The following is a 57,671-nucleotide window of genomic DNA, read 5'->3' on the forward strand; positions in this document are numbered from 1 at the left end:
GAAGTCGCTGGCCGAGGAGATCGACGGCACTGCGTGGGCCGTCGATCTCCTCGACACCGACCAACTCGTGGATCTGGCACTCGAGACGGACATACTCGTCAACAACGCCGGCATTCAACGGGTCAGTCCCATCGAGGATTTCGACGTCGAGGACTTCCGGAAGATTCAGCGCCTCATGGTCGAAGCGCCGTTCCTCCTCGCTCGGGCCGCCCTGCCGTACATGTATCGCAACGGTTTCGGCCGCATCGTGAACATTTCCTCGGTCCACGGCCTCCGCGCTTCGGCGTTCAAGAGTGCGTACGTCACGGCCAAACACGGTCTCGAAGGACTGTCGAAGGTTGTGGCACTCGAGGGCGCCCCACATGGCGTCACCAGCAACTGCGTCAATCCGGGCTACGTCTTGACGCCACTCGTGCAGTCCCAGATTTCCGACCAGGCAAAGGTTCACGGCATCAGCGAATCCGAAGTGGTCGAAAAGGTGATGCTCACCGAGAGTGCGATCAAACGGATGGTCGAGCCTGCAGAAGTGGCATCGCTGGTGGGCTGGTTGGCATCGACCGAGGCGTCGATGGTGACGGGGGCGTCGTACACCATCGACGGCGGGTGGAGCGCCAGCTAGGCCACTCGGTCGGGTTGCTGTTCGGTCGACTGCTGGGCTCAGGCCTCGGGAATCTCGATTCCGAACTTCTCGCGGGTGATGACTTCGGGTTCGGGGCCGCCGCGAACTCCGGTGTCGAGTGCGTCGATTGCGGAGAGTTCTTCGGCGGTGAGTTCGAAGTCGAACACGTCGAAGTTCTCCGCGATCCGCGAGGGAGTCACCGACTTGGGGATCACCTGGCGGCCCTGCTGGAGGTGCCAGCGCAGCATCACTTGTGCAGGCGACTTGCCGTGAGCGGACGCGATGGCGCCGATGGTGGCGTCCTCGAGGGTCGAGCCGTGGGAGCCGTCGCGGTAGAACGTGATTCCGCCGATCGGCGACCATGCCTGAGACAGAATGCCGTGATCGGCGTCGGCCTCGAGCAAGGTCGACTGCCGGAAGTACGGATGGACCTCGATCTGGTTGACCGCCGGCACTACGGACGTTGCATCCAGGAGTCGGGTGAGGTGATCCGGCATGAAGTTACTGACTCCGATGGCGCGGACCTTTCCGTCGGCCAGAAGCCTTTCCAGCGCCTTGTACGCGTCGATGGTGCGCTCGAACTCGCTCGGCAACGCCTGGTGGAGGATGAGGAGGTCGAGTTGTTCGACACCGAGTTTGCCGGCGCTCTTGTCGAAGGCATGCAGAGTCTCGTTGTACCCGTAGTCGGTGATCCAGACTTTCGTTTCGACGAAGATCTCGCCGCGATCGAGGCCGGATCGCCGGATCGCCTCACCGACGCCCTTCTCGTTGCCGTAGGCCGCCGCAGTATCGATATGGCGATATCCCGTCGACAGCGCGGACTCGACGGCGGCGACTGTTTCGTCCGGCGGCGTCTGGTAGACGCCGAAGCCCAGCGCGGGGATGTCGACGCCATTGTTCAGTTTCAGGGTCGGGATGCTCATGTCGTCCACGGTAGTGGCGGCGCTGGTCGGGCGGGAGTGATTGTTCAGCCGGGTAACGGCAGTACCCCTTCAGGCCTGGGAATTCGCGATCGGGAGACTGGTCAATGAGTGAGCACTATCTTCAAGCCGACTATGAGGGTGGCGACGGCGGCGAGTCCGAACGCTGCCAGATGGGTGTTCGTACTGACTTTCTCGCCGTGAAGTCGGCTGATCACGTAACTGGTGGAACCGATCCGCAGGATCAAGACGATTTCCGCGATCAACTGCGCCGTCCGCGGTTCCAGGAAGTTGAACCACGCTGTCGCGAGAATGACGACAGGAACAACCGCAGAGGTGAGGATCGGGACGGAATCGCGAAGCGAGTCGATTCTCTCCGCGGTCGTCAGTCGACGATCGTTGCGAATGCTCTCGCCGACACCTTCGGCGAAGGTGTGGGCGATGTATGTCGACAATGCCGTGCCGACCACAATCGCGGCGCCAAGCGATTCCTGAGATTTCGTCACCGGTATGAGTGCGGCGAGGACAAGAATGTTGCCGTAGATGTACGCGGTGGTCCTCGCCGCGACACGTTCTTGTCCCAGCGGCGCACCGTGAGAGGTGATCGGCCGGTTCAGCAGGGTTCGCAGGTCCCACTCCATGTTCAGAGCATGGCAGATCAGACCCTGGGGCTGTAGTGCATCGGGTTATCTCGCTGCTCGAGCGGGGGCAGGTTGCGCGCCGGTGTGTGGACCAGTGGTGCGTCGGCGGGGATTCGGCCGTTCGCTCGGTCCCATCCCGCGCGAGCACGTGGCTGATACCGGTATCGCCACGGCACCAGACGGAAGACGGCGTTGACGCTCCGGCCGACGGCGGTGTGGATTCTCTGGTCTCGGCCACTCCACGAGTAACCGAGAAGGTCGCGAACGGGTTGGTCGTACATTCCGACCGTCAGCCAGACGAATCCGCGGGCGAGGGGGATTCGGGCGAGCCGCCACAACGGATCGGGAAGCCACGTCATGTACGGGGGCTTGCCGAGTCCCGACAGGTCGAGGACGTCGCGGGTCGCCTTGTTGTCTTCGAGTACGTTGCGGCACATGTGGTCCCAGTACTCCTGAAATGCTTCCCAGGTCTCGGGAACAGGGCGCATGCTCATCCCGTACAGGCGATACCACTGAATGTGTTCGGTGAAGAGCTGACGTTTCTGGGCCTCGGTCAAGCCACCCGAGAAGTTCTCGGCCGTGACGATGGTGCCTATGAAGAACGTTGCGTGCGCCCAGTAGAAAGTGTCGGGATCGAGTGCGTGATATCGACGCCCCAACTTGTCGACGCCCTTGATTCGTGTGTGATAGCCGCGGACTTCTTCGGCTGTCTGCTGCGCGCGATCGCCGTCGAACACCACACCTGCAATGGGATACAGCGAGCGGTACAGCCGTTCCCACCGCTCGTCGAAGAACTGTGAATGCTCCTCGACTCCGGCGCCGAGCCCGGGGTGCATGTTCTGCATCGAACCGGCCCAGACGCCTTGCAGCATCCCGCGCCAGTCGCCGAAATACTTCCAGGTCAGGGAATCCGGACCGAGGGGAACCGGGGTGCTGCTGTCGTCAAGTTGACTACGCATGTTGTCAGATTAGGATCGACAACAGCGGTAGTCAAGATTGAAAGCCAGTTGAATCGATCAGGTGTCGGCGAAGTGGGGAAGTTGTGAGCATCGAAGAACGCAGGGCCACTCGAAAGGCGACGTTGTTCGACGTCGGAGTGACACTGCTCGGTGCGGTCGACGGTCCGGCCGTCAACGTGCGTGCGGTCTGCAAGGCCGCCGGTTTGACCGAGCGGTACTTCTACGAGAGCTTCACCGATCGTGATCAGTACGTTGTCGCGGTCCACACGTTTGTCGCCGAGCGCGCGCAGTCGGCGCTTGCGTCGGCAGTGGAGTCGGAGACTACATCCGAGGCCGTCGCCACCGCTGCGGTCGACGCTTTCGTCAAGCTCATGGTCGACGATCCGGCGATGGGGAGAGTGCTCCTGATTGCTCCGCTCTCGGAACCCGTCCTGAGCGGACGCGGTATCGAATCGATGCCGGCGTTCGTGGACCTCGTGTACGACCAGTTGTCCGAGATCGCTGACCCCGTGGACAAGCAACTGGTGGCCGTCGGACTGGTCGGGGCGTTGTTCACGCTGTTCATCGGTTATCTGGACGGCACGATCGTCGTGGACCGCGAACGATTTGTTCGCCACTGCGTCAGGCTGCTGATCAACGCTAACCAGGCGTGAAGGGCTGGCAGGCCGGGCAGAAGAAGATATTTCGCTCGGTGAGCTGATCCGGTCCGAGGGTGTCTTCGGTGATGCGAGTTCCGCAACGGCGGCACGGTTTTCCGCGTCTGCCGTACACCCAGGTCTGCCTACCTGGACGGGTGTCGCCGGTCGTGACCCGGATGCGACGTGACTTGTTGACGTTGATGGTGCGGAACGACAGGTCGACTATCGCGTCGAGATTTCCGGCGAGACGTGTCGGCGTTCTCGGGTGAATGCCTCGTAGGAAGCAGATCTCGTTTCGGTACACGTTGCCCAGTCCGGCCATCACCCGCTGATCCAGGAGCGCGATTCCGATCGGTTCGGAGTCTGCAGCGCGCAGATTCTCGACGGCCACGGAACTGTCCCAGTCCGTTCCGAGGAGGTCCGGTCCGAGGTGTCCGACGGCCTCCTGTTCCTGCCCGAGTTCGAGGATCTCGGTGATTCCCAGTGAAAAGCCCACTGCTACAGAGTCTTCGGTGGCCAAGATGATGCGCGCTTGATGGGCGGGTCTGCGCCAGCGCTCGCCGGGGCGATAAATCTGCCACTGACCTTCCATCTTCAGATGCGTGTGAACGGACGCTTCGCCCACGCGGATCAGCAGATGCTTTCCGCGACTGGCGACGGAATCCACACGATGACCTGACAGATCAACGGTGGCATAGCGAGGAACGCGGACATCGCAGGTAGTGAGTACCTTCCCCGCCAGGGCAGCGCGCAGATCGTTGGCGGCCCGCCACACGGTATCGCCCTCAGGCATGGTCGCCGCCCCCACTCTTCACGATCGCAACACTCAAGTTCTCAACCATCATGATCTCAAGCGGAATCCGCGAGGGGTGGCCGCGAAGCCGGCTTCGACCAGGACGGGAGCAAAATCGTTGCCGTGGATGGTCTCTCCGTCGACCTTCTCCACCACCAACTTGTCGATGGCGCGAGAGGTCACCTTGTGTGCAAGTGACAGTGCTGCCATCCGCAAGGTGCCCCCGTCGTCGGTGAAGGTCAAGATCGTGCGGCCGCCGCGTTCGACGAACAGCACCAACTCACCCTCCACCAGAACTACCAGTGCGCCGGCTTTTCGTCCGGGTCGGTGTCCTGGTGATTCCTCGCCCCCCGACGCCGGCCACGGCAGCGCCGCGCCGTACGGGTTTGCCGGATCGCACGCCGCGAGAGTGACTGCAGCCGAGGAGGTGTGGCGTCCCTCGATGGAGTCACCGAACGTGCGCAAGCGGTCGACCACGGGAGGAGTCGAGAATTGAGCGCCGCCCAGGGTATCGACGAAGTATCCGCGTCGAGCGCGCCCGTTGTCCTCGAACGTGCTCAGAACCTTGTAGATCAACGCGAAACCGCCCGGCACGTTCTCGCTCATCACCGATCCGCGGGTGACGACGCCGTACCGTTCGAGCAACAGATCGGCCGTGGCGTGCGCCCGGATGGTCGGGTCCGGTTCGATCGCCGGCAGTTGGAACCACCGACCGGAAGCGGTCGCCGGTCCCGTGCGGGCCGGGGTGGAAGCGCGCGCCATTGCGCGGTACGGACGTGCCCGCGGAACACGTCGAGGGGATCGGTGACTTGTTGTTGTCCGGGTGGTGTCGGAGAGAAGTGCGCGCAGCGGTGCAACGGTGTCGTTTCCGATGTGTCCGAGCCACACCAACTCCCACAGTGCCGTCGTCACCGCACTGTCGACCGTGTCCGCAGCCGACTCCGTGGTTCGCAACGCGTCGACCAACTGGCGGAAGAAGTAGGCACCGCCGCCGGACAGTAGGTCGAGGATGCGCTTCTGCAACTCCGAGACGTCGGTGTCGGCGGGCGAATTGAGCGTGATCGGTGCCAGGTCGGCGGGGTGCAGCACCACCCACCCGTCTTTGCCCGAGATAGCTCCCGATCCGGACCACAGGACTTCACCCGTCGACGTGAGTTCGTCCAACATCGCGGGGGAGTAGTCGGCAACTCGGCTCGGCAGGATCAACGATTCGAGAGCGGACGCCGGAATCGGAACGCCGGCAAGTTGATCGACCACCGTTGCAACACCGTCGATTCCACGCAGCGTGCCGCCGACATGCTGCCAACTGGGAAAAAATCGTCCGAGTGTTGCGGTGCTGACCGGCTCGACCTCCTGCCGGGCCGCGGCGAGCGAGCGACGCCGCAAGCGACGTAGGACTTCGGCGTCGCACCATTCGCTCCCGGTTGCAGACGGGCGGAATTCTCCTTCGAGAACACGCTTTTCGAGCGCGAGCCGACCGAGAACGTCACGCGCGACGGATACTCCGAGACCGAAGCGTGCAGCCGCGTCGGCGAGAGTGAAGGGTCCGTGGGTACGTGCGTATCGGCTCAGGAGGTCGTCGAGTGGCTGATCGACCGGCTCGATGAACGCCGCCGGAACGCCGATCGGCAGTGGAACGCCGAGTCCATCGCGAAGCCGCGCTGCATCTTCGACGACCGTCCACCAGCTCTCGCCTGCATAGGAGACATGGAGGGCGCGTTTGTCCGCAACCAGCTTGTCTAGCCAGGAGACCGGATCCTCGAGACAGCGTTCGGTGACTTCTTCGGTGGTCAGTGGGCCGAGCATGCGCAGGAGGTCGGCAACACCCTCGAGGTCCTTGGCCTTTCGCTCAGGGACGAGCCGTTGCAGCTCACGTTCGGCCTGCTCGATCACTCCGGCGTCGAGTAGCTCACGCAGTTCGACGCGGCCGAGGAGTTCGGCCAACAGCGTGGAGTCCAAGGACAAAGCGGCGGCGCGTCGCTCGGCCAGGGGGCTGTCGCCCTCGTACATGAACGCGCCCACGTAGTTGAACAGGAGAGCACTCGCGAACGGTGAAGGTGAGGGCGTCTCCACCTCGACTATTCGGATCTGGCGCCGTTCGATCTTGCCGAACAATTCCTTCAGTGCAGGCAGGTCGTAGACGTCCTGCAAGCACTCGCGCACGGTCTCGAGCAGGATCGGGAATGTCGGGAACTTGCGGGCGACGTCCAGCAGTTGCGCGGACCGCTGACGCTGCTGCCACAGCGGTGCACGCTTTCCGGGATTGCGGCGGGGGAGAAGCAGTGCGCGGGCGGCACATTCGCGGAATCGGGAGGCGAACAACGCAGAGCCGCCCACCTCCTGGGTGACCAGATCTTCGATGTCCTCGACGTCGAAGGTGAACAGTTCGGCGCCGGGAGGCTCGTTCTCGGTGTCGGGGAGCCGGATGATGATGCCGTCGTCGGAGGCCGTCGGACTGGAATCGACGCCGTATCGTTCCTGCAAGCGCGCCCCGATGGCGAGGGCCCACGGCGCGTGAACACGTTGGCCGTACGGGGAATGCAGCACCAGACGCCAGTCGCCGAGTTCGTCGCGGAAGCGCTCGACCACCAGCGTGCGATCCGACGGTACTTGTCCGGTGGCAGTCTTCTGCTCACCGACGAGTTGGATCAGATTGGTTGTGGCGTTGTGATCGAGTCCGCCCACGCGGCAACGCTCGACGACGTCGGCTTCGTTACCCAGCGCGGTCTCTCGAACGAATTGGCCCAACGCCTGTCCGAGTTCGGCAGGGCGACCGAGCCCGTCGCCGTGCCAGAAGGGCAGACGACCGGGCATACCGTAGGCGGGGCTGACCAGGACCCGATCGAAGGTGATTTCCTCGATCCGCCAACTGGTGGCGCCGAGCGCAAAGACGTCGCCGACCCGGGATTCGTAGACCATTTCTTCGTCGAGTTCGCCGACGCGTGATGCTTTCTCTCCGACCATGTAGACCGTGAAGAGCCCGCGGTCGGGGATGGCACCGCCGGAAGTGACTGCCAAACGCTGCGAACCCGGCCGGCCCGTCAGCGTGTTGGACTCGCGATCCCAGACCAGACGCGGACGTAATTCGGCGAACTCGTCCGAGGGGTACCGCCCGGCGAGCAGATCCAGAGTCGACTCGTAGGCCGAACGGGGAAGCGTTGCAAAGGAACCGCTTCGGCGCACGGTCTCGAACCAGTCGTCCACGTCGATCGGCTCGAGTGCAGTGGCCGCAACAGTTTGCTGGGCAAGTATGTCGAGGGGGTTGGCGGGAACGGCCATCGCCTCGATCTTGCCTTCGACCATGCGCTCGACGGTCACCGCGCAGTGAATCAGGTCGGTGCGGTGTTTCGGGAAGACCACCCCTCGCGAGATTTCGCCGACCTGGTGGCCGGCGCGGCCGACACGTTGCAGTCCGCTGGCAACCGAAGGCGGTGCCTCCACCTGGATGACCAGGTCGACGGCGCCCATGTCGATTCCGAGTTCGAGACTGCTGGTGGCGACGACGCATCGCAATCGACCCGATTTGAGGTCGTCTTCGATGAGGGCGCGCTGGTCTTTGCTGACCGATCCGTGGTGGGCGCGCGCAAGGAGAGGTTCTGCACCGTAGTTGACCTCGGTGGGAGCTCCGATCTGCGCGGGCGGGCGAGGTGTCTTCTCGACGGCCAGACCGATGCGTTCGGCATGAATCTCGTTGAGCCTGGCTGTCAAACGTTCGGCGAGGCGTCGAGAGTTGGCGAACACGATGGACGATCGGTGGTCGAGAACGAGGTCGACGATCTGTTCTTCGACGTGGGGCCAGATCGAACCGGCTTGCGGGGTGGGGGATTCGGAACCGTCGGCCGGCGTCGCGATCCCCAGTTCGGTCATGTCCTCGACGGGAACACGGACGGTGAGGTCGAAGGTCTTGGCGGCAGGCGGTGCCACGATCCGGATGGGTGCCGAACCGGCCAGGAACCGCCCGATCTCCTCGTGTGGACGGACAGTGGCCGACAATCCGATGCGTTGCGCCGGACGCTCGAGCAAGCCGTCCAGGCGTTCCAGCGAGAGCGCAAGGTGTGAGCCGCGCTTGGTGCCCGCCACCGCGTGAACCTCGTCGACGATCACGGTATCGACGCCGACGAGTGTTTCCCGGGCGGCGGAGGTGAGCATCAGGAACAACGACTCCGGCGTCGTGATCAGGATGTCCGGCGGCCGCTTGATCAACGAGCGCCGATCGGCCTGGGACGTGTCGCCGGAGCGGACACCGACGGTGATCTCGGGCGGAGTGAGGCCCAGACGTTTCGCCGTCTGGGTGATACCGACCAGCGGAGCGCGAAGGTTCCGTTCGACGTCCACCCCGAGCGCCTTGAGTGGCGAGATGTAGAGGACTTTGGTGGTGCGTTCGCTGTCGTCCTTGGCCGCGAGCTGATCGAGAGCCCAGAGGAACGCCGACAATGTCTTGCCGGAGCCGGTGGGTGCGACGACAAGTGTGTGAGAGCCACTCGCGATGGATTCCCAGGCGCCGAGCTGCGCAGCAGTCGGAGCACTGAAAGCGCCGCCGAACCACTCGCGTGTGGCGGGCGAGAACCTACCGAGGACGTTGGTCACGACCACCATATTGCCCCTTCCCACCGACAGCGTGTTCATGCCCGCAGCCGAAGTGCAGAGCATACTATTTGCCCTGTTATAGCTATTCTCTTGTTATCGAGAAGGCGAGTGCCTGATGGAAGCAGTCAAGATTGTCCTCGAGCTGGCGGTAGTGCTCGGGGCGATTGTCATGGGGACCAGATCGAGCGGTGTCGCGCTCGGTCTGTGGGGCGGCGCAGGTGTTGCCGTCCTCGTGTTCGTCTTCGGAGAGGACGTCGGCAGTCCGCCTGTCGACGCTCTCCTCATCGTCCTGTCCGTCGTCCTTGCGTCGTCGATGATGCAGGCGGCCGGTGGTATCGACTGGATGGTCACCATCGCAGCGAAGTTGATCGAATCCCGCCCGAAACAGATCACGCTGATCGCGCCGTTGGTGTCATTCCTGTTCTCGGTCGGTGCCGGTACATCCAACATCCTCTACCCGCTGCTTCCCGTCATCTACGACGTCTCGTACAAGAACGGTGTGCGGCCGTCACGGCCGCTGTCGCTGTCAGTTGTCTCGACCGGCGTGGCGCTGGCGTGTAGCCCGGTGTCCGCGGCGATGGCCGCAATGGTCACGCTGACCGACGTGCCGCCTTACGATTTCGAACTCATCGACATCATCAAGATCACCTTCCCCGCTGCCGTTGTCGGCATCGTCCTTTCCTCCGTCGCGGTCAACCGCCTCGGCAAGGATCTCGACGACGACCCGGAGATACAGGCGAAGTTGAAGTCGGGCGAATTGGCCGGACCGGGTGCAGCGTCCAAGACCGAACTCGTCTCGACGAAGACCGGACGAAACGCGGCACTGATCTTCCTGGCCGGCGTCCTGGCTATCGTGATATTCGGCCTGTTCAAGGGAATTCGCCCCGAAGCCGCCGACGGTACCCCGATGGGGATGACACCGATCATCGAAATGCTGATGTTCGTCGTGGGCACGTTGATCCTGCTGGTGTGCCGCCCGAATGTCGCCGACGTGCCGTCCTCGACCGTGTTCCGCGCCGGTATGGTCTCGGCCATCGCGCTGTTCGGTCTGGCATGGCTGACGGACACATTCATCAGCGCCCATTCCGAGCTGATCACGAGCACCGTCGGCGACTGGGTCAACGCCGCGCCGTGGATCTTCGCGCTCGGTGTCTTCCTGGTCTGTGTACTGACGACCAGTCAGTCGACCGCGACGCGGACCATTGTGCCGATCGGTCTCGCAGCCGGGATTGCACCCGGCCTGGTGAGCGGAATGTGGGCCGGAGCGTTTGCCGGTGTCTATCTGTTGCCGACGAACGGTTCGCAGATCGCGGCTGCGAACTTCGACCTCTCGGGCAGCACGAAGCTGGGATCCAAGCTCGTCGACCACTCGTTCTTCCTGCCGACCATCATTTTGGCCGTGACGACGATTGCGGCCGGTGCTCTGTTCGGAGTGGTGCTCGGCTGAGAGTTGAGGCTGAGTCTTACGTCAGCTGTTGCGGTAGTGGTCCCAGCTCGCCTTGCACGCGTGAGCGAGCTGGTCCACCCGTTCGGCGTCGGGTGTAGGCCAGTCGACGCCGGGTTCCATGATGTATGCGGCCAGTTCGTCTCCCAGTAGGAATTCTCGTTTGAATTCGGCCTGAACCGCGCTCAACGTGATCCCTGCCTCGTCAGCGCGGGCGCGCGAGTCGGCGAATCTGGCTCCGGCCGCGATGATTTCGAAACTGCCGAGGTACGGCTGATTGAGAGCGACCGCATCGGGATCGTCGACCTGAAATCCCTTGCGATGTGCGACCGCAAGTGTGCGTATGAGCTCCGGATCCATAGTCACGGGATTGTCGCCGCGTCGATTGCCGTCGTGATCGCCACGATTGGAGAGCGCAACGACGTCGGGGAGCCGATCTGCTTCCGGCCGTTCGACATTGACGGCGCCGTCCCGCCGGGTGGTGTGGTTCATCGTGTCGTGGAACGACAACGTCGTGAACGATCGGCCGAGTTCGAAGCTCTTCTCCACCATGGCTTCGATCAGTGCGTCGCGAGTTCTTTCGTAGACGCCCAAACCGTGTTCAGCTGTCTCGGTGAAGGTCTCGGCGAGGTCCTTCCAGCCCGCGTCGTCGCTCGGCTCGAGCAACAGGGGGTAGAACGAGAATGTGACAGGGCGAACTGCGTCGACGCCGGTGAGGTCCGCTCTGTTGCCGGCACCGGCCTTGTGGACGCGGGCGAAGGCTTCGCGCAGTGACGCTTCCAGGTTTTCGGGCTTCGCACGGTTGGGATCGCGAATCATGCGAGGGTGCGGATTCTCCACGTACACGATGCGCGAATCGATTTCGGCCCAACGGCGCACGATGGAACTGGTGGACATGTCGGTGAAGTCGAATTGCAGTCGCTGTGTGAATTCGGGTGCGAGAAAGCGTGAGAGTTCTGCTGGAATCGCGGAACCCGAGTGTGGGCAACTGACGAGAAGGTCGGCTTCGGCGATGGCGTCGTCGAGACTGCGGGAGTCGCGATCGGCATAGAACGTCAGGTCCTCCGGCGTGAACACGGTTCCGGCCGGGATGAGTACTGGTGCTCCACTGGTCATGAGCCCCAGCGTAATCGAGTGCAACCGTGCAATCGAGTACAACCGTGCAGACTCAGTATCCGCTGAGTCGTTCCACGAGAGCTGTTTTGATCTCCGGCCGACCAGCCGCGACCAGAGTGAAGGTGGCTTCACGCATGAGCCGCTCGGCGGTGTTGCTGCCGACCAGGGCGCGGCTTCCGGTCGCAGTGACGAGCGCGGCCGACGCACGCACAGCAAGTTCCGATGCGCGGGCGCGTGCAGCCGACATGTCGCCTCCGTTGCGCAGTGCTGCATCGAGATCGGCGCGCGCCCGGGCGGCTTGTTCCTCGAACGCGTCGGCGTCGACTCCCAGATCCGCGAGTTCGGTCACTGCGCGGCGGGTGATGCCCATGGCCATCGCGCCGTTGAGCCACAATCCGGGGAGTTGGGTGCTCTGGAACTGTTCGTCGCTGACGACGGCACAGACATCGGTGTCGGGAATGTCGAAAGCGTCGAACACGATTCGGACGGTGTTGCTCCCGCGTGCTGCGATCAGTGGAAGTTCCTCGATCGTCAGACCCGGAGCCTCGCCCACCGGTACGACGGAGTGAACGATGGAATTGTCGAACTCGTCTCGCGCCGAGACCAGGAGTACATCGACGATTCCCCAGCCGGTGACGAAGGGTGCGATGCCGTCGAGGACGTAGCCGTCGTTCACCCGCTTCGCCCACAGGAGCGGCGGCCGGGGGATGGCGCCGGCATACGCAACGCCACCGCGAATCGTGCCGGAAACGAGCCCGTCCCAGTATTGTTCGCGCAGAGACATATTGGAACTCGAAGCCAAGGCTCCGACGACGCCGTGATGCTGCATCCAGGTGAAGGTCGTTGCCAGGCAACCGCCGCACAAGGTTTCGAGGACGTCGACCAGTTCGTCGCTGCTGGGTCCGCTCTCACCGAGGGCGGCGATGCCGTAGAAGCCGTCGGCGGCGAGCGCGTCGAAATGGCTGCTGGGGATTTCTCCGTCGGCGTCGACGCTGTCGGCGACGGGAAACAGAACGGTATCGGCGATCTCACGCGCAAGCTCCGGCCACTTGGTCACGCTGTCAGGGTAAGCCGTGAGCGGGGGCTGTGGTGTGGAACCGGAACCGCGCATCTAGAACGAGGGCGGCGAACTCACGATGAGGAATCTCGCCACCGCATCGGTGCGATTGAACCACCGATGCGGGATGGTCGAGGTGTAGAGGAGGGTGTCACCGACGTGAAGGATGTGATGCTCGTCCAGTCCCACCTCGACTTCGACAGATCCTTCGAGTACGTGAATGAACTCTTCGCCGGCATGCTCGGTGTGTTCGCCTGCCTCGGAGTGAGGGGCTGCCGTGATCTCGTTGGGTTCCATGGTGCGTGAACCGGTGGAGCAGAAGCGGATCACCGAATCGTGTGCCAGTTCGAACGTTCGCCCTTCCCCGGCGCGGACGAGGCTGGACGGAGTTCGTTCACCTTGTGCCAACAGCGCATGAGCGGTGGTGCCGATCGATTGCGCGAGGCGATGAAGGTTCATGACACTGGGTACTGCGTGGCCGTTCTCGGTCTGGCTCAGGAAGGGCTGCGACAGTCCCGACTTCACGGCGACCTCACGCAACGTCAGTCCGGCTTCTTTGCGCGCCGTCCGCACGGCAGCCCCGATTGCGGTCGCTATCGCCTTCTGGTCGTCGTCCATGTGCCGAAGATAGCAGTGCTCTGGTGAAAGTTTTGATTACACAGACGAAACAAATTCGACCACGGTAAGAAATTATCGACGTGCTGAATAGTCCCGTACACGAAACACTTCCAGCTTCGGACGGAGATCGGCGCATGGCCATCCATCCAGTCGACCAGCGGCTCCCCATTGCCCGCCAGTCTGCTTTTGCTCTTCAGCACGTCCTCATCATGTACACCGGCTGCATCACGGTTCCGCTGGTTTTCGGTGCCGCCGTAGGGCTGGATCGCAGCACAGTCGCGATGCTGATCAGCGCGGACTTGCTCGTTGCAGGCATCATCACGATCATTCAGAGCTTGGGCGTCGGGAAGGTCGCCGGTGTTCGGCTGCCGATCGTGTGCGGGGCGACCTTCGCCGGACTGACGCCGATGATTCTGATCGCCAAGGAGTACGGCCTGCAGGCGGTGTACGGGTCCATGCTGGTCGGTGGTGTAGTCGGCATAGCTTTGGCCGTACCGTTCGCCAAGATCGTCCGATACTTCCCGCCCCTGGTCACCGGCGTCGTCCTCACGGTTATCGGCATCTCGTTGATCGGGGTCGCAGGAGGCTTGATCGTCGGAAACGACCCCACCTCCCCGTCGTTCGCCGACCCGAAGAACCTGGCGCTGGCTGCGGCTGTCGTCGTAGTCGCGGTGGCGTTCATCTGCCTCGGCCGCGGGATGTGGACACAACTCGGAGTGCTGATGGCATTGGTGATCGGTACCGTGATCGCCATACCGATGGGCCTGATCGATCTGAGTGGCGTCGGTGGTTCGGCCTGGGTGGGTTTCCCGATGCCGTTCCATTTCGGAGCTCCGGAGTTTCCCGTCACCGCGGTGGTGGCGATGAGTATCGTCATGGCAGTGGTTTTCGCCGAATCGACGGCGAGCATGCTGGCCGTCAGCGAGATCACCGGAAAGCCTTTGAAGAAAGCAGATCTGGCACGAGGCCTGGTGGCCGACGGTATGTCGGGAGTTCTGGGCGGAATCTTCAATGCCTTTGTCGACACTGTTTTCTCCCAGAATGTCGGCGCTGTGGCCACTACCCGGGTGTACAGCCGGTACGTGACCGCTACCAGCGGTGCCATTCTGATCGTCCTCGGCCTCATCCCGCGAATGGGTGAAGTGGTTGCCGCCCTACCTGATCCGGTGGTCGGCGGTGTTGGCATCATCTTGTTCTCGACTGTCGCCGTGGTCGGAATCAACACGCTGCGCAAGGTCGATCTCAGTGACCCGATCAACACGACGATCGCTGCTGTATCCGTGGGGATCGGTATCTTGCCGGAATTTGCGGAGGGGATGTTCGAGCGGTTCCCCTCCTCGGCACAGATCCTCCTCGGTAGTGGCATCACTTTGGCTGCGGGCTCGGCCTTTTCGCTCAACCTGCTGTTCAATCACAGCCGACTCGGTGAACTCGCGAGACGATCGCGCGAGAGCCTTCACCCCACTGCAAAAACTGAACCCGCTACCAGCTCTGCAGGAGACGCCAGTGCCATCGTCACAGTCTGATTCTCTGTCAGGATCCGATCTCTTCGAAGTGCCCGTCATCGACATCTCGCCTTACGTACTCGGTGGTGCCGACCAGGACAAGGCGCGAGTGGCTGCCGACGTCGACCATGCTTGTCGGACTGTCGGTTTCATGCAGATTCGGGGTCACGGCGTTCCAGTCGACATTTCTTCCGGCCTCGCCGACGCCATGGACGACTTCTTCGGACTGCCGCTGGAGACCAAATCGGGCTACCGAATCGCGGGCGCGAATCGTGGGTACAGTCCGCCCAAGAGTGAGTCGCTGAGCTTGAGTCTCGGCGTCGAATCCGCGACCCGGATGAACGACTTTTTCGAGGCGTTCAACATAGGAACCGAAGCCCGATCGTTCACCGAACTCGAACTGTCGGAGGAGGATTACGGAATCAACCTGTGGCCGGCAGTGCGTGGATTCGCGGAGCGAGTGGAGAACTACTACGCCCATGGCGAGCGGGTGGCGCGGACACTCACCACCGTTTTCGACGACGCACTGGGCCTGACCCCGGGATTCTTCGAGTCGATCACGGACCATTCCATCGACGTATTGCGGATGAACAATTACGCATTGCCCGAAGGGGCGGTGACGTTGGACGGTGAGTTGAAGGGGATGGGGGAACATACCGATTTCGGGCTGGTCACCGTGTTGTGGGCGGATCAGGTCGAAGGTTTGCAAGTGCTCGGGATCGACCGACGCTGGCACGACGTCTGGCCGGAAGACGATGCGCTGTTGGTCAACCTTGGGGATCTCACCGCGCGCCTGACCAACGACAAGTGGATGTCCACGTTGCACCGAGTTGCGCCTCCGGTGGTGAACGGCACCGTCAAACGTCGACGATCGGCCGCGTTCTTTCACGACGGAAACGTCGATGCGGTGATCGCGACACTACCGAGCTTTCGCGACGACTCCGGCCTGGAATACGAACCCATCACTGTTCGCGATCACATCAAAGCCAAGCTGGCCGGGTCGAGGCAGGGGAAGTCCAATACCGCCGCAGTTCGTGAGGCGGCACGGGTGCTCTCGGCGGCCGAGTTCGAGGTGAAGCAGTGAGCCCTCGGAACATCGTCCTGATTCACGGCGCCTGGGCAGGTGGTTGGGTCTGGGATCGGGTGCGTGGCCCTCTGAAGTCGGCCGGCTTCGATCCCGTCGTGGTGGAGCTTCCCGGCTCCGGGAGTTGGAACCCCGACGACGTGATCGATCTTGCCGCTGTCGCCGAACATGTTGTGTCAGTGATGGAGTCATTGGACGGGCCGGCCATCCTGGTCGGGCACTCAGGCGGCGGGATCGTGGCCTCGCAGGTGGCCGAGTGGATACCTTCGCAGGTAACGGGTCTTGTATATGTCGCGGGAATGATGCTGCCGTCGCAGATGGATTTCGGGATGCTGTGTGCTGAAGCCGGTTTGGAAAGTCCGGTCGGGATCTCGCGTTGGTTGGTCCCTGTCGGCGAAGGCGAAGCAACGGCAGTTCCGCCGGAAGCCGCTGCCGCCGTGTTCTTCCACGAAGCGCCGGTCGCCGATGCGATAGGCGCAGCGCGCATGCTTGTCCCACAATTGGAGTCCGCCCGCCTGATGGCAGCGGACTGGACCGAAGAGCGATTCGGAACCGTGCCGAGGCTCTATGTCGAATGCACCCTGGATCGAACTGTGCCGATCGAGGCTCAACGTGCCATGCAGAGACTTGTCCCCGGTGCCCAGATGGTCAGCCTGGGCACCGATCATGCACCTCAGTTGTCGGCGCTTCCGGAGCTGATCGACGCGATCACCGATTTCGCCCAGCAGGTGTTCAGCCGAACTCGACCCCTTGAGCCAGTGGAAGCTGGTCCGAGTAGTTGACGGTATTGGTGGCTCGGCGCATGTATGCCTTCCACGAATCCGAACCCGATTCGCGTCCGCCGCCCGTCTCCTTCTCCCCGCCGAAAGCGCCGCCGATCTCTGCACCGGACGTTCCGATGTTCACGTTCGCGATGCCGCAATCGGAACCGTCGGCGGCGAGAAAACGCTCGGCCTCACGCTGATCGAGCGTGAAGATCGAGGACGAAAGACCTTGAGGCACATCGTTGTGCAGCGCAATGGCGTCGTCGAAATCGGTGTAGGTCACGACGTAGAGGATGGGTGCAAAAGTCTCCGCCCGTACCACCTCGGTCTGTGCGGGCATACGAACGAGTGCAGGTGTCACGTAGAACCCGGATTCGCCGACGCGGTCGCCGCCGCACACTACGGTCCCGCCGTCCGCGCGCGCGGCCGAGAGCGATTTCTGCATCGCCTCGAACGCGGCTTCGTTGATCAGCGGCCCGACCAGAACACCGGAGTCGAAGGGACTGCCGACCTGGAGTTGCGCGTATGCGGACGCAACGCGGTCGACGACGTTGTCGGCGATCGACTCGTGAACGATGAGCCGGCGCAGTGAGGTGCAGCGCTGCCCGGCAGTTCCGGCGGCGGAGAAGACAATTCCGCGCACGGCAAGCTCGAGATCTGCCGACGGCGTGACGACGGCGGCGTTGTTTCCACCCAGCTCCAGGAGACTTCGTCCGAAACGCTCGGCAACTCGTGGAGCCACGGCGCGGCCCATTCTCACGGAACCGGTAGCGCTGACCAAGGCCACAAGTGGGTTGTCCACCAAGGCCTCACCGACGTCGCGTCCGCCGATGATCAACTGGTGGACGTCTATCGGCGCATCACAGTCGGCGAGTGCGCGTCGGAGGAGGGCGTCACATGCCAGTGCAGTCAGTGGCGTGGTTTCCGAAGGCTTCCACACGACGGCGTCACCGCACACGAGAGCGATGGCGGTATTCCACGACCACACCGCGACGGGAAAGTTGAACGCGGAGATGACCCCGACGACGCCGAGCGGGTGCCACGTTTCCGTCAACCGGTGGCCAGGACGCTCGGACGGCATGGTGCGTCCATAGAGCTGCCGGGAGAGACCGACCGCGAACTCGCAGATGTCGATCATCTCCTGTACCTCGCCGAGAGCTTCCGAGGTGACCTTGCCTGCCTCCAGCGTCACGATCTCCGCGAGATCCTCCTTGTGCTCGGTCAGTAGGCTTCCCAGCCGCCGCACGACCGCCCCGCGCGCCGGAGCGGGGACGGTGCGCCAGGTGAGGAACGCTCGATGAGCCGCTTCGACGGCGTCGTCGACTTCTCGGCCGGAGTGTTGCCGGACCGTACGCAGTTGTGTACCGGTGATCGGACTATGTGCGCTCAGATCGCCGGCGGGCCACTCGACACCGCAGGCAGCGAGGGCGTTCTCGGCGCGGTCGGCGAGGCTCGAAGAATCAGGCAGGTTCACTGGGAGTCCTCTGTGGTTGTAGTCGGGAGTGGTTGTAGGCGGGAGAAAGCACGGCACGTGATGCCTCTTGTTGTGCGCGGTACAGCTCGAACGGATCTTCGATGGTGCGGTCGATGGCGCCCTCCAGTCGATCCTGCCCGTATTCGGCGCCGGGCGCATCGGAAACGAATCCGGTCACGGAATCGAGATTGGACGCGAAGATCCCGGCCGCGGATGCCGGTAGAAAGTCCTCGTAGACGATCGGGTCGCGGACGACGACAGTTCCTTCGCTTCGGTACGTGAAGTATGCCAACCCGCGTCGTCGAGTCCGTCCTCGGTGTGCGGAAACTCGCTGCCCCAGTCGGCGTCCTCGGGCCTGGCGATCAGTCGGTCGTAGATCGCCCTCCCGCTGCGGGTCAACGCGATTCCGCGTGCCTCGACCTCGCCGAATCTGACGCGGACAGGTTCTGTGGTGACCGATCCGTCCGGCCGGCGAAAACGTCTGTCTTCGGCCAGTGCGCGAAACGATGTCTGCCGCAGAAGCAGTGGCGGCCCATTCCATCTCGGCGGGCCTTGGATGCGGTCGATCATGGCGATGCCGCGCTCGGTCATTCGACGGTACAACTCGTCGATGTCGAGTACCCGTGGGGTGAGGTGGTTGACATGTGTCGAGCCCTGGCCGGCGATGTCTGCGGCGACAGGTGAGATCGCGGCAAGTTCGCGATACCAACCGGCGTCGATGGGTTCGGTGCCGAGCCGAAACGCCGAGGTTGCCGCTTCGACGAATTGTGTCGCCTCGGGCTCCGGGAGGCCGCACTCGCGGTTTGCTTGCCGTGCCCACTGCAGAAGTGAGGGAGAGAACAGGGTTCGGCGACGCAGGAACCCGGTGATCCGACGCTCGAGGTCGGTGTCGAAAAACCTGGAATCGGAGCCGGTCAGTACCGAGGTGAAAACACGGAACGGGTTCCGGGCGAGTTCGGCAGGCTCGGTGGGGCGAAAAGCCGTCGAGACAACGGGAATGGGGGGGTCGGTGAGCCGGAGGTCGTAGTAGCCGACCGGAAACATACCGAATCCGCCGAAGACGGTGGTCACGTCACGTAGTTCGTCGAGAGTCCCCAGTCGGATGGCGCCGTGACGCTCGGCGCTGACTCTCGCCAGGCTGCCCAGGCGCTCCGCAGAATCCGGATGTTCGGCAGCATAATCACGGTTCACCTGCAGCGTTACATCTACCAAGGTGTTGTAAGCGGGGACCTCGTCGCCGTACATCTTGGCGAGGGCCGCAGCGAACCGTGCACGTAGCTCCCAGGTTTCAACCATACGAATGTCCGATTGCGTTAGCCTGCGCAGGTGCGAGAAACAGAAACCAGTGACGTTGCCGGTGTTCCGGTCGACGAAACCGATCGACTTTTGATGCGTGAATTGGTCTTGGACGGCCGTGCCACTCTCGCGAGTCTTGCTGAGAAGGCTGGACTCTCGATCTCCGCAGTCCAGTCGAGAGTGCGTCGATTGGAGTCTCGCAAGGTGATCCGTGGCTACTCGGCGAAGATCGATCCTGAGGCACTCGGTCACAATCTGTCCGCATTTGTCGCCATCACTCCTCTCGATCCTTCGCAGCCCGACGATGCTCCTGCTCGTTTGCGTCACCTGCCGGCGGTCGTTTCGTGCCACTCGGTGGCCGGGAGTGAAAGTTACGTCCTCCTGGTCCGGGTGGCGTCACCTCGGGCGTTGGAGCGATTGCTGCAGGAGATCCGTACGGCAGCCAACGTCAACACACGAAGCACCATCATCCTACAAACTTTTTACGACGAATGACGCTTGTTCAATAACTTTTACGGTGTTCTATCGACACTCTCGTAAAATTGACATAACCTTCGCGTATGAGTACTGCGATGCGAGACTTCGGTGACAGTGCGCTCTTTCCGGTCTACGAGGTGTTGAAAGCCAGCATGCTCGTCGACGGATTCGATCTGATTCTCGACGTCGAAAGGTCACGAGGTTCCTATCTTCGCGACCTGCGAGACGGAACCGAGTATCTGGACATGTTCGGCTTCTTCGGTTCCTCTGCCCTCGGGATGAATCACCCGGCGATCACCGGCGACGAGGAATTTCAGCAGGAGTTGGCTGTTGTCGCCTCCAACAAGCCGAGTAACTCCGACATTTACACCGAACCCATGGCGCGGTTCGTTGCGGCTTTCGCTCGTGTCCTGGGGGATTCGGCGCTTCCACACTTGTTCTTCGTGGACGGCGGGGCACTTGCGGTGGAAAATGCGCTCAAGGTTGCTTTCGACTGGAAGAGTCGGTTGAACGAAAGCCGTGGATTGTCACGCGATCTGGGGACGAGGGTCCTGCATTTGACCGAGGCCTTCCACGGTCGTAGCGGATATACGATGTCGCTCACCAACACCGAACCGGGCAAGGTCGCGAGATTCCCCAAGTTCGACTGGCCCCGCATCGACTCGCCGTACCTGGCAGACGGCCGCGATGTCGAAGCAGCGGAGAGGCGAACTCTCGATCAAGCGCGCCGAGCGTTTGCCGACAACCCCGACGATATAGCCTGTTTCATCGCCGAACCGATCCAAGGCGAAGGCGGTGACCATCACCTCAGGCCGGAATTCCTGCAGGCGATGCAAGAGCTGTGTCGTGAGAATGACGCCCTCTTCATCCTCGACGAGGTGCAGACGGGATGCGGGATCACCGGAACCGCTTGGGCCTACCAGCAATTGGGATTGCACCCGGATGTGGTGGCCTTCGGCAAGAAAACGCAGGTGTGCGGCATCATGGCCGGTGGCCGCGTGGATGAAGTGCACGACAATGTGTTTCACGTCAGTTCCCGGATCAATTCGACGTGGGGCGGCAACCTCACCGACATGGTGCGCGCCCGGCGGATACTCGAAGTCGTCGAACAGGACCGACTGATCGACCGCGCCCGATTCACGGGCGCGCATCTCCTTACCCGGTTGACCGAAGTGTGCGGGCGTTACGCGACGGCGACCGAGCCTCGGGGTCGTGGCTTGATGTGCGCGATCACGCTGGCGGACAGTGACCTTCGTGATCGCGTCGTCCAGCGACTGCGGGAAGACGAGCATGTGATGATTCTGCCGACGGGTAAGCAAGGAATTCGGTTCCGGCCCGCACTGACGGTGACGACCAGTGAACTGGACGACGCGGTCGACGCCGTCGAGCGCGTACTCGAACGCGAAGCCTAGGTCCCCGCCTGGAGTTCGCCCCACACCCGGTCCGGTGTCATCGGCGTGGAGTACATCCGAACTCCACAAGCATTCGCGATTGCGTTTGCCAACGCCGGTGCCACCGGATTGAAGGGTGCCTCGCTCATCGATTTCGCGCCGAAAGGGCCGAGCTTGTCGTACGTGTCGGCAAACAGTACCTCGGTGATCGGCAGATCCCCGATCTGGGGAACGTGGTAATTGCGCAGTTGCGGATTGATCACCCTACCTTCCTCGATGACTATCTCCTCCGACAGCGCAGCACCGAGCGCTTGTCCCACACCGCCTTCCACCTGCCCGCGGAGTTGTGCCGGGTTCATGACGGTGCCGGCATCGGCGGCCTGAACCGACTGCAGGATCTTCACCCGGCCGGTACCCGTGTCGACGGCAACGCGAAAACCGTGAACGTTGAACGAGACCGAGCGCGGTGTTCCGTCGTGGCGACCGTCAGCGGCGAGCGGGCCACCTGCGAGTAGCGTCGCGAAATCGAGGCAACCGTGGGACGTTTCGACCCCGTCCGGCGAAAGATCGTCGATCTGCGCGGCGCGGCCACTCAATCGCGCCGCACGGGTCAGTATCCGCTCGCGAAGGCGCTCGCAGGCGATCAGGAGCGCCTTTCCGGCGACCACCGTTCCTGTCGACCCGAATGCTCCGGTGTCGTATCCGCCGGCATCGGTGTCGGATTGAACAATAGAGATGCGATCGACTGTCGTCCGCAATTCGGTGGCCGCGATCTGTTGGTGAATCGTGGTGGTTCCGTTTCCGAATTCCGCAGTACCGATAGTCACGACGTACCGACCGTCGGCCTCGAGTGCGACGGTGGTGTCGGAGAAGTGACCACGCGGCGGGATCGTCGCGATCATGGCAATTGCCATGCCTCGACCGATCTGCCAACGCGACCCTGCCGGTGCAGCCTCGCCGCGTCCGCTCGACAGTGCACTGTCGACGAGGTCGATGCACTGGTCCAGTCCGTAGCTGCCGAATTCGAGATCACCGTCCTCGACGTGCCAGTCGACAAAATCGTCTCCGGGTACGACGACGTTGCGGCGCCGAAACTCGAAGGGGTCCATGCCGAGACGATCCGCGAGCTGATCCATGGCCGACTCGACCGCGAAGATGATCTGACCGAGACCGTAGCCACGGAAGGCGCCGGACGGAACGTTGTTCGTGTAGACAGCCTCGGCGTCGACGCGTTTGGTCGCAGCGCGATAGACCGCCATGGATTCGGCGCAACCGTGGAACATGACTCCGATCGAATGGTTCCCGTACGCCCCCGCGTCGGAAAGGACGTCGATGGCCAGCGCAGTGAGAGTGCCGTCGGCATCGGCGCCGGCACGGACCGATACCCGCATCGGGTGCCGCGACGGTGCGATGGTGAACTGATCGCTTCGGCTGAACTCGTAAGCAACGGGCCTACCGGTTCGCAGGACGGCCAGTGCGACCAGATCTTCGGTGAGTAGTTCCTGCTTTCCGCCGAAGCCTCCACCTACCCGCTTGGCGAACACCCTGATTCGGCTGCGATCGAGATCGAAGATGTGCGCCAATTCGTCCCGAACCAGAAACGGCACCTGTGTGCTGCTTCTGATGACGAGGCGGTCGTCCTCGTCGAGCCACCCCACAGCGCCGTGAGTTTCCAAGGCCACGTGCTGGACTCGCGCAGTTTTCCACGTACCTTCGACGACTGCAGTCGCATCCGCGAGCGCACGGTCCAGGTCGCCGACGCCGTCGTGAAGCGCGGCAACCACGTTTCGGGGTGCCTCGGCGATCCGTGAGCTCTCGTCTTTGTCGCCGTGCAGGAGCGGAGCGCCGGGGCAACGTGCCAGATCTGGTTCGAACACCGCATCGAGTACCTCGTAGTCGACTTCGATCAGTGAGAGTGCACGTTCTGCCTGCGTCGGAGTTTCGGCGACGACCGCGGCGACCCGTTGGCCGTGGAAACGGAGGGTGCTGTCGAACACCCGCGTGTCGTCCGGGTCGTCGTTGCGGTCCTCGTGTCGGGCAGTCGAGAACAGCACGTCCGGACTGTCCTGAAAGGTGAGGACCGCGGCGACGCCTGGCGCCGCTTCGGCTGCTGCCGTCTCTATCCGGGTTATGTGTGCGTGTGCGTGCGGACTGCCGAGTACTGCGACGTGAAGCAGGTCGATCGGCTTCTCACCCGGGGAGAAGTCCATGGTGTACTGCTCGGTCCCCGTGACGATGCGTGCGGACGCCGGGGCTGCGATCGAACGCCCTTGGGCCCCGCCTATTTTGGCAGTCTCGGTATTGGATGTACCCGCGAGGGCGTCACGAATGGACCGATAGCCGGTGCAACGGCACAGGTTACCTTTCATCGAGCACGCGAGATCGGATTTTTGTTCTACCGACAGCGCTGATGTGGTGACCACCATTCCTGCGGTGCAGAAACCACATTGGAATCCACCCGCGTCCACGAATGCCTGTTGAACGGGGTGAAGTTTCTCCGGCGTACCGAGGCCGGCGGCGGTGACGACGTCGTGGCCGCCGATGCGATGGGCGGGAAAGATGCACGAATGGGTGGGGTGACCGTCGACCAGCACCGAGCAGGCGCCGCAGTCTCCGGCATCGCACCCCTTCTTGACGGTGTTCGTTCCGTGCTCGCGGAGGAAGGTTCGCAGGCACTGTCCTGGACGGGGTCGGTCGTCGCGGGGAACTCCGTCCACCGAGTACTTCATTCCAGTTCACCTCGGATTTCTTCGGCGAGAAGCTCGGTCATCGCCTTCCGCCATGGCGCAGTTCCATGGACATCGGTGAAGTAGGCGTCTTCCGGAATCCTGCTGCGCAATGCATCCGCAAGTGCAGCGGTGTCGGGGAGTTCGTCGAATTTCAGTGCGTACGGACGGCGGGTCGCAGCGGTGACCGCCAGGGTGAAACCGTCGGCGCCGCAGCGTCCGGCCACGGCCACGGCAGATCGCCCGAGTGACGTCTGTGCCAGCTTGCGCATCGCGGTACGCGCAGTGAGTGCATGCACGGGAATTCGGACGCAGCGGATGATCTCGCCGGGGCCGAGCACGTTGCGAGAATCGTCGATGACGAAATCGACTACGGGGACCGAGTATTCAGTACCGTCCGGTCGCCAGATCGTCAATTCGGCATCGAGTGCGGTGCACAGAGTCGTCATTGCTCCGGCCGGGAAGGAGAGCGCGATGTTGCCGCCGACAGTCGCGTATCGCAACACCTTCCACGATGCGAGCAGTGCGTCAGCGCAGTGTTGGAACAGCGCTGCGGCGGACCAAGATGTGGGAAGTTCGGCGCGGCACAGTTCCTCGATGGTGCAGGTGGCCGCGATTTCGATCCCGTGATCGCTGACCTCGACTGCCCTCCAGTCGAGGCCGGACAAGTCGACGAGCGTGGTCAGGTGCGGCTGCGGTTCCGAATACAGCCAGGTGCCGCCGCCGATGAACCCGATGCCGGGTGACGCACAGGGTAGTTCGGCCCGGGTCCGCGGCACCAGAACTTCGTCGACGCTGTGCAGGTCCATCGCGGCCTCAAGCCTTTCCGAGTAGGTCGCGGTGTGCGCGTGCGACATCCGAGGCCACGACGTCCTCGTCGACGGTGGTGACTCGTCCGTCGGCAACTACGATTCGCCCGTTGACAAGCAGTAACTTCAGCGGGGGAGTCGAGCCGAGTACGAGCGCTGCCACCGGATCGGTGATGCCGGCATGCGCGAGGGTGTCGAGTTTCCACACCGCCAGGTCGGCGAGTTTTCCGACCTCGATCGATCCGATCTCGCTGTCACGGCCCAGAACTCGTGCGCCGCCGATCGTTCCCAATTCCAAGGCTTTTCGCACCGTCATCGTCTGCGGTCCGCCCTTGGCCCGAGCAAACAGAAGCGCATGACGAGACTCCTCGATCAGACTGCATGCTTCGTTGCTCGCGGCGCCGTCCACGCCGAGCCCCACGGTGACCCCGCCGTTCACCAGATCGGCGGCACGGGCGATACCGGCTCCCAGGCGGGCATTGGAGGTCGGGCAGTGCGCCGCCGCAGTACCGGTTCGCGCCATCGTCTCGATACCGGCGTCGTCGAGGTGGACTGCGTGGGCGTACCAGACGTCTGGGCCCACCCAGCCGACGCGTTCCATGTATTCGACCGGCGTGCAACCGAAAAGCTCTCGGCAGAAGCGCTCCTCGTCCAGGGTCTCGGCCAGATGCGTGTGCATACGCACGCCGTTTTCACGGGCCAGAGTCGCGGACTCTCGGAGCAATGACTCCGTCACGGAGAAGGGTGAGCAGGGAGCTACCGCGATCTGCAACATCGACCCGGTATTCGGGTCGTGCCAGCGGTCGATCACCGACTGTGTGCCGGTCAGGATGTCGTCGAGTTTTTCCACTACGTGATCCGGCGGCAGGCCGCCGGAACTCTGACCGAGGTCCATCGACCCACGACACGGGTGGAATCTAAGGCCGACCTGCGCAGCCGCGGTGATCTCGGCCTCGAAAACATCACCGGCGTCGCGGGGGACGACGTAGTGGTGGTCGGTGGTGGTCGTACATCCGGTTTTTGCCAACCAGGTGAGGCCGCCGGTGGCCGCCACGTGGACGGCGTCTGCGTCGATACCCGCCCAGACGGGGTACAGCGTGGTCAGCCACTCGAAGAGCGTCGAGTCTGCTGCCAGGCCACGGGTGATCCATTGGTAGAGATGATGATGTGTGTTCACCAGTCCGGGTGTGATCAGGCAACCGCTGCCGTCGATCACATGCGCATTCGGGTACGCGGGGGCCTTTCCGCTCCCCACGTCGACAATCTTGTTGCCAGAAATCACGACGTAGCCGTCGGAGTACTCGGAGCGGTCGCCGTCCATCGTGACCACATGGGCATTGGCGATGACGAGTGTTGTCCCGAGAGCTGATTCGGTCACGACAACCAGCCGGCATAGGTGGTCCACGATGGTCCCGCGTCAGGCGCGTCGGATCGGCTGACCGCAGCTTGGATAAGGCCGTACGGACGATCGGCGGCGTGGAACACCTCGTTGTCGTTCTCGACTCCGAAGCGGCCGAGTGCATATTCGAAATGATGTTTGTTGGGTGCGGACAGTCGAACCTCGGCAATGATCGGAAACTCTTCGAGAATTGCCTTGCCGATGTGGAAGAGCGTCTGCTGCAGGGCAAGTGAATGTACCTGCGCGAATTGTTTGACGATTTGTGCCTTGATGCCCACGTAGACCGATTCCCAGTCGACGTCGGTGGTGACGAATCGCCACTGGGCGACCAACGTGGTCGCCATGACGCGGTCGTCGGTCGGCTCGAGGATCGTGTACGGATCTTCGAGGAAACCCGAGAACTCACTACCAGTCGATTTGAGGATCACCAGGTCCTTCAAGCCGCCGATCACCCACGTCCCGGCATCGGCCGTCCCGGCGTCGGAGATGGTGATCGACGCCGTCCGAACTTCTTGACCCTTCCGAATCCAGGTGTAGTCGTGCTCGCTGCCGTCGACAATCGCACGCTCCCAGGCGTATTCCTCGATCTCGATCCGCGCGCCACTGACCGGTTCGATGTCGTCGACGAAATGACGGGCGAGTTCGAGTCCGTACGTCTCGATCGAGATCAGGCCTTTTTCCTTGGCGTAGGAGTAGGCCGTTTGTTTCTGCGTGTCGGTCGGCAGAACCTTCGACTGATCACCGGTGAGGTACGCATCGGCGAAATCTCCACGCAGGCAAGTGGAGACGTTGATGTCGTGAATCTCGTGACGGGGGGTGTCTCGGTAGATTCGGACTACTCGATTTTCCGCTTTGCCGTACTGGTGACCCGAGAGTTCGATCGATCCGCTCAACCGTTCGGCGCTTGTATTGCCGGTCGTGATGTTGCCGGTTGTGATGTTTTCGGTAGTCACGTGTTCAGCTCCCGCGATAGGTGGAATAAGCAAAGGGCGACAGCAACAGTGGGACGTGATAGCCCCGTGCCGTGTCGTCCACCCGGAAGGTCACTGTCACTTCCGGGTAGAAGTTCTCTTGTCCGGTGGTCTCGAAATACGTTCCGGTGTCGAAAGTCAGGGTGTAGTGGCCGGCAGTCAGACCGCCGGGAGCAAGTTCGGGGATACGGCCGTCGGAGTCGGTCTCCGCAGTGGTGAGGGTGGCGCCGTCTCGATCACGAAGTTCGACGCGAATCCCCGCCGCGGGGTTGCCCGTCGTAGCGTCGAGAACGTGCGTGCTGAGGGTCTTGCTCATGCTGCGCCTCCGGCGAGTGAATCGATCAGACGGGCGAGTCTGATCCGATTGATGGCGGCCAGTTCGGTTCGAAGCACGGAACGCTCGGTCGCCGGGTCGTTTCGGAGACGGCCTCGAAGGATGTCGAGGAGCTCCGTCCCAGATTTCCCCGACGCGCAGACCAGGTAAACATGGCCGAATGTGTCCTCGTACTCGGCGTTCTTCTGTCGAAGTTCCTCGAGTACGTCTTCTGTCGCGGAAGAGACTCCCGACTGTTCCCTGGCCGAGGCTGCGCTCTCTGTTCGCTCTCCGATTCGCGGGTGGCCGGACAGTGCGTCGTCGATCTCGGACTCGGGAAGCTCGGCCAGCACCGCATCTGCTTTGTCGAGCAGTGCCTCCAGATCGGCGAACGGGCGAGACGAGGCGATTTCCTGTGCCCACACGGCGGAATGGCAACACTCGAGCAGCGCCGCGACTGCCTGGTGGTCTCCGAGCGCATCGAAGGCTCTGAGACCACTGGAATTCGTTGTAGGCATGTCCACAGGATTACTTGAGCATGTTACGGATCTGTAGCGCAGCAATTACGGGAGATGATGCGTCGCAAACTTTCTTTCGCCGCCCTGTCCGGCTTTGGTCCGGCTCTTGTCCGGCACGGTCGAACGCCCGATACATTCTAGGTATGACCGATACTCCGAAGTTGTCTTCCGTCGTACCGTCGCTGGCGAACCTCCGAGACATCGGTGGCCCCGAATCGAGCTTCGGAGGCACCGTCCGCACCGGGAGCGTGTTTCGTTCCACTGATCTGGCATCGCTCAGCGCGGACGGCGCACAGACCCTCGCCGATCTGGGCATCGTCACGATCTACGATCTGCGCACCGAATCCGAACGGGAAACGGCACCGGACCTGACGCCGGACGGTATCCGTGAACTCGGCCTGGATGTCCTGGCGGACAAGCAGTATCGCGCCATTCCGGCTCAGATGCAGCAGATGATCGCCGACCCTGCGTTTGCTGCCGAAGCGTTGGGCAGCGGCCAGGCGCTCGAGTACTTTCAGGGAAGTTACCGCGATTTCGTGACCTTGCCGAGTGCGGTCGCGTCGTACCGGCAACTGTTCGTCGACTTGGCGCAGCCGGCCAGCTCGCCGGCACTCGTTCACTGCACCACGGGCAAGGACCGCACGGGCTGGGCCGCAGCCGCGCTGCTGCTGTTCCTGGGGGCTTCCGAGGACGCGGTCTTCGCGGACTACCTCGAAACCAACAAGGTTCTGTTGCCGATGTTCGCGCCGCTCCTCGAGCGTTTCGAGGCCAAGGGTATCGACCCGACCCTGCTCGAAGGTGTCCTCGGTGTCAGGCGCGAGTACCTGGAGGCGTCGATGGCAGAGCTCGCACAGGTTCACGGATCCATCGAGGCCTACTTCACCGACGGCTTGAAGATCGACGCGTCGACTCAGGAACAATTGCGGAGCAACCTGCTCAGCTGATCAGAACCTGCTCGGCTGGTCGTTGTGGGCGTTTCGACGCCGCGTCACGAGGCTGACGATACCGATCCCGACGGCAATGCCGAGCAGATCGGCGCTGCCGTCCCAGATCGAACCCGAACGCGAAATGGGCAGCGCTGCTTGAAGAACCTCGGATGTCGCGGCAAAGATCACCAACCACACCGCCGTGAGCCACACCGGGATCCGGGCGTGCAACGAGGTGATCGCCAATACCGCGAACATCAACGTGTGGGTGATCTTGTCGGTGTTCTCCGGGCTGGACGGCACGGTGGAGCCCGGAGAGAAGAGCATGATCAGAGCGACGACCACGGCTATCGCCAGCGGCCAGTACCGGTTGTTCTTCAATTCGTCTGCCCCTCGACCACTACGAGCCCGAGTGCACCTTCGGCGAACCTCGTCACGGCGTCGGCAGCTGTCGTGAGTGCCTCGTTGTGCCCGTCGCGGGCCCAGCCGGTGAGCAGGGCGGTGGAGTCGAGAGGCGTCAGAACGACCTCGGCGAGAAGCTCACCGGTGTTGGGTTGGCACACTGCCCAGGAGTAGACGCTGTTCTCGTGCCACTGAGCGCTCCGCTGACTCACGTAATCGGGGTCGGTGATACCGCCGTCGGCCAGAGCGGGGCGGTCGTCCACACGCTCGTCTGCGCGCAGTGCCCGCAGATACCAGCCGCCTGCGTTGATCTCGATCGGCTCCATCAGTCGGAGTCCCGTTCGCGGCGGCGCTTGGCCTTGCGTTCCCGGTCGGTACCGAACAGCAGCGCACCGGCCAGGGGAATCGCGAGGAACCACAACCACGTACCGGTGACGAAGAACAGGATCACCGCGAGAATCGGGACGACAGCCATGACACGACCGGACCAGTCGGGGTTGAAGCCGCGCTCCGCCGGTGCGTCGGGAGGCGTCACCATCGACAGGGGAGCGGTGCCGGGGGCTTGATAGTTGCCCGGCAGATCGGCGAACACCGGAACGAGTTCACTGCGAGTTGTTGCGGCACTGACGATTCCGCTTCTCTCGTCGAACTCCGTGACGGTGAGGCGGCCTGCGGCGAAATGCTCGCTCAGAAGATCGAGTGCCTGCTCGCGTTCTGCAGTGCCGATGCGAATGTCGGGGACGTCAGCCATCGTTACAGCCTACTCAAACGACTGTGCGCCTTTCCGGTGGTGGGGACTACCGGAAAGGCGCACGGGGCCGGAGGCCCTACTTGAGTTCTGCGAGAACCGTTCCCTGCGTGATTGCTGCACCCGGCTCGACGGACAGTCCGGTGACGACACCGGCCTTGTGCGCGTTGACGGGGTTTTCCATCTTCATGGCTTCGAGAACGGCGATCAGATCGCCCTCCGCGACTTCCTGGCCTTCGGTCACTGCGACCTTGACGACGGTGCCCTGCATCGGAGCGGTGACAGCGTCACCCGATGCTGCTCCGCCGCCGGCGCCGCCGCGCTTGCGGGCCTTCGGCTTCTTGCGGATCGCACCGGAGGCAGCGCCGCCGCCGTTGCCGAGCGAGAACTGGCCCGGGAGGGAAACCTCGACGCGACGTCCACCGACCTCGACGACGACGTTCTGACGCGGCAGAGCCTCGTCCTCGTCGTCTACGGGAGCACCGGCGCCCGCGTACGGCTCGATGGGGTTGACCCAGTCGGTTTCGATCCACTTGGTGTAGATGTCGAACTTCTCGCCGTCACCGACGAATGCCGGGTTCTCGACGATGTGGCGGTGGAACGGGAGGACGGTCGCGAGGCCGTCGATCTCGAACTCGGCGAGGGCGCGCGATGCCCGCTGGAGGGCTTCTTCGCGGGTGGCACCGGTGACGATGAGCTTGGCGAGCATGGAGTCGAACTGTCCGCCGATGACGTCGCCGGCGACGACACCGGAATCGACGCGAACGCCGGGGCCCGTGGGCTCACGGTAGACGGAGACCGGGCCGGGGGCAGGCATGAAGCCGCGGCCGGCGTCTTCACCGTTGATGCGGAACTCGAAGGAGTGTCCACGCGGGGTGGGATCTTCCTTGATGGAGAGTTCTTCGCCGTTGGCGATGAGGAACTGCTGACGCACGAGGTCGATGCCCGCGGTCTCTTCCGTGACGGGGTGCTCGACCTGCAGGCGCGTGTTGACCTCGAGGAAGGAGATGGTGTCGCCCTGAACCAGGTACTCGACCGTTCCGGCGCCGTAGTAGCCGGCTTCCTTGCAGATGGCCTTCGCGGACGCGTGGATGCGTGCGCGCTGGTCGTCGGTCAGGAAGGGAGCGGGAGCCTCTTCGACGAGCTTCTGGAAGCGACGCTGCAGTGAGCAGTCGCGGGTACCGGCGACGACGACATTGCCGTGCTGGTCGGCGATGACCTGAGCCTCGACGTGGCGGGCCTTGTCCAGGTACTGCTCGACGAAGCATTCGCCGCGACCGAAGGCTGCGATGGCCTCACGGGTGGCCGACTCGAACAGTTCGGGGATTTCCTCGATGGTCTGGGCGACCTTCATGCCGCGTCCACCGCCACCGAAGGCAGCCTTGATCGCGACCGGTACGCCGTATTCCTTGGCGAATGCGACGACCTCGTCGGCGCCCTTGACGGGGTCCTTGGTGCCGGCCGCCATCGGTGCCTTCGCGCGCTCCGCGATGTGGCGTGCGGTGACCTTGTCTCCGAGGTCGCGGATGGACTGCGGTGACGGACCGATCCAGATCAGACCGGCGTCGATGACGGCCTGGGCGAAGTCGGCGTTCTCGGAGAGGAAGCCGTATCCGGGGTGGATGGCGTCGGCGCCGGACTTCTTGGCTGCGTCGAGGATCTTGTCGAACACGAGGTAGGACTCGGCAGACGTCTGTCCACCGAGGGCAAATGCCTCGTCTGCGAGCTTCACGAACTGCGCTTCTGCATCGGGCTCGGCGTAAACGGCAACGCTGCCGTAGCCGGCATCCTTGGCCGCCCGGATGACCCGTACCGCGATTTCACCGCGGTTCGCGACAAGCACCTTCGTAATGTGCGCGCTGGCATGACTGGGCACTGAGCCTCCTGTGGTTCGCATAGTCTGTCTCCGCGGTGTATTCCTCTGGGATTTCACCATCGGGGGATTGGCATCACTTCGGAGTGTATGCATCGCTTCGACGCTGGTTGTAACCGGATCGCTAAAGCCCACTCCGGCTTAGGAAACGGTTTCGAAAACTACCGATGAGTAGCGGTCGGAGGTGTGCTTGTCCGGTTCGGTGACGATGTCGTCGATGGTCCGGCGCAGTGCGGCCACGTAGGCGTGGACCGCGGCGTTCGCCGTTTCGTTGCCTGGATACCTGACTGCGAGATTGAGGCCGTGGGGTGTGCGGTTGATCCAGATGTAGACGTCGTGCGTGTACGCCTTGCTTCGGAGTGCTCGCGCGTTCCACTCAGGCCACTGAGCGGCCTCGGGTACAAAGCGAACGTCCATGTAGGACACCACGAATCGCGGTCGGATCGGAGTTCCGAGGTGCTCGCCGATCCGGTCGAACGGAACCGCGGCGGCAGGCTTGACCGCAGCGATCGACTCGGCAGCGCGGGACGCGAGGTCGCCGAACGAACAGTCCGATCCCACCGCGAACTCGACCGGGCACAGGCCGACGAACCAACCGAGCGCCCCCGCCCACTCCTGAGCGCTGCGGGTGTGGACCGGCGTCACGACCTCGAATCGATCGGCCGCCGCGACCTCGCGACCCACAGCCGCAAGACCACCGAGAAGTCCGGCGAAATACCCGACTCCGGCGGCTGCGCACGTCGAACTGAAGGCCTTTGACTGGTCGGCGTCGAGCAGCCAGGTCGACAGGCCGTTCTGAGAATCGGTTCCACGTTCACCGATCGGTAGCGGGAACTGGGGTAACCCGTCCGTACCGAGAGCCTTACGCCAGATCTCGACCGCGGCCTTCTCGGCTTCCATGTCGGCCATCTGCTCGCGTTCGACGGCACCGAAATCGACGTAGCTGCCCACCGGAAACAGATTTGCAGCACTACCGGTCGAAGCCTCGCGGTACAGCGCACCGATCTCGTGGGCGACCAGGACGATCGAGAAACCGTCGATGATCGAGTGATCCGCCGCGAAGAACACGGTGAACGGACCGTCGCCACCGCGTGGCGTCAACGTCGCGAAGACGTACGACGGCCAACTGTGCGGGGAGGCGTAGTCGTCGAACAAGCGGTGAAGGTGGTCGAAGTTGTCCTGGCTGGACGCGTCGTAGCCGTGGCTGACGACGCCGATGTCGATCCCGCCGATCGGGACGGTATGCCGGGTGATCTCGCCGCTCGACGGCTCGAGGACGGTATGCGAGCGCAGAACTTCGTGGCGATCGATCCACCGGCCGAGAGCGACTCGGAACGCATCGACGTCGAGTGGGCCGGAAATCTCGAAAGCTGTTCCCAGCCAAGACTTGTCGCCTGCGCCTGCAGCGGAACGGCTGAGATGTGCCTCGTGAATGTAGGAGACGGGCCGCGGATCCGGAACCCAGGGCCCGGTTGCGCACGGCAACCATTCGACGAGTGCGCCGGCCGGAATCGCATAGTCGGCCAGTTCAGTGAACTCCATGTTTTTCAGCCCCGCAAGTGCCGCTTGATGCGCGCGAGCATGGCCGACATTCCGCGCAGACGGAGCGGGCTCACAGCTTCTGCGAGACCGAGCGCCGAATAGAAGTCGTCGGGTACACCGAGGATCTCGTCGGCGCTGTGACCGTCGAGCCCCTGCGCGAGGATCGATGCGAAGCCGCGCGTGGTGGGAGCCTCGGGGGGAGCGCTGAAGTACAGGCGGACGTTGTCGCGGTCCGAATCGTCGACCGAGAGGAACAGTGGCGACTGACATTCGGGGACCGGCTCCATCGCGCTCTGCTCGAGCTCCGCCGGCAACGGCGGTAGTTCTCGGCTGAACTCGAGAAGAAGGGTGAGCTTGTCCGAGGCGCCCACGGCGGCGAAGTCGTCGACGATCTCGGCCAGAGCCGAAGGAAGAGCGTTCATGACGCCGATACGGGGGAAGGAACTGCGCCGGGCTCTTCGCCCTGGACGATCGGGACGCGCACTGCATTGCCCCACTCGGTCCAGGAACCGTCGTAGTTACGAACGTTCGGGTAGCCGAGAAGATGGGTCAACACGAACCAGGTGTGGCTGGAACGCTCGCCGATGCGGCAGTACGCGACGATGTTGTCCTCGGCCGACAGATCGCCGTAGATCTCGCCGAGTTCGGTGCGGGTGCGGAAGCGGCTGTCCGGTGCCGCTGCCTTCGCCCACGGGATGCTCAGAGCGCTGGGAATGTGTCCACCGCGCAACGCGCCCTCTTCGGGGTAGTCGGGCATGTGGGTTCGCTCGCCGGTGTACTCCTGCGGAGACCGAACGTCGATGAGCGGTCCGTCGCCCAAGTGCGCGAGAACGTCGTCCTTGAATGCGCGGATGGGAGCGTCGTTGCGCTCGACGACCGGGTAATCGGTTGACGTGATGTCGGGAACGTCGAAAGCGGTGTCGCGGTTCTCGGCGATCCATGCGTCGCGGCCACCGTCGAGAAGACGGACGTCCTCGTGGCCGAACAGTGTGAAGACCCACAGTGCGTAGGCGGCCCACCAGTTGCTCTTGTCGCCGTAGATGACCACGGTGTCGTCGCGGCTGATGCCCTTGCGGTTCATCAACTCTGCGAACTTCGCGCCGTCGATGTAGTCGCGGGTGACCGGATCGTTGAGGTCGAGATGCCAGTCGATCTTCACTGCTCCGGGAATGTGGCCGACGTCGTACAACAACACGTCTTCATCGGATTCGACGACCTTGAGGCCCGGCGTACCGAGATTCGCCGAGAGCCATTCCGTCGAGACCAACCGGTCGGGATGCGCGAACTCGGCAAACGCGGTTGAGGGATCGGGGGCAACGGGCACGGGCGTACTCCTGAAGGCGAATCGTTCGGTTCGAACACGGACTTGATCGATTCTATGCGCTGTGCGCAAGGTGAGACGCCCGGAAGCAGGTTCTGCCTGCTCGTACCCGTTCCCGATACTAAATTCTCGGTGTTCCTGCTCCGACGCTCGAATCTCTCAATTGTTCGGTGACACTTCCGATCGGGGTTACTCCCCGGGCGCAGACCTCTCTCAGAATCCGGTCGAGTTCGGTGAGGAAATTCACCATGGTTTCGTTCGCCGTCTCGGTGTCCGGGAAGCGCGACCGCAGCGAGAGACCACGGTTCGTTCGCGAAATCCAGAACTGGGCATCGTCGGCGACCGTCACGTTGCTGATGTGATGAGCGTTGAGGAGATCGTGATCGTCGGTGCCGGGCAGTTTGCGGTAATCGATGTACGACACCATGAAGACGTCGGTGCGCGTGCGTCGAATCTTGTCGCCCAAAGCATCTCGAACCTGAGCCATGGTGACGCCCTCGAGCGTCAACGCAACTCGGAACGACGCGTGCGTATGTGCAAGGGATGCACCGAAATCCGCGTCGGGAGTGATCCGGACCGTGATCGGCGCGCTGGTGGTGAGCCAGCCGATCGCGTCGGCCCAACGGGGATCTTTGCGGATGTGCAGCGGGAATTGCAGGGGAAGCGTCGCCTGTCCGGTGTACGAGTGGACGGAAAGACCCATCGCAGTGAGGATTCCGGTGAACACGCTACCGCCGGCGGACAGGCAGATCTCGTCGAACGTCGCCGTCAGCTCCTCGTCGAGCAGCACGCGCACATCGGCGCCCTGCGGCGCGGGCTTTCCGCCCTCGACGCCGAGATCCAATGGGAAACTCGGTGAAGTACCACCGCAGATCTCGTAGAACCTTGCCCACTCCCGGATTCGAGGGTCGTTGTCGACGGGAAGTAGAGCGTCGGCCTCCAGTTCGCAGTACCTCACGAAACTTCCCGGGTCACCCAGTCGGCTCATCACTGCGTCGACCGCCGCGTGGTCGGTCAGGTCGGGTAGGGCGATCAGTCCCTCGTAGATCTGTCGCAGTTCCCCGAGTGCGATGACCAACGAGTACCCGTCGACCAGTGTGTGATCGAAGGCGCTCAGGACTGTGTAGTGCTCTTCGCGTTCGACCGTGGCAAATGTATAGGCGGGGAAGGTCAGTGGATCGCAGACCGTCGTGAATCGCTTCTTGAGGTGCGCTCGCAGATTCTCGGTGGAATCGAACTTCAGCGGTTCCGAAGTCTCGATATGTGTGCCGTCGGGGTCGAGACCCATTCGGGTGGTGGTGAACTCGCCGACCTCGAACCCTGTGTGCAGCGTGTCATGGCGACTGATGAACAGGCGCAACGCGAGATCGAGTGCCGGCCGATTCAGTTCTCCGGGAAGATCGAATGCCGCTGCCATCCATACACTTCGGCCCATGCCGTGTGTTCGCGCTGTTTCGAGATGAAAATGCTGGTTGTACGACGGTGGTACCTCGGACTCGGTGACGGCACCGTCTGCAGGCTGGAGCGACCATTCGGTGACGATTCCCGGCTCGAGTCCGTATCGATCGATAGAGGTGACATGCATCAGGACGCTCCCTCTGGTGCCGAGAACGAGTAGTCGCCCTGAGCTGCAACAGTTTTGATGATGGTGGAGACATGCTCGGCGAAGCGGGTGGCAGATTCGTGCGCCGTGGGGGTGTCAGGGTGTGACACGGCGATCCAGGTACCGGTGTGCATCCGGTTGATCCACATCGATGCGATCTGAGTCTCTTTGCCGCCGACGATTCCCGTTGCCTTCGTCTCGACGTAACTGTACGGATCGGGCATGCGTCGGCCGTCGATGTACGAGACGATCGGCGGCGGGGTGAGCGTCTTCGACAGGCCGCCGGGAGCGGAAGAATTCTCGTCCGACATGCTGGAGAGAACGAGGTCGATGACTTGCTGAACGGAAACGTCCAACAGCGCTTTGCCGTCGTGGTAACCCTGCTGCCCGACTTTCGCCAACTCGGTGAAACGTCGCTTGTCGTCGACGTCTATTCCCACGGGGATCAGGTTGATGTACCAACCCTGCGCAAACGAGTCGACCTCGGTTCGCGTGCTGACCGGCGAGAGAGCGATGTACTTGTCGCGCCCGGCCAGTTCGAATTCCGCGATCGCGAGTGCCGTGAAGATCCCGCCGATGAAGTTGGCCCCGTTTGCTTTACAGATCGCACCGAACTTTTCGCATTCGACGTCGTCGGCCAAATCGAAGCGTGAACCGATTGCCGGTTTGGGGGCGTCCTCGGCGCCCAGCGGGAGAGGAAATCCGGGGAACGAGCCGCCACTGCGCATGAGGTAACCGAGCCACTTGTGAACTTCGGGTGACTGCATCGTCAGTTCGGTTGTCCGCTCGCGCTCGATACGGCCGAACTGCGCGTAACTTCCCGCCGGGCCTAGTTCGGGATGTGACCCGGTCGTTTCCGCTGCGTAGAGCTGACGCAATTCCGCGTACATCAGCACCATCGAGTTCATGTCCGAATGAGCGTGGTCGACGGCATGGAACAGGGTGAAACCGGGCGCGGTTTCCGTGTCGGTGTGATCGTGCTCGACGGCACCGAAGACGAATGCCGGCCACTGCAGCGCGCTGGTTTCCGTGGCGAACTTGGTTGCGACGAGCGCACGGATCGCCTCGGATTCGGAGACGTCGTCGCCGACGCGGTACTCGAGTTCGATTCCCTCGACCGGCACGACGTGACGACGGACCTCGAACGAGGTGTCCGCAGCGTCAGTGGTGGCCTCGTCGAACGAGAACCAACTGTGGAGTGTGTCGTGGCGACGGACGTAGCGCTGCAGGGCCCTGGTCATGGCGTCGCGGTCGAGAGTTCCGGCGAAATCGAAGGCGATGCCGATCCATGGAGACTGCGGATCGCCCTTCTCTGCGGTGACGCGGGCGCGTCGCAAGTGGCGATCCTGCATCGTGGTCGGGGGTAGTTCTCGGTCGATCTCGGCTTCGGCGGCTCTCTGAGCGGAAGCATGCGTGACGCCCCATTCGATTACCCGTCCAGGAAGCGGGTGCCAATGGGTGATCAGGTTCAGATCCATCGAGTAAGAACTCCTGCGTGTGTCGTCGAGAAGCCTGCTCTGAAAATGGGCAGACGACGAACTATCCCATCTGGGGGACTGAATTGTCCGAAATACAACAATCTAAACAAGAACAGGTTCTAGAAGCGTCTTGTTCGATTAGGATCATTCGGTGCTTCCGGACCCTTTAGGTGACGCTGTCGGCGCCGACCACAAGGGCGGACGGCGAGCTGGTTCTCTGACGCCTTGGCTCGGGTTGGCGACGAGTCTGGCGGCGGCATTCATGCAGCTTCTCGATGCGACCATCGTCAACGTCGCGCTCCCGAGTATCGCCGTCGATCTTCGAGCCGGCGTCTCGGCGCAGTTGCTCATGGTCAGCGTGTACATCCTGGCTTTTGCCTGTTCGTTGATCACTGCGGCCCGGCTGGGGGACCTGTTCGGTCGCAGAGTCGTATTTCTGACGGCACTGTCCGTGTTCGTCGCCGCCTCGTTGCTGTGCGGGCTCGCTCAGAGTGCGACGATGCTGATCGTCTTCCGCGGTCTGCAAGGTCTGGCGGCCGGTTCGATGTCCGCCCAGACCTTTGCCATAATCTCCGGTCTGTTTCCGAAGGCGAGGCATCCGCGGGTATTCGGGATCTACGGCGCGACGATAGGGCTGGCAACGGTCAGCGGGCCTCTGGTGGGCGGACTGCTGATCGAGTGGAATCTCTTCGACTGGGGCTGGCGCCTGATCTTCTTCGTCAACATCCCGATCGGCGTCGCCGCCTTGATTCTCGGGTATTTCCATCTCGTAGATGCTCGCGCTGAGCATGTGCGCTCACTGGACCTCATCGGCGCCGCGCTGTCGTCGCTGGCACTGTTCCTGCTGATACTTCCCCTGGCTGAGGGAAGGGCGCGTGGATGGCCTACAGGTCTTGTCGTAATGCTCGCGATGTCGGTGCCGGTGGCATTGGCGTTCGTGCTCCACGAATCGCGGCTGGGGAAACGCGGCGGTGATCCCGTCCTTCGGCTCGCACTCTTCCGCGACCGAGCATTTGCGATCGGCGCGGTTCTTGCGTTCGTGTTCTTCGGAACCCTGACGTCCCTGATCTTCACCATCAGTCTCACACTTCAGTTCGGCTTCGGGTTCTCCGCATTGCGAGCGGGCGTCATGACGCTGCCGTGGGCCGTCGGAATGGGCGTGGCGGCGGTTCTCTCGTCGGCGGTGTACCGCATGCTCGGAAACCGCGTCCTGATCCTGGGGATGGTCGTCTTCGCCGGCTCGCTGATCGCGTTGTCGGTCATCCTCGAGTACGAAGGAACCGATCCGCGCTGGCTCGCGCTCGCCGGCCCGCTGCTTCTCGGAGGCGCAGGGCTCGGACTGTTCGTGGCACCGCTGCAAACCGCGATCCTCGCGACGGTCGAACCCGCGCACGCGGGTTCGGTGTCGGGACTGCTTCCGACCGTTCAGCAGGTTGGCAGCTCAATCGGACTGGCCTTGATCGGAGTGGTGTTCTTCTCGCTCGTCGCTGGGCAAGCTCCGCAAGCAGTGCAGGGGGAACGGCCCGAGTATGTTGCGAATCTTGAAGCCGCCGGGGTGAGTCCTGGTCTCGTCGGTATCGCCGAAAAGGCATTTGTCGATTGCGCGACAAGCCAATTGGCGTCCGGAACGCCGATGGAGGTGGCGCCGGAGTGTCGCCGCGAAGGAACTGCCGGCCCCGGGGGGCAATCCGTTCAGGTGGCAGTTGATGCCGCGTACGCATCTACCCGGGCGGCGGCCGGCGAAGCATTTCTCGAAGCTCAGCGCCGTGTACTCGCGATCATCGCAGCAATTGCGCTCGGTATCGGATTGGCGTCGACTGCCCTACCTCGGGTCAATTCGCCAGTCTGAGAATTGCTCTTGACTCGAACTGGTGTTCGAGTATTCTGTGTTTCAGGGGATCGGGGGGTTCAATGAGTGTTCTGTTGTCGGATGTGGTGTCGGGTTCTGCGGTGGGGTTACGCGGACGTTTGTGGCAGTTGACGGCTGCTGAGTTGCGGGCTGCTGCGGTGTCGGCGAGCGCGGAGATTCTGCGTCTCGAGGCCGTTCGGGTGGCGGTGGTGGACGAGTTGTCGTTGCGTCCGGATGATCAGGTGATCGCGAGCCGCGGGGTGGGTGCGTGGTTGGCGTCGAACACGATGTTGCAGGTGCGGGATGGGAAGAAGATCGCCGCGTTGGGTGCTGCGTTGCGGCCGTTTCCGGCGGTGGCGGCTCGGTTCGATTGCGGGGATTGTTCGTTCGAGCATGCCGTGTTGATCGTCTCGTTTTGTGAGTCGCCGCCGAAGGGGATGCCGGAGGAGGCGTTGCCTCGCTGTATCGATTTGTTGTTGGCTGCTGCGTCGGGTGTGGAGGCGACGACGACGAAGGTGCGGCATGTGATCGCGACGTTGGAGCGGTTGTTCGAATCCGATGAGATTCCGCCCGCCGAAGATGTGGATCGCAATGAGTTGAGGATCGCGTCGACTTTGAATGGTCGGGTGGTGGTGCGTGGGGATTTCGATGCCCTCACCGGCGAAATGTTGCTGTCGGCGTTGTCGAATCTGACGATGCCGACCCCGGCACCGGATGGGACGCCGGATTCGCGGTCGGCGGCGAAGCGGACCGCGGACGGGTTCACGGAACTGATCCGGCGGTATCTGGACTGCGCCAAGACCGGCATGGATGGCGGCCAGCGGCCGCACGTGAACGTACACATCAATGCCCGGGATCTCGCCGAGCACCGGGACTGCGCCGCGACACCCACTGGTGGTGGGTCTGTGTCGGATCTCGATGTCGGGCACATGCCCTGGCTCGGACCACTCTCGGTGTCGCAAACCAGGCTTCTCGGGTGCGACTGCTTCCTGTCCACTGTCCTACTCGATGATCACGGAGCGCCTCTCGATGCGAAACCCGGGAAACGGTTGGTCACCGCCGAACAACGCGTCGCGCTGATCGCGAGAGATAAAGGCTGCGCGTTCCCCGGCTGTACGTGTGTGCCGGCGTGGACCGATGCACACCATATTCGGCACTGGGCCAACGGCGGCCCGACGGTGATGAACAACCTGGTCCTGCTGTGCCGTCCACATCACCGGCTGATGCACCGCAAATCCGGGTTCGTCGGCAAATGGGAAATCCGGATCGGCGTCGACAACAAGCCCTGGTTCATCCCGCCGCCGTCGATCGACCCGCTGCGGCACCCGCGGCCGGCGAACACCACCTTCACAACCTGAGGGAGCAATCCTTTTCGGGGACAACATGAAACGACCAGCTTCGCATCGAATTGGACCCGATGCGAGGCTGGTCGTCGTGCTTGGCGAACTCGTGCTTGGAAATTCGTGTCAGAAGATGCTCTGAGTACGCCAGAGATCCGAGACGGAAACTCCCACGCGCTCGAGAAGCGTTCGCACCAAAGGCAATCCGATACCGATGACACTCGAGGGATCGCCTTCGATCCTCTCCACGAACCAGCCGCCGAGACTGTCGAGCGTGAATGCTCCGGCGACTTGGAGAGGTTCGCCCGTTGCCAGGTATGCCTCGAGATCTTCGGTGGACGGTTGCGCGAAATGAACGACTGTTGCGCTGTGATCCGAGGCCATGCGAACGATGCGGCCGTCGGCGACGCGCAGGACACAGTGCCCGGTCAAGAGAGTGGCGCTGCGTCCGGCCATTGCGGCCCATCGCTTTCGGGCGATATCGACGCTGCCCGGCTTGCCTTGAAGTTGCCCGTCGATCAGGAGCATCGAATCGCACCCGACTACGACTACGTCGGTGAGATTGTCGGCGGCAAGACCGGGAACGATCTCGGCGGCCTTGGCCTCCGCCAGCACCGTCACGACTTTTTCGGGAGCGGCGTCGGGGCCGAGGTTGTCGGCAATCTTGTCCTCGTCGACACCGGAGACACGTACAAGCGGCGAAACCCCGGCCGCCCGCAGAACTGCGAGGCGAGCCGGGGACGCTGAAGCCAGAACCAGTTGAGTCACGTCAGCAGAGTGATCGTCAGCTGCGACGGATCGCGGGGTTCAGGTACGCGTACGGCGAGAACGGCGCACGCGTGCGGTGGAACTGAGTCGGATCGCCCCAGGTCTCCGCGGGAACGTTCGACTCGGGAGCTTGACCACTGCCGGCAGCGGCAGCGAGCACGCTGACGAGTGCTGCGATCTCGACGTCGGTGGGTGAACCCTTGACGATCTTGATGACCGACGCGTCGGATGTCGACGTCTCGGTCAGCTCCGTGAGCGACGCGTCCGTCGCGGTTCCCTCGACTACCGCACCGTTGGTCGGTGCAGTCTCCGCCAGTGCGACATCTTCGCTGAGAATGTCCTCGGTGGTTGCGGTCATAGGGGAATGTTCCCATGCTTCTTGGGCGGAAGGGAAACGGCCTTGCGCTCGAGCAGTCGCAATGCGGAGACGATCTGTCCGCGGGTGTGCGACGGAGGAATCACAGCGTCGACGTATCCGCGCTCGGCGGCGACGTACGGGTTGACGAGGGTGTCCTCGTACTCGTTCTGCAGCTTGAGGCGCAGTGCATCGACGTCTTCGCCGTTCTTGGCGGCTTCGAGAAGCTGCTTGCGGTAGACGAATCCGACTGCTCCGGATGCACCCATGACGGCGATCTGAGCGGTCGGCCATGCCAGGTTCACGTCGGCGCCCATGTGCTTGGAGCCCATGACGTCGTACGCTCCGCCGTAAGCCTTGCGGGTGATGACCGTGATCTTTCCGACCGTTGCTTCGCCGTACGCGTAGAGGAGCTTCGCGCCGCGACGAATGATGCCGTTGTATTCCTGCTCGGTTCCGGGAAGGAAGCCGGGAACGTCGACGAGGGTGATGATCGGGACGTTGAACGCGTCGCAGGTGCGCACGAAGCGTGCGGCCTTCTCCGAGGCGTCGATGTCGAGGCAGCCCGCGAACTGGGTGGGCTGGTTGGCGACGATGCCGACCGAGCGGCCGTCGACGCGACCGAAACCGACGATGATGTTCATCGCGCGCTCGGCCTGGACCTCGAGGAACTCGTCGTCGTCGAGGATGCGACGGATGACCTCGTGCATGTCGTACGGCTGGTTGGCCGAATCCGGGATGAGGGTGTCGAGTTCGATGTCCTCGGCGGTCAGGCTGTCTTCGATCGAACCGACGATCGGGTCGGTGATCTCGCCGCGGGGAGCCGCTGCCTGGTTGTTGGACGGCAGGTAGCTGAGCAGGTCCTTGACGTAGTCGAGGGCATCCTGCTCGCCGGAAGCGACGTAGTGTGCGACGCCGGACTTGACCATGTGGGTGCGAGCACCGCCGAGGTCTTCCATCGTGACGTCTTCACCGGTGACCGTCTTGATGACGTCGGGCCCGGTGACGAACATCTGGGAGGTCTCGTCGACCATCACGACGAAGTCGGTCAGCGCGGGGGAGTAGACGTGGCCGCCGGCGGCGGGTCCCATGATCAGTGAGATCTGGGGGATGACGCCCGATGCCTGGACATTGCGATGGAAGATCTCGCCGTAGAGGCCGAGCGAGACGACGCCTTCCTGGATGCGCGCGCCTGCACCTTCGTTGATGCCGACGAGGGGGCGACCGGTGCGGATCGCGAGGTCCATGACCTTGACGATCTTCTCACCGTAGATTTCGCCGAGCGATCCGCCGAAAACGGTGGCGTCCTGTGAGAAGACACAGACGTCGCGGCCGTCGATGGTGCCGTAACCGGTGACGACGCCGTCGCCGACCGGGCGGTTGTCAGCGAGACCGAAGTTCACACTCCGGTGCCGTGCCAGTGCGTCGAGTTCGACGAAGGAGCCCTCGTCGAGGAGGGCGGTGATGCGCTCGCGGGCGGTCAGCTTGCCTTTGGCGTGCACCTTGTCGATGGCGGCTTCGCCGCTCGGTGCCTTCGCCTGGGCTTGGCGATTCCGCAGGTCCGCGAGCTTTCCCGCGGTCGTGTGGATATCGGGTGCGGCCGCCGCCTCCGGCGCGTTCGGCTCTTGGACAGTGGTCATGGACGTGAGCTTAACGAGAGTGCGTGGGGGGCTTGGAAGGCAGGTCCGATTGTCGCTGTCTTGCAGGCTCAAGCTACTGACCAGTACATTCTCGCTGTCGTCATAGGCTGGGACTATGTGGACCGACTTGAACCGACCGCCCCTCGACGGCAATGCCCTGCGACGCGCACTCGTGCGCAGTGACAACGATGACGCGCGCGTTTTCTGGAACCACCTCGACGTGGTCGAGGAGACCGGCTCGACGAACGCGGATCTCCTTGCGCGAGCGGCAGATCCGGATGCAGACCGTCACGTTCTGATCGCCGAATATCAGGCTAGTGCCCGCGGCCGTCATTCGCGCACCTGGGTGAGTCCGCCGCAAGCGCAGATCTCGATGTCGGTTCTGCTGTCGATGCCCGGAATGAATCTCACGGACATGGGTTGGCTCCCGCTGCTGTCGGGAATCGCGGTCGTCGACGCGCTGCGCAACGTGGCCGAAGTGCCCGCAAAACTCAAGTGGCCGAACGACGTTCTCATCGGCGACAAGAAGGTTGCCGGAATTCTGGCCGAGGTGGCAAGGACTGCGCCCGATCCCGCGGTGGTGGTGGGCATCGGGTTGAACGTGAGCCTGGGTGTGGAGGAGCTGCCCGTCCCGACCGCTACATCACTCCTCGTCGAAGAAGCATCGACTGTCGACCGCGACACCCTCGTTCGAGCAATCGCCCGTGAGTTGGCGACGCAGTTCCGTGCTTGGGAATCCTCGAAATGGGATACATCTGTGTTGGCTGCCGAATACCGGCAGCGCTGCGGGACGCTGGGCAAACGAGTCCGCGCGGTCTTGCCGGGCGACAAGGAGGTGTTCGGTATCGCGACCGACGTCGACACTTCCGGCCGCGTCGTCATCGAGATCGAGGGAACAGACGGGGAGACCTTTGCGGTCGCTGCGGGTGATATCACCCACCTTCGGGCCGCCCCGGTAGCCGAATCATGAGCCTTGCCGGATTTTCTGGCACCAAAGTGCTAATTTTTGGCCCTGGCCGGTTTTCGAACCAACCGTCCGTCCTTCATTTCACTTAACTGCGGGATCTACTGAGCTGCCTAGGGGCGTCATGACCACACCGATCGTTGTTCCGACCGAAGCCGAGACGGCCGAGAGCGCTCGCCGCGTACTCACCGGCGTGACGGTGCTGCTCGGTGTCCTCACATTGGGCCTGGGTATCGCGGTACTCGCATGGCCGGATGCCACCCTTTTCGTGGTCGCGGTGGTCATTGCAATTCAGTTGTTCGGATTCGGAATCGTCCAGATCATCCGTTCGTTCGCGGACGTGACGGCTTCAGGTGGAACTCGGACGCTTGTCGCGATTTCCGGCGCGTTGGCAGTGCTCCTCGGATTCCTGGTTCTCCGTAGCCCTTTGCAGACGGTGGTTCTGATCGCATTGGTGATCGGTGCCTGGTGGGTATTCCGCGGTGTTCTCGATCTGGTCGACGCAGCGTCCGGGCACACCGTCGATCGCGGTCTGTCGATCGTGCTCGGAGTCATCAGCATCGTCGCGGGCGCGATCGTCCTTCTGCAGCCCGAACTCTCGCTCGACGTCTTCCGCATCGTGGTCGGCGTATGGATGGTGCTGTACGGCATCATCATCGTCGTGACCCCGCTGGTGCTGCGAAAGATCGCGCAGCCCTGAGCGTGCCCTGAAGATGGGTGTGCCTGAAAGTCGGTGTGCCTGAAAGTCGGTGCGGGGTGGCAGACTTCCCGTCATGGGATATCCCGAAGACGCCCTCGCTCAGGACGAGGAACTGATACTGCATCGCCATCCTCATTGGAAGATGTTGGTGCTTCCGGCGCTGACGTTCGTGCTTGCGACGGCCGTCGCCGGGTTCTTGTTGGGCCTCGCACAGACGAGATTGGACGGCACGGCTCGCACCGTGTCGTCCATTGCCGTCGGAATCATCTGGCTCGGCGTCGTGGCCTGGCGATCGGTTGCGCCGTTCACGGTCTGGAAGTTCACGCATTTCATCGTCACCGATCGGCGGGTGCTCATCCGCCACGGAGTGCTCACACACACCGGTATCGACATTCCCATGGGGCGGATCAGCAATGTTCAGTTCCGCCACGGCCTGATCGATCGAATGCTCAAGACCGGAACTCTGGTCATCGCATCGGCCAGTGACGATCCGCTCGAGTTCGACGACATTCCGGATGTCGAGCATGTTCACGCCCTCCTGTATCACCAGGTTTTCGATTCGACGCAGCAGCCGCCACAGCAGCCACTGCAGCGGCCGATCGTAGAAAACGACGACCCGAACGATCGAAATGGCTGGTAATCAACGTGCAAAGGCGTGTTGTCCGTAGTCTGTTCGTGTGACTGCCGTATTGCTAGCCGAAGACGACGAGGCCATTGCCGCACCCCTTTCCCGTGCATTGGGACGTGAAGGGTATTCGGTGACCGTCGAACCGACCGGACCCGCTGCGTTGCAGCAGGCGCTCGAAGGTGATTTCGATCTGTTGATTCTCGATCTCGGCCTTCCGGGCATGGACGGCCTCGAGGTCTGTCGACAGATCCGTGCGCATCGCACCTCGCTCGCCGTGCTGATGTTGACCGCCAGAACCGACGAAGTCGACTTCGTGGTCGGGTTGGACGCGGGCGCCGACGACTACGTCAGCAAGCCGTTTCGTCTCGCCGAGTTGATGGCACGTGTGCGAGCACTCCTGCGTCGCCACGGTGGCCGCGAGGACACGATCGTCGAGGTCGGTGGCATCAGACTCGAGCCCGCGGCACGACGCGTACTCGTCAACGGTTCCGAAATCGCCTTGGCCAACAAGGAATACGAGCTTCTGCGGGTCCTCCTCGAGCATGCCGGGGAAGTGGTCTCGCGCGATACGATCCTTCGTGAGGTGTGGGGCGACGTCGAGCTTCGTGGATCGAAGACACTCGACATGCACATGTCGTGGCTGCGCCGCAAGATCGGTGACGAGGGCCCCGCCGTGGAACGCAGAATTGCCACCGTCCGCGGTGTCGGTTTCCGAATCAACACCGACTAGCAACTCGAGAACCAGGAACTGCCGGCATGCGGCGTCGCATATTGCAGTCGATTCTCGCTGTCGTGATCATGACGGCGTTGCTGCTGGGAGTTCCGCTGATCTACACGGCGTGGCTCTGGGTGGAGGACGTGACCCGCAGTGACCTCCGGGTGCGACTCGACCGGATGGCCGCCGAGGTCATCGCACAGGAGGGCACCAACGGACTCGTCGAAGGTGCGTTGAACACCGATTCGCTCAAGGTCCTCACCCCGAACGACGGGCGCCTCGTCGTCGTGTATCCGACCGTCGTCGACGGCGCCGCGCGCGTCGACGTCGGTGAGGCGACAGTCAAGAACGCACTCGTCGAATCGCTCGCGATGGGAACCTCAGGCTCGTTGCGCCTCGAGGTGCCGTCGGAGAACCTGCGCACCCAGCAGAAGCAAGCGGTGATGGCCGTCGGTGTGCTCGTGCTTCTGTCCATCACGGCAGGCACCGTCGTCGCCGTGGTCACTGCGCGTCGGCTGGCCGATCCGCTGCAGGATGTGGCCGACCGGGCGGCGCGCCTCGCCGAAGGTGACTTCCGGCCGGATCCTCGTCGGCACGACATCCCCGAACTCGACCGCGTGTCCGACGTGCTCGACGCGGCAACGGTGGAGATTTCGGTGCGGCTGCAACGAGAGCGTGCGCTGGTCGCGGACGTCTCGCATCAACTGCGCAGTCGACTGACTGCGGTGCGGCTGCGCCTGGACGAGTTGTCCGTTCACGAAGATCCTGACGTCGTGAACGAGGCCGAGGAAGCCATGGCGCAAGTAGACAGGCTCACCGACGGAATCGACGACCTGATTCGCTCGTCGCGCACCAGCGGGTCGTCGGCGAGTCTGGTGTCGGTGGTCGGCGAGCTGGAACAGGTGACCCGCGACTGGCAGGCTCAGTTCGACGGAGAGGGGCGCAGGCTCCGCCTACGCGGCGATCGGACAGTGATGGCTGCAACCACAGGTTCGCGTCTGCGTGAAGCTGTTTCCGTTCTGGTCGACAATTCGTTCGAACACGGTGAAGGCACGTGCACGGTGTCGGTCCGATTGATCGACGGTACCGGTCGCAGTTCGTCTCGTCGTGACTCGATGGTGTGCGTCGAGGTCACCGACGAAGGCTCCGGCGTGGAGAACGATCTTGCACCGCACATCTTCGACAGAGGATTTTCGGGGGCCGGGTCCACCGGCGTCGGGTTGGCGCTCGCACGTGCACTGATCGAAGCCGACGGGGGCCGACTGGAACTGCAGAGGCGTAAGCCTGCCTTGTTCGCCGTCTTCTTGCCGGTGGCCAACACTGCTCCGCCCGCGGACGTCGTTCCGCACCGCGAACCGCGCTGACCGAAAGGCTCGCGCAGACGAAAAACTCAGGAGTGCCCGAGTTCCTCTTCGGCGTCAGGAATAACCGGGTCAGGCGCTGTGGTTTCGGTTAACGCTGCGGTTTCGGATAACGCCGTGGTTTCGGACAATCCTGTGCTGTCGGATAGTTCGAGCGGTTCCGGATTCTCGTCGGGAAACACGAACTTGCGGAAGGCCCAGAATCGGAACGCCATCTGCAGCAGGTTGCCGATGACGTACGCACTGATGAAGTCGGCGATGTTCTCCGTCGCCAAGCTGACTTCGGGTACGCGCAGGTTGAAGACGTAACTGGAGATGTACAGCGGGATGAAGCTGATGACGACGCCGATGGCGCTGATGATGAAGAACAGGGCAGCCTCGTGCGCTGGTTCACGGCCACCACGGTTCTTGAACGACCACTCGCGGTTGAGAATGTACGACGCGATCACCGCGACGACGCCGGCGATGATCTTGGCCGTGATCGGCTTGGATTCGAGGATCGACAGCTTGAGTGTGTAGAAGATGCCGGAGTCGATCAGGAAGGTCGTTCCGCCGACGATCGCGAATTTGATCAGCTCGCTGTGACGCAGAGCGATGTCACGAAACGGTTGGGGTATGCGGGCAATGACCCCGTCGACAAATGGCACAACAGATGAGTTTACGAAACGAAACCGCGTTACCACCAATTTGCCGCGGATTCATCAGCAGAATCACAGATTGGGAACGCTGAATGAACGGGCGAACGCGGCACATGACAACATAGAGAGCCGTGACCGGCAACAACGATCCCGCGCAGATCCCCGCCCGCCCGACCACCCCTCGACCGGCAAAAGCATCCATGCCCGTCGTCACCATGATCGGTGGCGGACAGTTGGCCAGGATGACTCACCAGGCGGCGGTGGCCCTGGGCCAGACGCTCCGAGTGCTCTCCGGGACTGCGGACGAGCCGGCAGCTCAGGTCAGCCCCGACGTCGTGCTCGGCAGCCACACCGACCTCGACGCTCTTCGCCGCGCAGCGGTCGGTTCCAACGCGTTGACGTTCGACCACGAGCACGTGCCGACCGAACATCTCGAGGTTCTGGTTGCCGAAGGCGTGAACGTTCAGCCTCCGCCGCACGCTCTGATCTTCGCTCAGGACAAACTGCTGATGCGTCGCAAACTTGCCGAACTGGGCGCACCCGTACCCGCGTACGCCGAAGTGACGTGGGCAGAAGACGTCGTGCGTTTCGGTGCCGAACACGGTTGGCCGCTTGTCATCAAGGCAACACGCGGAGGCTACGACGGCCGGGGCGTCTGGATCACCGACGATCAGGACGAAGCAGAAGCCATTGTCACCGAGCAGCTGAACAAGGGTGTTCCACTGATCGTCGAGGAAATGGTCTCGATGCGTCGGGAACTGTCTGCCATGGTTGCGCGGTCACCGTTCGGGCAGGGTGCTACGTGGCCGGTCGTCGAGACCGTTCAGCGCAACGGCCAGTGCGCCGTCGTGATCGCACCTGCCCCCGAGCTGTCGAGTGCCGTTGCCGAGGAAGCCGAGCAATTGGCGCTGCGCATCGCGTCCGAACTCGGCGTCGTCGGCTCGATGGCCGTCGAACTCTTCGAGACGACGGACGGCACTCTCGTGGTCAACGAGTTGGCGATGCGCCCGCACAATTCCGGTCACTGGACGATGGACGGCGCCCGCACCTCTCAGTTCGAACAACATCTGCGCGCGGTCCTCGACTACCCGCTCGGAGACACCTCGCCGATCGCTCCGGTCACCGTGATGGCGAACGTTCTGGGTGCACCGGAAGCGCCCGAGATGACGATGGACGAGCGTGTCCATCACCTGTTCGCTCGGATGCCCGACGCGAAGATCCACCTGTACGGCAAGGGTGAGCGCAAGGACCGCAAGATCGGGCACGTCAACATCGTGGGCGGCGCCGGATCCATCGACGATCCGAATTACGTTGCCGCAGTTCGGGAACGCGCCGAGCGGGCAGCACATTGGCTTTCGTACGCAGTTTGGACCGACGGATGGGATGTACACGGTGAGTGAGAGCGCGCAGGTCGGCCTGATCATGGGCAGCGATTCGGATTGGCCGACCATGGAAGCGGCAGCCGAAGCGTTGGCCGAATTCGGTATCCGCTTCGAGGTCGGAGTCGTCTCGGCGCACCGTACGCCTCAGCGGATGCTCGACTACGCCAAGGACGCCGCCGGCCGCGGAATCAAGGTCATCATCGCCGGTGCCGGTGGCGCCGCACACCTTCCGGGCATGGTTGCCTCGGCAACGCCGCTGCCCGTCATCGGAGTTCCGGTGCCGCTCAAGTACCTCGACGGTATGGATTCGCTGCTCTCGATCGTCCAGATGCCGGCCGGTGTCCCGGTGGCAACAGTGTCGATCGGCGGGGCTCGCAACGCCGGTCTGCTGGCCGCTCGGATTCTCGGCGCTTCCGATCCCGCACTGCAGCAGCGGATGGTGGCATTCCAGGAGAGCCTCGAGTCGATGGTGCTCGACAAGGACAAGGCGCTTCGCGAGAAACTGCTGGGCTGATCTTCTCGTGTGTGCACGACGCGGGCTGCCGCTGATCCGAGCGAGTCGGGGCAGCGCGCAGTCCGCATTCGTCACTCGCGTCGCCCTGTTCTACGCCGGGCTTCTCGGCGCGGACATCAGCTTCGACGACGAGTCCGGGATCTTTGTCGCTTCCGGGCTACGCGGCGGGTTCGCCAGAGGTGGAACAACTCTCGGTGGTGTGTATCTCACGCGGAGAAACACGACTCGATCCGTCCTTCGTCACGAGGCTGTCCACGCAGACCAGTGGGCCAGGTACGGAATCGTATTCGGGCTGCTCTATCTGCGTGAGGAGCTGCGTCATCGCGGGCCGCGGAACCGATTCGAAATCGAGGCCGGACTCGAAGACGGCGGCTACCGCACCTGAGCAAAGCTACTGTTGGCGGCATGGCTCGTTTTCCGACTAGTGAACGCTTCGTCCGCTGGAGCGCGGATCATGCTCGCGGTGTGGACATCTGCATCGCGACGGTTGCCGCACTGTTCAGCGTTGTCGTTGCGGTCGAGGCGAGTCCGCTGGCGGTGTTCATCTCGCTGGGCATGACGGTTCCGCTGGTGTGGCGGCGCTCGCGCCCGGAACTCTCCGGCATGGTGATCGCCGGGTTCTCGGTACTGCACGTGATCTTCATCGGCAATACGCTGCTGGCGTCCGCCGTCGTTGTTCCCATCTCCCTGTACGCGCTGGCCGCCTACGGAGCACGGTGGAGTTCACTCACCGGTCTGCTGCTCGCGTTGCTCGGCTCGATTGCCGGGACTGTTCGATACTTCGGCTACGACGGAATTCCGGTGTCGTCGCAGGTCATGCAGTCCGTGGCCGTCATGATCTTCATGCTCGCGGTCTGGGCGTTCGGTGATCTGCGTCGAGTCCGCACCAAACAACTGGAAGGCCTGACCGAGCGCGCACGGTTGCTCGAACTCGAGCGTGCGCAGGAAGCGGAAATCGCGACGATCAGCGAGCGGTCGAGGATAGCGCGCGAGATGCACGACATCGTCGCGCATTCGTTGACCGTTGTCATCGCCCAAGCCGACGGCGGACGCTACAGTGCGGCGAAGGACCCGCAGGCTGCCGTTCAGGCACTCGAAACCATTGCCTCCACGGGCCGCCAGGCGCTGACCGACATGCGCTCGCTTCTGTCGGTTCTGCGCGAGGACACGCCCCGTGACTTCTCGGTGATCCCGGGCGCGGGCGACATCGACAGTCTGTTCCACGAGTTGCGCAGCAGTGGGCTCGACATCGCCGTCAGCGTGACCGGCGAACCACGCGAACTCTCGGCAGGTGCGGGGTTGACGGCGTATCGCATCGTCCAGGAATCGCTGACGAACGTTCTCAAACATGCCGGACCAGGAGCACAGGCGAGCGTCGAGATGACGTGGGCTGAAACCGAACTCGTTCTCGGCATTACCGACGACGGACGAGGTGGCAGCGCAGCGTTGGTCGAATCGTCACCAGGCGGGCAGGGACTGATCGGAATGGCCGAGCGCGCCAAACTGCACGGAGGCAAAGTAACCGCCGGACCGAAATCTGGCGGTGGATACAGTGTCCGGGCTGTCCTGCCCTACGAACGAACGTCTGGGTAGGTCTTGAAACGTCTGCAGGTCTTAAGGTGAGTGGCATGGACGAACACGTGGCTCCGATTGCAGTGGCACTGATCGACGATCAGCAGCTGGTCCGCGCAGGTTTTCGAATGGTCATCGACTCGCAGCCGGATCTGTCCGTGGTGGTCGAGGCTTCGGACGGTCAGCAGGCATTGACCGAATTGGCCACCCGTCATGTCGACGTCGTCCTTATGGATGTCCAGATGCCGAAGATGGACGGCATCGAGGCGACCCGTCGGCTCCTGGCCGATCCCGATGCACCGAAGGTCGTGGTGCTCACCACCTTCGACAACGACGAGTACGTGATGTCGGCAATCAGGGCGGGCGCCAGCGGATTCCTGCTCAAGGACGTGCCGCCGGAGCAGTTGCTCGACGCCATCCGCACCGTGCACCGCGGGGACGCGGTGATCGAGGCCCGGGCCACCCGGCGACTTCTTCAGCACGTCGGGCCGCTCCTGGAAGGTTCGGCGCCCGAAGCGCAGTTGCCCGAAGAGTTGACGCCCCGCGAGGTCGAGGTGCTCGAGGCCATGGCGTACGGGCTGTCGAATTCGGAGATCGCCGCCAAATTCCACGTCTCCGAAACGACTGTGAAAACCCATGTCGGACGGGTTCTTTCGAAGACGCATTCACGTGATCGTGTGCAGGCAGTCGTCTTCGCTTTCCAGATCGGCTTGGTCAAGCGCGCCGACCTCCTCGGTACCGAGGGCTGACGAGCAGTCGTGTCCAGTCCTACCCCGGGATGACACCGGGGTTTCGAAGATCGCCCCGCGCTCCGACGCGGAGACCACTTGCGCTGCAATAACGTCGATTCCGTCATAGCGAGAAGCTTTACGGAGGGCAAAAGAATGCATGCGCACACCACGACGGAACCAGCCGAAGTGCCGGCGATCACCGCGCGCGGTGTCACCAAGGTGTACGGCACCGGTGAGACCACGGTTCACGCGCTCGGCGGCGTCGACGTGGACTTCGGCCGTGAGCGGTTCACCGCGATCATGGGCCCGTCCGGCTCCGGAAAGTCGACGCTCATGCACTGCCTGGCCGGACTCGACACGGTCTCGGGCGGGCAGGTTTTCCTGGGCGACACCGAGGTCACGAAACTCGGCGACACGGAACTCACCGAACTGCGACGCGAGCGAATCGGGTTCGTCTTCCAAGCGTTCAACCTGCTTCCGGTGCTCACTGCTCGGGAGAACATGCTGCTGCCGATGAAGTTGGCAGGCAGTGAACCGTCGCCCGAGTGGATGGACGAGGTGATCGGCAAGCTAGGACTGTCCCAGCGCCTCGATCACCTTCCGCACGAGTTGTCCGGTGGTCAACAGCAGCGTGTTGCTGTCGCCCGCGCACTCCTGCCTCAGCCCGACGTGATCTTTGCCGACGAACCCACCGGAAACCTGGATTCCCGTTCCGGGACAGAGGTTCTGGGACTCTTGCGCACCAGCGTCCGGGAGACCGGTCAGACGGTCGTCATGGTGACACACGATCCGGTGGCGGCGTCGTATGCGGACCGAGTCGTGTTGATCGCGGACGGGCGTATCGCCGGAGAGATCGACCATCCCACCGTCGACTCGGTGATCGGTGCCATGCGCGCCCTCGGGGCCGACGACTTGGCCGATGTTCCTGCAGCTTCGGGCGCACTGCGATGAAGGGTCTGGCCTTTGCCCAGGCGCGGGCGCATGCCGGGCGCTATGTGGCGTCGATACTCGCCGTGGTGATCGCAGTCGGATACATCGTCGCGACTTTGACATTGAGCTCGACGGTTGATGCGAGTGTGAGTAAAACCACTTGCGACGCAATATGAAACCACCGATGTTGTCGCCTCCGGTCCAGGAGTGACAGAAGCAGTGCTGAGCGCAGTGCCGGGCGTCTCAGCGGTCGCCGACGACGTGTCGACGTATGTTCGTGTCGATTCCGAGGCAAAGGGCGCGTCCTACGGGGATGCGCTCTCGATCGCCGACAATCCCGAATTGCGTTGGGAGAAGGTGTCGGAGGGGTCGCTTCCCACCGGCCTCGGGCAGGTGTTGGTGAGTGCGGACTCCGGGATACCGATGGGTGCCCGAATCACTGTCACGGCACGAGATTCGACGGTCGGTGCCGCGGCACCCACCGCGGAGGTAGTCGGCTTGGTCGACCTGTCCGGTTCGGCGCAACGTCTGGGCGGGATCAAGATATTCACCACTGCCGAGCAGGTGAGCGCGTGGGCCGGCGACAGTGCCGAACGTGAGTTCCGTGTTGCCGGTGACGGTTCACGCTCGCAGCAGCAACTCGTGGATTCGATCTCGAGCGCGTTGCCTTCGGACTCCACGGTGCTGACCGGAGAAGAAGCCACGGACAACGCCGCAGCAGAATACATGGGCGGCACCAAGATCCTCAGTACGGTCTTGCTCGCCTTCGGCGCCATCGCCGTAGTCGTTGCCGCGCTGGTGATCGCCAATACGTTTGCCGTATTGCTCGCCGCGCGCACTCAGGAACTCGCGTTGCTGCGATGCGTCGGCGCCACGGCCAAGCAGGTTCGCCGGAGCATTCGCAGTGAAGCCGCGGCGGTCGGAGTGATCGCCTCGGTGATCGGCGTCGGACTCGGTGTCGGACTTGCCTGGGCGATCGGTCGCGTAGCAACGGCCGCGGATGTGCCGGTTCCGCTTTCGTCACTGAGCGTCACCCCGGTGACCGTCGTGGTCGGCCTTGCTGTCGGCATCGTGATGACGATGCTCGCTGCATCTGCGCCCGGACGGGCGGCAACGAAGTTGTCCCCGTTGGCGGCACTGCAGCCGATGGAATCCAAGCCCGAGAGCGTTCAGGTGTCGGTGGTGCGCCGGGTCCTCGGCGTCGTGATCCTGCTCGCGGGCATCGCGATGACGGTCCTGGGAGTGACGAATCAGCAGGTGCCGGCCGCAACCGCCGGTGGACTGTTCTCGTTCCTGGGAATCGCAGCCCTGTCCGGTCGAATCGTGCCTGCACTGATCAATGCCGCCGGCGGCGTGTTGGCGAGACTGATCGGTCCGGTGGGAAGCCTGGCAGCAGGCAACGCCGGGAGAAACCCACGCCGGACCTCGGCGACAGCCACGGCTCTGTTGATCGGAGTCGCATTGACGAGCACGCTCGTCGTGGGAATCGCGACGGTCAAGGAAGCTGCACCTGCAGCAATGGACAGCCAATTTCCGGTCGACGTGATGGTGAGCAGCTCCGGCTCCGCGCCCCTGCCCGCCGGTTTGGGGACTGACATTGCGGCCGTCAACGGAGTCGGCGCGGTGAGCGGTCTGGACAAGGCCGAACTGACGATCGACGGGCGCGGCTCGTTGGCCGGATTCGGCGTCGATGCTGCTCGGGTGAAAGATGTTCTGCGTACCGAGATCTCGGTACCCACTGCCGGTCAGCTCGTGCTCTCGCCCGCTGATCTGTCCGAGTACAAACTCTCGGCGGGCGATACGGCCACGGTGAGAGGGGATCGCGGCGCCGTCAACGTCAGCGTGATCGAAGGCGTGAAAGGTCAACCAGCGCTGCTGGATCGAGGAGATCTGGGTGCAGCGGCCACTGCACCGACCACCGATTCGTACTGGGTCAGGTTGAATACGGATACTGACGAACAGGCGCTCGCCGCCACCGACCGCATCACCGACCTCGCACGCCAGGAAGCCCCGGGCAGCGATGTTCAGGGAATGACCGAGATGCGTTCAGCCCTCGATTCGATCCTCGACACCATGCTCATGGTGGTTGCCGGATTGCTGTCGGTAGCGGTGCTGATCGCCTTGATCGGCGTCGGAAACACGATGGCCTTGTCCGTACTCGAACGGCGCCGCGAATCCGGACTGCTCCGCGCACTCGGATTGACCAAGAAGGGAATTCGAGCCATGTTGATCTGGGAAGCACTGCTGGTGGCAGGAGTTGCATCGGTGATCGGAGTGTTGTTCGGGATGGTGTTCGGCGTAGCGGGTACCGCATCGGTGTTCGGGATCGAGGACGTTGCCCTCAGCGCAGTGCCGTGGGTGCAGTTGGTGGCCATCGTGTTGATCGGCGGAATCTGCGGTGTGATCGCGTCACTGCTCCCCGCTCGGCGGGCGGGACTGGTGTCACCGGTGACAGCTCTCGCGAGCTAGCGCTCAGAACTGCTTTGTGACCTTCTCGGTGCCCACTCGGCGCGCGGTAGCTTCCGTGTCCGGGTGGGCCACCTGCACGAGTGAGGCGCCTGCGGCGAGGACGGCCAGAAGCCCGTCGATCAAGTCGTCTGCCGTGTCCCACGTCCGGCTGGAGAGGACACGATCCGTCGACGCCAATTCGATGTTCTTCGCCGATGCACGAGCCGCGTCGATCGTGTCCGCTACTGACCGGCCTTCCAACGCCGAACCGGCTCCGGCGCTGCGGAACTGATCGCCGTGGACGCGAATGGACGTTGCGTAATCGGCGACGCCGAGCGGAAGATCGCTCAATCCCTTGCCGAACGCGTCGAGTGAGAGAGCGGCTACTTCGGGTACGTCCGCAACGTCGTCCAGGCGGTCGGCGGTGACAAAAGCCAGTTCGGCGTCGGCGTCGGGGGAGAGGACTACCTCACCGCCTGCCCACCACACACCCAGCAAGACGGCGACGCTCTGCCAGTGTGCGGGCAGCAGCACGGCGACCTTGCCGCCGGGCTCGAGGGCGAACTCGTCCCGAACCATGTTCGCGGTCTTGGCCGCCCAGTTGGCCAGCGTGCTCGCAGACAATTCGATGCGCTCGCCGGTGGCATCGTCGTAGTACGTCACGCGAGGGCCGGCCGGGTCGGCAGTCAAGATCGGTCCGAGGAGGGCGTCGGTCAGGTTGTCTACAGGCGAAGGCACGTCATCAGCTTACGCAGCCGTTCAGTTAACACAGCGGGGACCGTTGGAGGCTGCATCGATCGGGGGACCGGGCGGTGCGGGGGTGGGACTGGTCTCGGTGGTGCTCGCCGATTCAGTCGTGGTCGCTGCGCCTTCGGACGGAGATACCGCGTCCGCGGACTGCGGCCCGGAGTAGTCCTCGGCAATGACGACTCGAACCTTGCCCGCGGACAACGACGAATCCGCCTTGACCGTCAGGCCCCCGAGTGCCTCGGCCACCGCGAGTGCAGCGTCGTCGTCCGCGGACTTTGCGAACACCGTCGATTCGGAGACGTCGGCGCCGGTGTTGTTGCCGACCTGACCCTGTTTGTACCCGAGCGCACTCAACGCCTCGGAAACTCCGCTGG

General features: G+C 63.1%; 53 protein-coding genes and 1 pseudogene (2 of these 54 only partly in view). 23 read left to right on the top strand and 31 right to left on the bottom strand.

Translation table 11 applies throughout. The annotated features are described in order from the left end of the window. Positions 1-619, top strand: the 3' portion of a protein-coding gene (locus tag V3587_RS16515; RefSeq protein ID WP_095969037.1) for a 3-hydroxybutyrate dehydrogenase. 125 nt of this gene lie to the left of the window's left edge; the window shows 619 of its 744 coding nt (coding positions 126-744); the start codon falls outside the window, past its left edge; its stop codon occupies positions 617-619. 38 nt (positions 620-657) lie between these two features. Here the strand turns inward: V3587_RS16515 and V3587_RS16520 are convergent, their stop codons facing one another. The 3 genes from V3587_RS16520 to V3587_RS16530 all read right to left on the bottom strand — a co-directional run bounded on the left by V3587_RS16520 (position 658) and on the right by V3587_RS16530 (position 3,139). Then, on the bottom strand, positions 658-1,542 hold the full coding sequence (locus tag V3587_RS16520; protein WP_283376979.1) for an aldo/keto reductase: 885 nt from the start codon (positions 1,540-1,542) through the stop codon (positions 658-660). 101 nt (positions 1,543-1,643) lie between these two features. Beyond that, positions 1,644-2,180: a hypothetical protein gene (locus tag V3587_RS16525; protein ID WP_003940745.1), complete on the bottom strand. Its 537-nt coding sequence runs from the start codon at positions 2,178-2,180 to the stop codon at positions 1,644-1,646. A 17-nt stretch (positions 2,181-2,197) separates the two neighbouring features. Further along, complete coding sequence (locus V3587_RS16530) at positions 2,198-3,139, bottom strand: oxygenase MpaB family protein (RefSeq protein ID WP_283376980.1); 942 nt, start codon at positions 3,137-3,139, stop codon at positions 2,198-2,200. An 83-nt stretch (positions 3,140-3,222) separates the two neighbouring features. On the opposite strand from V3587_RS16530, the gene V3587_RS16535 reads away from it, so the two are divergent. Next, positions 3,223-3,792, top strand: coding sequence for a TetR/AcrR family transcriptional regulator (locus V3587_RS16535; RefSeq protein WP_054781863.1), 570 nt, complete (start codon positions 3,223-3,225; stop codon positions 3,790-3,792). Here V3587_RS16535 and V3587_RS16540 read toward each other — a convergent pair. Together V3587_RS16540 and V3587_RS16545 are read right to left on the bottom strand one after the other, a co-directional pair. After that, on the bottom strand, positions 3,779-4,570 hold the full coding sequence (locus V3587_RS16540; RefSeq protein WP_166811064.1) for an Fpg/Nei family DNA glycosylase: 792 nt from the start codon (positions 4,568-4,570) through the stop codon (positions 3,779-3,781). The genes V3587_RS16535 and V3587_RS16540 overlap by 14 nt on opposite strands. A 48-nt stretch (positions 4,571-4,618) precedes the next feature. Next, positions 4,619-9,166 (bottom strand): ATP-dependent helicase, encoded by a 4,548-nt coding sequence (locus V3587_RS16545; RefSeq protein WP_283377087.1) that lies wholly within the window; start codon positions 9,164-9,166, stop codon positions 4,619-4,621. A gap of 106 nt (positions 9,167-9,272) precedes the next feature. Here V3587_RS16545 and V3587_RS16550 point away from each other — a divergent pair, with 106 nt between their 5' ends. Continuing rightward, on the top strand, positions 9,273-10,604 hold the full coding sequence (locus V3587_RS16550; protein WP_283376981.1) for an anaerobic C4-dicarboxylate transporter family protein: 1,332 nt from the start codon (positions 9,273-9,275) through the stop codon (positions 10,602-10,604). A gap of 21 nt (positions 10,605-10,625) precedes the next feature. Here V3587_RS16550 and V3587_RS16555 read toward each other — a convergent pair whose 3' ends face one another. The 3 genes from V3587_RS16555 to V3587_RS16565 are packed head-to-tail and all read right to left on the bottom strand — an operon-like array spanning position 10,626 to position 13,392. Then, complete coding sequence (locus V3587_RS16555; protein ID WP_200315580.1) at positions 10,626-11,717, bottom strand: N-formylglutamate amidohydrolase; 1,092 nt, start codon at positions 11,715-11,717, stop codon at positions 10,626-10,628. Between the two features lie 52 nt (positions 11,718-11,769). Next, positions 11,770-12,774 (bottom strand): acyl-CoA dehydrogenase family protein, encoded by a 1,005-nt coding sequence (locus V3587_RS16560; RefSeq protein WP_283376982.1) that lies wholly within the window; start codon positions 12,772-12,774, stop codon positions 11,770-11,772. Positions 12,775-12,828: 54 nt separating this feature from the next. Continuing rightward, the gene (locus V3587_RS16565; protein ID WP_124566441.1) at positions 12,829-13,392 is read right to left on the bottom strand and encodes a helix-turn-helix domain-containing protein; all 564 of its coding nucleotides are present in this window, start codon (positions 13,390-13,392) and stop codon (positions 12,829-12,831) included. A gap of 134 nt (positions 13,393-13,526) precedes the next feature. On the opposite strand from V3587_RS16565, the gene V3587_RS16570 reads away from it, so the two are divergent. From V3587_RS16570 to V3587_RS16580, 3 genes are read left to right on the top strand one after another with little or no spacing between them, the layout of a single operon-like run. After that, positions 13,527-14,918: a uracil-xanthine permease family protein gene (locus tag V3587_RS16570; RefSeq protein WP_283376983.1), complete on the top strand. Its 1,392-nt coding sequence runs from the start codon at positions 13,527-13,529 to the stop codon at positions 14,916-14,918. Then, the gene (locus V3587_RS16575) at positions 14,899-15,981 is read left to right on the top strand and encodes an isopenicillin N synthase family dioxygenase (protein ID WP_283376984.1); all 1,083 of its coding nucleotides are present in this window, start codon (positions 14,899-14,901) and stop codon (positions 15,979-15,981) included. Before V3587_RS16570 ends, V3587_RS16575 begins: the two co-directional genes overlap by 20 nt. Next, positions 15,978-16,763 carry an alpha/beta fold hydrolase gene (locus tag V3587_RS16580; protein ID WP_283376985.1) on the top strand — a complete coding sequence of 262 codons (786 nt, stop codon included), beginning with the start codon at positions 15,978-15,980 and terminating at the stop codon, positions 16,761-16,763. The genes V3587_RS16575 and V3587_RS16580 overlap by 4 nt, the downstream gene beginning before the upstream one ends. Here V3587_RS16580 and amaB read toward each other — a convergent pair. Both amaB and hglS read right to left on the bottom strand, forming a co-directional pair. Beyond that, complete coding sequence (gene amaB, locus V3587_RS16585) at positions 16,714-18,219, bottom strand: L-piperidine-6-carboxylate dehydrogenase (protein ID WP_283376986.1); 1,506 nt, start codon at positions 18,217-18,219, stop codon at positions 16,714-16,716. The two genes, V3587_RS16580 and amaB, sit on opposite strands and share 50 nt — an antisense overlap. Further along, a pseudogene (gene hglS, locus V3587_RS16590) lies at positions 18,206-19,515 on the bottom strand (2-oxoadipate dioxygenase/decarboxylase). Before hglS ends, amaB begins: the two are co-directional and overlap by 14 nt. A gap of 30 nt (positions 19,516-19,545) precedes the next feature. On the opposite strand from hglS, the gene V3587_RS16595 reads away from it, so the two are divergent. Both V3587_RS16595 and lat read left to right on the top strand, forming a co-directional pair. Further along, complete coding sequence (locus V3587_RS16595; protein WP_003940830.1) at positions 19,546-20,010, top strand: Lrp/AsnC family transcriptional regulator; 465 nt, start codon at positions 19,546-19,548, stop codon at positions 20,008-20,010. A 65-nt stretch (positions 20,011-20,075) separates the two neighbouring features. Continuing rightward, entirely contained in the window at positions 20,076-21,404 is a 1,329-nt protein-coding gene (gene lat / locus V3587_RS16600; protein WP_283376987.1) for an L-lysine 6-transaminase, read from the top strand. Here lat and V3587_RS16605 read toward each other — a convergent pair. The 6 genes from V3587_RS16605 to uraD all read right to left on the bottom strand — a co-directional run bounded on the left by V3587_RS16605 (position 21,401) and on the right by uraD (position 28,119). Next, positions 21,401-24,112, bottom strand: coding sequence for a molybdopterin-dependent oxidoreductase (locus V3587_RS16605; protein WP_283376988.1), 2,712 nt, complete (start codon positions 24,110-24,112; stop codon positions 21,401-21,403). The two genes, lat and V3587_RS16605, sit on opposite strands and share 4 nt — an antisense overlap. Further along, positions 24,109-24,918, bottom strand: coding sequence for an FAD binding domain-containing protein (locus V3587_RS16610; protein WP_124566434.1), 810 nt, complete (start codon positions 24,916-24,918; stop codon positions 24,109-24,111). The genes V3587_RS16605 and V3587_RS16610 overlap by 4 nt, the downstream gene beginning before the upstream one ends. 7 nt (positions 24,919-24,925) lie before the next feature. After that, positions 24,926-26,239: an 8-oxoguanine deaminase gene (locus tag V3587_RS16615; protein WP_253252796.1), complete on the bottom strand. Its 1,314-nt coding sequence runs from the start codon at positions 26,237-26,239 to the stop codon at positions 24,926-24,928. Between the two features lie 53 nt (positions 26,240-26,292). Then, entirely contained in the window at positions 26,293-27,210 is a 918-nt protein-coding gene (gene pucL, locus V3587_RS16620) for a factor-independent urate hydroxylase (protein ID WP_172436498.1), read from the bottom strand. 64 nt (positions 27,211-27,274) lie between these two features. Continuing rightward, positions 27,275-27,604 carry a hydroxyisourate hydrolase gene (uraH, locus tag V3587_RS16625; protein ID WP_095969052.1) on the bottom strand — a complete coding sequence of 110 codons (330 nt, stop codon included), beginning with the start codon at positions 27,602-27,604 and terminating at the stop codon, positions 27,275-27,277. Then, on the bottom strand, positions 27,601-28,119 hold the full coding sequence (gene uraD / locus V3587_RS16630) for a 2-oxo-4-hydroxy-4-carboxy-5-ureidoimidazoline decarboxylase (RefSeq protein ID WP_200315560.1): 519 nt from the start codon (positions 28,117-28,119) through the stop codon (positions 27,601-27,603). Before uraD ends, uraH begins: the two co-directional genes overlap by 4 nt. Before the next feature lie 143 nt (positions 28,120-28,262). Here uraD and V3587_RS16635 point away from each other — a divergent pair, with 143 nt between their 5' ends. Then, positions 28,263-29,063 (top strand): tyrosine-protein phosphatase, encoded by an 801-nt coding sequence (locus tag V3587_RS16635; protein ID WP_095969054.1) that lies wholly within the window; start codon positions 28,263-28,265, stop codon positions 29,061-29,063. Here V3587_RS16635 and V3587_RS16640 read toward each other — a convergent pair whose 3' ends face one another. The 9 genes from V3587_RS16640 to V3587_RS16680 form a co-directional block, all read right to left on the bottom strand. Further along, complete coding sequence (locus tag V3587_RS16640) at positions 29,064-29,426, bottom strand: VanZ family protein (RefSeq protein ID WP_166809783.1); 363 nt, start codon at positions 29,424-29,426, stop codon at positions 29,064-29,066. It abuts the gene before it with no gap. After that, on the bottom strand, positions 29,423-29,773 hold the full coding sequence (locus tag V3587_RS16645; protein WP_166809782.1) for a hypothetical protein: 351 nt from the start codon (positions 29,771-29,773) through the stop codon (positions 29,423-29,425). Before V3587_RS16645 ends, V3587_RS16640 begins: the two co-directional genes overlap by 4 nt. Continuing rightward, a complete protein-coding gene (locus V3587_RS16650) occupies positions 29,773-30,198 on the bottom strand; it encodes a DUF1707 SHOCT-like domain-containing protein (protein ID WP_003940708.1) in 426 nt (141 codons plus the stop codon). Before V3587_RS16650 ends, V3587_RS16645 begins: the two co-directional genes overlap by 1 nt. A 76-nt stretch (positions 30,199-30,274) precedes the next feature. Next, positions 30,275-32,071, bottom strand: a complete 1,797-nt coding sequence (locus tag V3587_RS16655; RefSeq protein WP_095969056.1) for an acetyl/propionyl/methylcrotonyl-CoA carboxylase subunit alpha — start codon at positions 32,069-32,071, stop codon at positions 30,275-30,277. A gap of 138 nt (positions 32,072-32,209) precedes the next feature. Then, positions 32,210-33,610 (bottom strand): condensation domain-containing protein, encoded by a 1,401-nt coding sequence (locus tag V3587_RS16660; protein WP_095969057.1) that lies wholly within the window; start codon positions 33,608-33,610, stop codon positions 32,210-32,212. A 5-nt stretch (positions 33,611-33,615) separates the two neighbouring features. Next, positions 33,616-34,032, bottom strand: coding sequence for a SufE family protein (locus V3587_RS16665; RefSeq protein ID WP_095969058.1), 417 nt, complete (start codon positions 34,030-34,032; stop codon positions 33,616-33,618). Next, positions 34,029-34,934 carry a sulfurtransferase gene (locus tag V3587_RS16670; protein ID WP_095969059.1) on the bottom strand — a complete coding sequence of 302 codons (906 nt, stop codon included), beginning with the start codon at positions 34,932-34,934 and terminating at the stop codon, positions 34,029-34,031. The genes V3587_RS16665 and V3587_RS16670 overlap by 4 nt, the downstream gene beginning before the upstream one ends. Positions 34,935-35,052: 118 nt before the next feature. Then, entirely contained in the window at positions 35,053-36,516 is a 1,464-nt protein-coding gene (locus V3587_RS16675) for a condensation domain-containing protein (protein ID WP_283376989.1), read from the bottom strand. Continuing rightward, positions 36,516-38,012, bottom strand: coding sequence for a condensation domain-containing protein (locus V3587_RS16680; RefSeq protein WP_283376990.1), 1,497 nt, complete (start codon positions 38,010-38,012; stop codon positions 36,516-36,518). Before V3587_RS16680 ends, V3587_RS16675 begins: the two co-directional genes overlap by 1 nt. 151 nt (positions 38,013-38,163) lie before the next feature. Here V3587_RS16680 and V3587_RS16685 point away from each other — a divergent pair, with 151 nt between their 5' ends. Together V3587_RS16685 and V3587_RS16690 are read left to right on the top strand one after the other, a co-directional pair. Further along, on the top strand, positions 38,164-39,861 hold the full coding sequence (locus V3587_RS16685; protein ID WP_283376991.1) for an MFS transporter: 1,698 nt from the start codon (positions 38,164-38,166) through the stop codon (positions 39,859-39,861). A gap of 62 nt (positions 39,862-39,923) precedes the next feature. Beyond that, positions 39,924-41,219, top strand: coding sequence for an HNH endonuclease signature motif containing protein (locus V3587_RS16690; RefSeq protein ID WP_283376992.1), 1,296 nt, complete (start codon positions 39,924-39,926; stop codon positions 41,217-41,219). Between the two features lie 108 nt (positions 41,220-41,327). Here V3587_RS16690 and V3587_RS16695 read toward each other — a convergent pair whose 3' ends face one another. The 3 genes from V3587_RS16695 to V3587_RS16705 are packed head-to-tail and all read right to left on the bottom strand — an operon-like array spanning position 41,328 to position 43,964. Further along, complete coding sequence (locus tag V3587_RS16695) at positions 41,328-41,969, bottom strand: Maf family protein (RefSeq protein ID WP_007731146.1); 642 nt, start codon at positions 41,967-41,969, stop codon at positions 41,328-41,330. A 16-nt stretch (positions 41,970-41,985) separates the two neighbouring features. Next, positions 41,986-42,327 carry an acyl-CoA carboxylase subunit epsilon gene (locus tag V3587_RS16700; RefSeq protein ID WP_007731147.1) on the bottom strand — a complete coding sequence of 114 codons (342 nt, stop codon included), beginning with the start codon at positions 42,325-42,327 and terminating at the stop codon, positions 41,986-41,988. Beyond that, positions 42,324-43,964, bottom strand: a complete 1,641-nt coding sequence (locus V3587_RS16705) for an acyl-CoA carboxylase subunit beta (protein ID WP_214886098.1) — start codon at positions 43,962-43,964, stop codon at positions 42,324-42,326. The genes V3587_RS16700 and V3587_RS16705 overlap by 4 nt, the downstream gene beginning before the upstream one ends. A gap of 115 nt (positions 43,965-44,079) precedes the next feature. Here V3587_RS16705 and V3587_RS16710 point away from each other — a divergent pair, with 115 nt between their 5' ends. From V3587_RS16710 to V3587_RS16730, 5 genes are all read left to right on the top strand, one after another. Continuing rightward, positions 44,080-44,934, top strand: coding sequence for a biotin--[acetyl-CoA-carboxylase] ligase (locus V3587_RS16710; RefSeq protein ID WP_283376993.1), 855 nt, complete (start codon positions 44,080-44,082; stop codon positions 44,932-44,934). Positions 44,935-45,052: 118 nt separating this feature from the next. Continuing rightward, positions 45,053-45,628, top strand: a complete 576-nt coding sequence (locus V3587_RS16715) for an HdeD family acid-resistance protein (RefSeq protein WP_003941007.1) — start codon at positions 45,053-45,055, stop codon at positions 45,626-45,628. A 73-nt stretch (positions 45,629-45,701) separates the two neighbouring features. After that, positions 45,702-46,268, top strand: coding sequence for a PH domain-containing protein (locus V3587_RS16720; RefSeq protein ID WP_095969067.1), 567 nt, complete (start codon positions 45,702-45,704; stop codon positions 46,266-46,268). Positions 46,269-46,305: 37 nt separating this feature from the next. Continuing rightward, complete coding sequence (locus V3587_RS16725; protein ID WP_003940916.1) at positions 46,306-46,986, top strand: response regulator transcription factor; 681 nt, start codon at positions 46,306-46,308, stop codon at positions 46,984-46,986. Between the two features lie 26 nt (positions 46,987-47,012). After that, on the top strand, positions 47,013-48,335 hold the full coding sequence (locus V3587_RS16730) for a sensor histidine kinase (protein WP_095969068.1): 1,323 nt from the start codon (positions 47,013-47,015) through the stop codon (positions 48,333-48,335). Between the two features lie 26 nt (positions 48,336-48,361). Here the strand turns inward: V3587_RS16730 and V3587_RS16735 are convergent, their stop codons facing one another. Beyond that, positions 48,362-48,979: a GtrA family protein gene (locus V3587_RS16735; protein WP_283376994.1), complete on the bottom strand. Its 618-nt coding sequence runs from the start codon at positions 48,977-48,979 to the stop codon at positions 48,362-48,364. A 191-nt stretch (positions 48,980-49,170) separates the two neighbouring features. On the opposite strand from V3587_RS16735, the gene V3587_RS16740 reads away from it, so the two are divergent. From V3587_RS16740 to V3587_RS16770, 7 genes are all read left to right on the top strand, one after another. Further along, positions 49,171-50,370 (top strand): 5-(carboxyamino)imidazole ribonucleotide synthase, encoded by a 1,200-nt coding sequence (locus tag V3587_RS16740; protein ID WP_206029110.1) that lies wholly within the window; start codon positions 49,171-49,173, stop codon positions 50,368-50,370. Beyond that, positions 50,354-50,866 (top strand): 5-(carboxyamino)imidazole ribonucleotide mutase, encoded by a 513-nt coding sequence (purE, locus tag V3587_RS16745; protein WP_095969071.1) that lies wholly within the window; start codon positions 50,354-50,356, stop codon positions 50,864-50,866. The genes V3587_RS16740 and purE overlap by 17 nt, the downstream gene beginning before the upstream one ends. A gap of 7 nt (positions 50,867-50,873) precedes the next feature. After that, entirely contained in the window at positions 50,874-51,251 is a 378-nt protein-coding gene (locus V3587_RS16750) for a hypothetical protein (protein ID WP_166809777.1), read from the top strand. A 20-nt stretch (positions 51,252-51,271) separates the two neighbouring features. Further along, entirely contained in the window at positions 51,272-52,459 is a 1,188-nt protein-coding gene (locus tag V3587_RS16755) for a sensor histidine kinase (protein WP_095969073.1), read from the top strand. A 35-nt stretch (positions 52,460-52,494) separates the two neighbouring features. Further along, on the top strand, positions 52,495-53,187 hold the full coding sequence (locus V3587_RS16760) for a response regulator (protein ID WP_283376995.1): 693 nt from the start codon (positions 52,495-52,497) through the stop codon (positions 53,185-53,187). Positions 53,188-53,322: 135 nt separating this feature from the next. Then, positions 53,323-54,120, top strand: coding sequence for an ABC transporter ATP-binding protein (locus tag V3587_RS16765; protein WP_124566417.1), 798 nt, complete (start codon positions 53,323-53,325; stop codon positions 54,118-54,120). A gap of 186 nt (positions 54,121-54,306) precedes the next feature. Beyond that, on the top strand, positions 54,307-56,568 hold the full coding sequence (locus V3587_RS16770) for an ABC transporter permease (protein ID WP_283376996.1): 2,262 nt from the start codon (positions 54,307-54,309) through the stop codon (positions 56,566-56,568). 3 nt (positions 56,569-56,571) lie between these two features. On the opposite strand, the gene V3587_RS16775 is transcribed toward V3587_RS16770, so the two are convergent. Next, a complete protein-coding gene (locus V3587_RS16775) occupies positions 56,572-57,285 on the bottom strand; it encodes a TIGR03089 family protein (RefSeq protein ID WP_235171893.1) in 714 nt (237 codons plus the stop codon). Positions 57,286-57,306: 21 nt separating this feature from the next. Further along, positions 57,307-57,671, bottom strand: the final stretch of a protein-coding gene (locus V3587_RS16780; protein ID WP_283376997.1) for an LCP family protein. It continues 1,168 nt past the right edge of the window; 365 of the gene's 1,533 nt are visible here — the last part of the coding sequence; its start codon lies off the right edge, out of view; it ends in the stop codon at positions 57,307-57,309.

This window comes from Rhodococcus sp. IEGM 1306 (assembly GCF_036541985.1).
Classification (GTDB): Bacteria; Actinomycetota; Actinomycetes; order Mycobacteriales; family Mycobacteriaceae; genus Rhodococcus_F; species Rhodococcus_F qingshengii.

Excerpts from the sequence above, each read along its gene's own strand:
- uraH (WP_095969052.1), bottom strand. The coding sequence starts at position 27,604 with ATGAGCAAGACCCTCAGCACGCACGTTCTCGACGCTACGACGGGCAAC.
- V3587_RS16555 (WP_200315580.1), bottom strand. The coding sequence starts at position 11,717 with ATGACCAGTGGAGCACCAGTACTCATCCCGGCCGGAACCGTGTTCACG.
- lat (WP_283376987.1), top strand. The coding sequence starts at position 20,076 with ATGAGTACTGCGATGCGAGACTTCGGTGACAGTGCGCTCTTTCCGGTC.
- purE (WP_095969071.1), top strand. The coding sequence starts at position 50,354 with ATGTACACGGTGAGTGAGAGCGCGCAGGTCGGCCTGATCATGGGCAGC.
- V3587_RS16570 (WP_283376983.1), top strand. The coding sequence starts at position 13,527 with ATGGCCATCCATCCAGTCGACCAGCGGCTCCCCATTGCCCGCCAGTCT.
- V3587_RS16605 (WP_283376988.1), bottom strand. The coding sequence starts at position 24,112 with ATGAAGTACTCGGTGGACGGAGTTCCCCGCGACGACCGACCCCGTCCA.
- V3587_RS16550 (WP_283376981.1), top strand. The coding sequence starts at position 9,273 with ATGGAAGCAGTCAAGATTGTCCTCGAGCTGGCGGTAGTGCTCGGGGCG.
- V3587_RS16645 (WP_166809782.1), bottom strand. The coding sequence starts at position 29,773 with ATGGAGCCGATCGAGATCAACGCAGGCGGCTGGTATCTGCGGGCACTG.
- V3587_RS16755 (WP_095969073.1), top strand. The coding sequence starts at position 51,272 with ATGGCTCGTTTTCCGACTAGTGAACGCTTCGTCCGCTGGAGCGCGGAT.
- V3587_RS16525 (WP_003940745.1), bottom strand. The coding sequence starts at position 2,180 with ATGGAGTGGGACCTGCGAACCCTGCTGAACCGGCCGATCACCTCTCAC.
- V3587_RS16675 (WP_283376989.1), bottom strand. The coding sequence starts at position 36,516 with ATGCATGTCACCTCTATCGATCGATACGGACTCGAGCCGGGAATCGTC.
- V3587_RS16730 (WP_095969068.1), top strand. The coding sequence starts at position 47,013 with ATGCGGCGTCGCATATTGCAGTCGATTCTCGCTGTCGTGATCATGACG.
- V3587_RS16700 (WP_007731147.1), bottom strand. The coding sequence starts at position 42,327 with ATGACCGCAACCACCGAGGACATTCTCAGCGAAGATGTCGCACTGGCG.
- V3587_RS16660 (WP_095969057.1), bottom strand. The coding sequence starts at position 33,610 with ATGGAGTTCACTGAACTGGCCGACTATGCGATTCCGGCCGGCGCACTC.
- V3587_RS16710 (WP_283376993.1), top strand. The coding sequence starts at position 44,080 with ATGTGGACCGACTTGAACCGACCGCCCCTCGACGGCAATGCCCTGCGA.
- V3587_RS16610 (WP_124566434.1), bottom strand. The coding sequence starts at position 24,918 with ATGGACCTGCACAGCGTCGACGAAGTTCTGGTGCCGCGGACCCGGGCC.
- V3587_RS16520 (WP_283376979.1), bottom strand. The coding sequence starts at position 1,542 with ATGAGCATCCCGACCCTGAAACTGAACAATGGCGTCGACATCCCCGCG.
- V3587_RS16565 (WP_124566441.1), bottom strand. The coding sequence starts at position 13,392 with ATGGACGACGACCAGAAGGCGATAGCGACCGCAATCGGGGCTGCCGTG.
- V3587_RS16615 (WP_253252796.1), bottom strand. The coding sequence starts at position 26,239 with ATGGACGGCGACCGCTCCGAGTACTCCGACGGCTACGTCGTGATTTCT.
- V3587_RS16720 (WP_095969067.1), top strand. The coding sequence starts at position 45,702 with ATGGGATATCCCGAAGACGCCCTCGCTCAGGACGAGGAACTGATACTG.
- uraD (WP_200315560.1), bottom strand. The coding sequence starts at position 28,119 with ATGCCTACAACGAATTCCAGTGGTCTCAGAGCCTTCGATGCGCTCGGA.
- V3587_RS16650 (WP_003940708.1), bottom strand. The coding sequence starts at position 30,198 with ATGGCTGACGTCCCCGACATTCGCATCGGCACTGCAGAACGCGAGCAG.
- V3587_RS16540 (WP_166811064.1), bottom strand. The coding sequence starts at position 4,570 with ATGCCTGAGGGCGATACCGTGTGGCGGGCCGCCAACGATCTGCGCGCT.
- V3587_RS16680 (WP_283376990.1), bottom strand. The coding sequence starts at position 38,012 with ATGGATCTGAACCTGATCACCCATTGGCACCCGCTTCCTGGACGGGTA.
- V3587_RS16705 (WP_214886098.1), bottom strand. The coding sequence starts at position 43,964 with ATGACCACTGTCCAAGAGCCGAACGCGCCGGAGGCGGCGGCCGCACCC.
- V3587_RS16530 (WP_283376980.1), bottom strand. The coding sequence starts at position 3,139 with ATGCGTAGTCAACTTGACGACAGCAGCACCCCGGTTCCCCTCGGTCCG.
- V3587_RS16635 (WP_095969054.1), top strand. The coding sequence starts at position 28,263 with ATGACCGATACTCCGAAGTTGTCTTCCGTCGTACCGTCGCTGGCGAAC.
- V3587_RS16760 (WP_283376995.1), top strand. The coding sequence starts at position 52,495 with ATGGACGAACACGTGGCTCCGATTGCAGTGGCACTGATCGACGATCAG.
- V3587_RS16690 (WP_283376992.1), top strand. The coding sequence starts at position 39,924 with ATGAGTGTTCTGTTGTCGGATGTGGTGTCGGGTTCTGCGGTGGGGTTA.
- V3587_RS16740 (WP_206029110.1), top strand. The coding sequence starts at position 49,171 with ATGCCCGTCGTCACCATGATCGGTGGCGGACAGTTGGCCAGGATGACT.
- V3587_RS16665 (WP_095969058.1), bottom strand. The coding sequence starts at position 34,032 with ATGAACGCTCTTCCTTCGGCTCTGGCCGAGATCGTCGACGACTTCGCC.
- V3587_RS16715 (WP_003941007.1), top strand. The coding sequence starts at position 45,053 with ATGACCACACCGATCGTTGTTCCGACCGAAGCCGAGACGGCCGAGAGC.
- V3587_RS16545 (WP_283377087.1), bottom strand. The coding sequence starts at position 9,166 with ATGGTGGTCGTGACCAACGTCCTCGGTAGGTTCTCGCCCGCCACACGC.
- V3587_RS16765 (WP_124566417.1), top strand. The coding sequence starts at position 53,323 with ATGCATGCGCACACCACGACGGAACCAGCCGAAGTGCCGGCGATCACC.